The organism is Nocardioides sp. Soil_C_8 (assembly GCF_057656315.1).
This window is the reverse complement of the sequence record NZ_JBDGKQ010000004.1, coordinates 449615-506078: the sequence shown is the minus strand read 5'-3', so window position 1 is coordinate 506078 and position 56464 is coordinate 449615. Positions and strand designations below refer to the sequence as shown.

Below are 56464 nucleotides of genomic sequence, written 5' to 3'. Positions count from 1 at the left end.
ACGTCCTCGGCTGCGAGATCGGCGGCGCCTACAAGAACGTCGTCGGCCTCGCGGTGGGCATGGCCGTCGGACTGGGCTTCGGCGACAACACGACCGCGTCGGTCATCACGCGCGGCCTCGCCGAGACCGCGCGCCTCGCCACCGCGCAGGGCGCCAACCCGTTGACCCTGATGGGTCTCGCCGGACTCGGTGACCTCGTCGCCACCTGCTCGTCGCCCCTCTCCCGCAACCGCACGTTCGGTGAGCGCCTCGGCCAGGGCATGACCACCGAGGAGATCTACGCCTCCACGCGGCAGGTCGCCGAGGGCGCGAAGTCCTGCAAGTCCCTGCTCGAGCTGGCCCGACGCATGGGCGTCGACGCCCCGATCGCCGAGGCCGTCGACGCCGTCGTCGACGGCAAGATGACCGCGCTCGACATGATGAACTCCTTCATCGCCCGCGACACCAAGCCCGAGCTGCACTAGCGCGTCGCCGGCACGACCTCGCACGTCCCGACCGGACCCGTGGCGACCTCGGCCGTCACGGAGGACTTCGTGCCCTCCACGACCCGGTGGCCGTCCTGCCGCTCGATGTCGGACAGCTTGTCCCGGGTCATCGCCTCGACCGACAGCACCATGACGAAGGTCTCCCCGTCGCGCACCGCACCCGGCGGGAGGGTCACCGCGACCGCCTCCTGGCCGATCTGGAGCGACATCCCGACCTCACGGTCGACCTCGGTGTAGCGACCGGGTGCGCACTCCTGGAGGTCGGGCAGGTAGGTGATGTCCGCCGCGATCCCGTGCTCCTCGAGGGCGCGTCGGAGCCCGGCGGCGTCCTCGGGTCGGTTGATCCGGACCTCGATGGTGCCGGCGTTGCCCTCCTGGACGGAGTAGGCGCGGGTGGTGCCCAGGCCGGGCACGAGCACGACCCCGGCAGCCGCGGTGGCGGCGACGCCGGCAGCGAGCGCGAGGGCACGACGGCGCGTACGACGTGCGCCGGAGGCGGCCGACGGGCCGGTCGCCACCTCGCGGCGCAGCTCCGCGAGGAGCCGGGCCTCGAAGGCGTCGAGCTCGGCAGGGGAGGAGGGGGAAGGTGTGCTCGGGCTCATGCGGTCACCTCGAAGGGACTGGGAAGGACGTCCTGGAGCCGGGTCCTGGCACGGTGGTAGCGGACCCGGGCGTTGCCGGCGCTGATGCCGAGGGCCTGTGCGGCCTCGGCGAGGCTCAGGCCGTCGACGGCGACCAGCTCGATGACGGCGCGCTGGTTGTCCGGGAGCCGGTCCAGGGCTCGGTAGAGCTCGCGGGCCGAGCGCTCGCCGTCGATGCGGTCCGCGATCCGCTCGGCGGACTGCTCGTCGAGCAGTGCGCGCCCCGACCACCGGCCGTGCGCCCGCGTCTCGCGCACCCGGCGGCGGACGTGATCGGCGACCACGTTGCGGGCGACTCCGGCGAGCCAGGCCCTCGCGGTGCCATACGACGCGTCGTAGCCCGCGGCGCTGTCGACGACCGCCAGGAAGATGTCCGCGGTCAGGTCGGCAGCGGTGTGGGGGTCGTCCACCCGCCGCGCGACGAAGCGGCGTACCCACGGCAGGTGGGCGCGGTAGAACGCCTCGAAGGCGTCAGCGTCCCGGCCGATGCCGGCCGGGTCGGGCGGTGGCTCCATGCCCGTTCTTCGCCCCATGGCGCCGAAGCGTTACACACGGCTGCCGGAGGGCTCAGCCCACGCAACCGTCCAGCGCGGTGCGGAGGTCGTCCCAGAGGTCCTCGACGTCCTCGATCCCGACGGAGAGGCGGACCAGCCCGTCGGGGATGGTGGCGGCTTCGGCCTTCCAGCGGCGGCGTCGCTCGAGGCTCGACTCGACGCCGCCGAGCGAGGTGGCGTGGATCCAGAGCCGGGTCTTGCGGCTGAGGAGGTCGGCGGCCATCTCGCCCTGGGCGAGCACGATGCTGACGATCGCGCCGAAGCCGGGGTAGCGCACCTCCGACAGCGCGGGGTGCTCGCCGAGGCGGCGTACGAGCTCCTGCGCGTTGGCCTGCGCGCGCTCGACACGCAGGTGCAGGGTGCGCAGGCCGCGCAGGGTGAGCCACGCCTCGAACGGCCCGGGGATGGCGCCGACGAGGTCGCGGCGGCCCTTCAGCACGGCGTAGAGCTCGTCGTCGCCGGTGACGATCGCGCCCATCTGCACGTCGGAGTGCCCGGCGAGGTACTTGGTCGCGGAGTGCACGACGAGGTCGACGTCGTCCTCCAGCGGCCGCTGCAGCAGGGGAGTGGCGAAGGTGTTGTCGACGACGACGTAGGCGCCCGCCTCGTGCGCGGCCTTCGTGATCGTCGGGATGTCCGCGACCTCGAGGGCGGGGTTCGTGGGCGACTCCAGCCACACGAGCGCGGCGCCGTCGCAGGCCGCGACGACTGCGTCGGTGTCGGTGATGTCGACCATCTCGGCGGTCAGCCGACCGCGCGCCTCGAGGTCGGCCAGCTGCATGATCGTGCCGGTGTAGGCGTGCTTGGGCACCACGACCTTGCCCTCCTTGCCCACCAGGTCGAGCACCGTGGCGACCGCGGCCAGCCCGGACGCGAAGGTCAGGCAGCGGCCACCCTCGAGCGCGCCGAGCGTGTCCTCGAGCGCCGTCCAGGTCGGGTTGCCGTAGCGGCCGTACTCCACCTCGCCGCCGGCGACGTAGGTGGCCGCCATGGTGATCGGCGTGTTGAGGGGGGCGTCGGGGACCTTGTCGGGCCGGCCGGCCGTGACGGCGATCGTGCCGGGCCTGAGCGGTGAGTCTGCAGCCATGCGCGCCAGCGTAGGTGGATAGGGTCGAGGCGATGAACGACACCTCCTCGGACAAGACGACCGACCCCCTCGCCGACCCCCGCGCCGACTCGGGCGCGCGCAAGCCGCGCGTGGCCGTCGTCTTCGGAGGCCGCTCCTCCGAGCACGGCATCTCGTGCGTGACCGCGGGGAGCGTGCTGGGCGCGATCGACCGCGAGGCGTACGACGTCGTGCCCGTCGGGATCGCCCCCGACGGCAGGTGGGTGCTGGAGAGCGACGAGCCGGCCCGGCTCGCGATCCGCGGGAGCGACCTGCCGCAGGTCGATGCCGGCCGGTCCCCGGTGGCGCTCATGGGCGCGGCCACCGGCACCGACCTCGTCGTCGCCGAGCCGGCCAGTGTTCCCTCGGTCATCGGCGAGGTCGACGTGGTCTTCCCGCTGCTCCACGGGCCGTGGGGCGAGGACGGCACCCTGCAGGGGATGCTGGAGATGGCCGGGGTGCGCTACGTCGGCTCCGGCGTGCTCGCGTCCGCCATCGGCATGGACAAGGCCTACATGAAGGTCGTCCTCCAGGCCGCCGGGCTCCCGGTCACCCCCGGCATCGTGGTGACCCGCACCGAGCTCGAGCAGGACCCGATCGGCGTCCGCACGCGGGTCGAGGGGCTCGGCTTCCCGTCCTTCGCCAAGCCCGCCCGCGCCGGTTCGAGCATGGGGATCAGCAAGGTGCACGACGCGTCCGAGATCGACGCGGCGCTCGAGGAGGCGTTCCGCCACGACCCCAAGGTGCTCGTCGAGCAGTCGATGGAGGGGGCGCGCGAGGTGGAGTGCGGCGTCCTCGGCACGCTCGAGGGGCCGCCGGAGACGTCCCGTCCGGGAGAGGTGCGGACGGGTGGCGACCACGAGTTCTACGACTTCGAGGCGAAGTACCTCGCCGACCAGCACACCGAGATCGACATCCCCGCCGACGTGCCCGCCGAGGTCGAGCAGGAGCTCCGAGCGATGGCGGTGCGCGCCTTCGACGCCCTGTCGTGCGAGGGCCTGGCGCGGGTCGACTTCTTCGTGATGCCCGACGGCTCGCTCGTGATCAACGAGCTCAACACGATGCCGGGCTTCACGCCGACCTCGATGTACCCCCAGATGTGGGCGGCCACGGGGTTGTCCTACCCGGACCTCGTCGACCGGCTCGTGCAGCTGGCGCTGCGGCGCGACACCGGCCTGCGCTGACCCGTCGGGCGCTCAGAGGCAGGGCAGCCCGTCACCCAGGTGCTGCTTCAGCGCGGGTGCGAGCTCTGCCAGCGCCCGGTCGATGCCCTCCGTGCGGTAGTCGGCCGGCACGAGCACCTCGACGTAGGGCTGCAGACTGAGCGCGATGGGCGTCGCGTCCTCGCCCTGGTCGGTGAGCTGGTCGTCCGGGACGTACCAGCCCACGCCGTCGATGACGTTGCACTCGGCCGTCGGCTCGTAGTCGCCAGGCTCCGGAACGCCGCACGTCAGGACGTACGCCGGGTCGCCCCACGCCGCGCCGAGGGCGTCGGACGGCTCGACGTCGACCCGCTCCTGCCCGGCGAGGGTGTCGGGGAGGTCGGCGACCAGCGCCTCGCAAGCGGCGCGGTCGGCGTCGGAGAGCTCGTGGTCCTCGATCGTCGGGGTGCTGCTGCAGCCGGCGAGGGCCAGCAGCGCGGCTGCGGACACGACGACGCCCCGGCGCCGAATGGGGCCGGGGCGTCGCTCGGACGGCACTGGGACCAGGTGCGGGATCAGATGTGGACGACCGGGCACGTCAGCGTGCGGGTGATGCCGTCGAGGTTCTGCACCTTGGAGACGACGAGCTTGCCGAGCTCGTCGACGTTCTTCGCCTCGGCACGGACGATCACGTCGTAGGGACCGGTGACGTCCTCGGCGAGCGTGACGCCGTTGACCTGGGCGATCTCGCGGGCGACCTCGGCGGCCTTGCCGACGTCGGTCTGGATCAGGATGTAGGCCTGGACGACCATCGTGGACTCCTCGGTCTCGTTCATCGGGTGTGACCGGCACAACCTACCGCGCCGCGCGCCGGCCCCGACAGGGGATGGGTGACAGTGGTCACCACCTGCGTCTGGTGGGATGGGCGCATGGCACCGGCAGCTGACGCAACCCTCGGCGAGGCAGGCGAGTTCGGCCTGATCTCCGAGCTCGTGGAGATCTTCGAGGGCGACGAGCACGTGCTCGTCGGGCCCGGTGACGACGCCGCCGTGCTGCGCATCAAGCACGGCCACGTGGTCGTGTCGACCGACCTGATGGTCGAGGGGCGCCACTTCCGTCGGGACTGGGCCGGGGCCGACGACGTGGGCCACCGGGCCGCCGCCCAGAACCTCTCCGACATCAACGCCATGGGTGGCACCGCCCGCCACCTCACCATCGGCCTCGCGGCCCCCGCGGACCTCCCGGTGGCCTGGGCGCTCGACTTCGCCCGCGGCTTCGCCGAGGAGTGCGCGAGCATCGGCGCGACGGTCGTCGGAGGCGACGTCACCCGGGCCGACCAGGTCATGATCGCGGTCACCGTGCTCGGCCAGTGCACCCAGTCACCGGTCCTCCGCTCGGGCGCCCGGCCCGGCGACGTCCTCGCGCTCACCGGTCGGCAGGGGTGGGCCGCAGGCGGCCTCGCGGTCCTCGGCCGTGGCTTCCGGTCGCCGCGGGCGCTCGTCGAGGCCTACCGCCGCCCGGAGCCGCCGTACGCCGCGGGCAGGCAGGCCGCCGAGGCCGGGGCGACCGCCCTCATCGACGTCTCCGACGGCCTCCTCGCCGAGGCCGGGCACATCGCGGACGCGAGCGGCGTCGCCATCGACGTACGCACGAGCGCGTTCGAGGTCCCCGAGCCGCTCCAGGCCGTCGGCGCCGCCCTCGGCGCCGACCCGCTGCAGTTCATCCTCGGCGGCGGGGACGACCACTCGCTCCTGGCGACGTTCCCCGACGCCTCGTCCGTCCCGCTTGGCTGGCACGTGGTCGGCGAGGTCACCGAGGGGGAGGGCGTCACCGTCGACGGCGGGGAGTACGACGGCCCCACCGGGTGGACCCACTTCTGAGGCTCCCGCGGCGTGAGTCTCTCGGAGACCCACGCCGACTTGTCGAGGGATCCGTCAGGCCCGAGCAGGAACGACGAGGCCCCCGCCGCAGTGCGACGGGGGCCTCGACGAAGAAGACGTCAGGTCAGCGCGAGACCTTGCCGGCCTTGAGGCAGCCGGTGCAGACGTTCAGGCGCTTGGGCGTGCCGTTGACGGTCGCCCGGACGCGCTGGATGTTGGGGTTGAAACGACGCTTGGTGATCTTGCGCGACCAGGGACGGTTGTTTCCGAAGCCCGGCTTCTTGGCGCAGATGTCGCAGACGGCAGCCACCGTGCACTCCGATCCGTTCGAGGTTGATAGATGTTCATCAGGCCCGCACCCCGCCGGAAGCGGCAGCAGGCAACCGCGCAAGAGTAGCCGAGGACCTGCGACGAGATGAAATCGCAGGGCCCGTGGGTGCCGGGCACTACCCTGTGGCGCGCACCACATCGTACGACGAGGCGGCCGCAGCACCACGTCCGAGACAGACACAGCACCACCGAGCACACCCGGGAGCAGACCGACGCGATGGAGCACGTCACCCACGGCATCACGCTGGACGGCGTCGCGCGGTTCGTCGAGATCGCGACCGACGCGCTGTCCTCGGCCCGCGAGGAGATCGACGCGCTCAACGTCTACCCCGTGCCCGACGGCGACACCGGCACCAACATGTTCCTCACCGTCTCGGCGGCCCGCGACGCCCTGCGCGAGGCCCGCGCGAGCGACCCCCAGCTGTCCCTCGGCGACGGGATGGCCGTGCTCGCCCGGGCCGCGCTCATGGGGGCGCGGGGCAACTCCGGGGTGATCCTCAGCCAGATGCTGCGCGCCTACGTCCACCACCTCGCCGGTGCCGCGATCGCCGACAGGCCGGCGGAGACCATCGCCGCCGCGATGGCCGAGGCGACCGAGGCCAGCTACGCCGCGGTCGGCACCCCGGTCGAGGGCACGATCCTCACCGTCTCGCGCGCCGCCTCCGACGCGGCGCTGGAGACCGCTGCGCGCGGCGCGCGGACCCGCGACGTCTTCACGGCGGCGGCTGCCGCGGCGCGCGCGGCACTCGCCCGTACGCCGGAGCAGCTCGAGGTGCTCGCCCACGCGGGGGTCGTCGACGCCGGCGGCCGCGGGCTGTGCGTCGTGCTCGACGCGGTGGAGACGACGGCCACCGGCCGCCGACCCACGCCGTGGTCGGCGCCGATCGGCACCCACCTCATCCCGGTCGCTGCGGCGCCCCCGGGCGACGACCTGACCGAGGACGGCCCGGGCTACGAGGTGATGTACCTCCTCGACGCGGACGACCAGCACGTCGCCGACCTCCGGTCGGCCCTCGCCACGCTCGGCGACAGCCTCGTCGTGGTCGGCGGCGACGGCCTCTGGAACGTCCACGTGCACGTCGACGACGTCGGCGCCGCCATCGAGGCGGGGATCACCGCAGGTCGCCCCCACCGGATCCGGGTCACCCACTTCGCCGACCAGGTGGCGGCCGGGCGGCAGCGCGCATCCACCCGCGCGGGGCGCAGGGTGGTCGCGGTCGCCGCAGGTCCCGGGCTGGCCGCGCTGTTCGAGTCGGCGGGCGCGGTGGTGGTGGCCGGCGGGCCGGGACGGCGCCCGTCCACCGGCCAGCTGCTCGAGGCCATCACCGGCTGCGGTGCGTCCGAGGTCGTGGTCCTCCCCAACGACGGCGACACCGTGCGCGCCGCGGAGATCGCGGCCCGCACGGCCGAGGCCGAGCACGACGTCTCCGTCGAGGTGATCCCGACCCAGGCCCAGGTGCAGGGCCTGGCCGCCGTCTCGGTGCACGAGCCCGGCCGGGCCTTCGACGCAGACGTCCGCGAGATGACAGCGACCGCCCGTCATGCTCGTCACGGCGCCGTCACCGTGGCTGCGCGCCGCGCGATCACCATGGCCGGTCCCTGCGAGCCCGGTGACGCCCTCGGCGTCATCGCCGGTGACTTCGCCGTCGTCGGGACCGACCTCGAGGAGGTCGCCACCGACGTGCTCGAACGCCTGCTGGCCGGCGGTGGCGAGCTGGTCACGATCGTGTCGGGCGAGGACGGCGAGGAGCTCGCGCAGAGGGTCGCCGCCCACGTCGAGGAGCGCCACCCCCACGTCGACGTCGCCGTCCACGACGGCGGCCAACCGCGCTACCCGTTGCTCGTCAGCGTCGAGTGACCGGCAGGATCTCCGCATGGTCGCGATCACCCCGGACAGCCCGATCGGCGCGGTGTTCGGCAACAGCCACAAGAAGCGCAAGCTCGCCGAGGAGGGCCTCGGGCTGAGGACGGTCGGCGACCTCCTGCGCCACTTCCCCCGCCGCTACGTCGCCGCCACCGAGCTGACCGAGGTCGCCACGCCCGTCGTCGGTGAGCAGCTCACGATCGTCGGCGAGGTGCGCTCGTGCGAGAGCGCGCCGTTCTTCAGCGGCAACCGCCGCCAGTTCCGTACGACGGTGCGCGTCCGCACCGAGGGCCCCGACTTCTCCATCACGCTGTTCAGCCCCTACGCCAACCTGGCCGAGCGACACGAGGCGGAGTTCCGCCCGGGCACCCGGGCGATCTTCACCGGCAAGGTCAAGCAGTTCCGGGGGAGCTGGCAGCTCGAGCAGCCCCACGGCTTCGCCCTCGACGGCGAGGAGGCGGTCTCGATGAGCAAGCTCATCCCGATCTACCCCCTCACCGCCAAGCTCTACTCGTGGGACCTGCAGAAGGTCGTCTCCGCCGCGCTCGACCTGGTCACCGGGGTGCCCGACGTGCTCACCCCCGAGCTGCGCGAGCGGTTCGAGGTGCTCGACGTCATGCGCGCGCTGCGCTGGGTGCACGCGCCTGACGACTGGGCGCAGGTCGGCGCCGCCCAGAAGCGCTTCCGCTTCGAGGAGGCGCTGGTCCTCCAGCTCGTCCTGGCCAGGCGGCGCGCGGCGCACCGCGCCCAGGGCGCCCGCGCCCGGTCCCGGCGTGACGACGGGCTGCTGGCCTCCTTCGACGCGCGGCTGCCGTTCGAGCTGACCGGCGGCCAGCGCGAGATCGGCGACCTCGTCGCCGACGAGCTGGGTCGGGACCACCCGATGAACCGCCTGCTGCAGGGCGAGGTCGGCTCCGGCAAGACCCTCGTCGCGCTCCGCGCGATGCTCCAGGTCGTCGACGCCGGGGGACAGGCCGCGCTGCTCGCCCCGACCGAGGTGCTCGCCCAGCAGCACCACCGCTCCATCTCCGCGATGCTCGGCGACCTCGCCCAGGGCGGCATGCTGGGAGGCGACGCCGACGCCACCCAGGTCGTCCTGCTGACCGGGTCGATGGGCAAGGCGGCCCGCCAGGAGGCGATGCTTCGCATCGTCACCGGTGAGGCCGGCATCGTCATCGGCACCCACGCCCTCCTGGAGGACAAGGTGGAGTTCGCCGACCTCGGCCTGGTCGTCGTCGACGAGCAGCACCGCTTCGGCGTCGAGCAGCGGGCCGCCCTGACCGACAAGGCCGGCACGCCTCCCCACGTGCTGGTCATGACCGCCACGCCGATCCCGCGCACCGTCGCGATGACCGTCTTCGGCGACCTCGAGACGTCGGTCCTCGCCGAGCTGCCGGCGGGGCGTGCCCCGATCCAGACCAACGTCGTCCCGCTGGCCGACCAGCCGTCGTGGATCGACCGGGTCTGGCAGCGGGTGCGCGAGGAGGTGGAGCAGGGCCACCAGGCCTACGTCGTGTGCCCGCGGATCTCCGGTGACGCGGGGGAGGAGGGTGAGACCGACCAGCTCGACTTCGACGAGGACGGCGCCGACATCACCCCGCGCCGCCCGCTGGCGGCGGTGGAGGACGTCCACGCCGAGCTGGCCGCCGGCCCGCTCGCCGGGCTCCGCACCGCGGTCCTCCACGGACGCATGGCCCCCGACGACAAGGAGCGCACGATGCGCGCCTTCGCCGCCGGCGAGATCGACGTCCTCGTCTCGACCACGGTCATCGAGGTCGGGGTCGACGTCCACAACGCCACCACGATGGTGCTCCTCGACGCCGACCGCTTCGGCGTCTCCCAGCTCCACCAGCTGCGCGGCCGCGTCGGTCGAGGTGGCCTGCCCGGGCTCTGCCTGCTGGTCTCCCACGCCGAGCTCGGCACGCCCGCCCGCGAGCGGCTCGACGCCGTCGCGGCGACCACCGACGGCTTCGAGCTCAGTCGTGTCGACCTCGAGCAGCGACGCGAGGGCGACGTGCTGGGGGCCAACCAGTCGGGCTTCCGCTCCGGACTCGTCACACTTCGGGTATTGCGCGACGAGAAGACGATCGTCCGCGCCCGGAACGCCGCTGAGGCGCTACTCTCCGAGGATCCTGCGCTCGCACACGCGCCCGCCCTGGCCGACGCCGTCGCCGAGGTGGAGCGCTCGGCGGCGTCGGAGTTCATGGAGAAGGGCTGACCACGGGGACATGACTCGCATCATCGGGGGCACGGCGGGCGGCCGCCGGCTGGAGACGCCGCGCGGTCAGACGACCCGTCCGACGAGCGACCGCGTGCGTGAGGCGCTGTTCTCGGCGATCGAGTCCCGCACCGGCTCGCTCGACGGGCTGCGCTTCCTCGACCTCTACGCCGGCTCCGGTGCCGTGGGGCTCGAGGCGTGGTCGCGGGGCGCCGGCGTCGTGACGATGGTCGAGCACGACCGCCGCACCGCAGCGCTGATCACCCGCAACGCCGCCACCCTCGGCTTCTCTCGCGCCCGGGTGGTGGCCGCCTCCGTGTCGACGTTCCTCGCCTCACCTCCTGCCGCGCCCTACGACGTCGTGTTCTCCGACCCGCCCTACCCGATGTCCGACCAGGACGTCGACGCCGACCTGGCCGCACTGGTGGCCCACGGATGGCTCGTGCCGGGTGCCTTGGTGGTCGTCGAGCGCGCGGCCAAGCGCACGGTCGTCACCTGGCCGTCCGGCATCGAGGAGGACCGCACGCGGCGCTACGGCGAGACCGCGCTTTGGTACGGTCACGCCACTCCGGCACCCTGATCCCCGACGGGAGCAGAGCCTCCGCTCAGTCCCAGCCCGACAGGAAGGACGTCAGTGCGTCGCGCTGTCTGCCCCGGGTCGTTCGACCCGGTGACCAACGGCCACCTCGACATCGTCGGTCGTGCCGCGAAGCTCTTCGACGAGGTCGTCGTCGCCGTCGGTGTCAACATGAGCAAGAACCGGCTGTTCACGCCCGACGAGCGCATCGCGATGCTCCGCGACGCCACCTCGGGCCTCGCCAACGTGCGCGTGTCGGGCTTCGACGGGCTCATCGTCGACTTCTGCCGTGAGATCGAGGCCGTGGCCATCGTCAAGGGGCTCCGCGGCGCCGGCGACTACGAGTACGAGCTGCCGATGGCGCAGATGAACTCGCACCTCACCGAGGTCGAGACCGTCTTCCTCCCGGGCGCCGTCGGCAACGCCTTCGTCTCCTCGAGCCTGATCAAGGAGGTCGCCGCGCTCGGCGGCGACGTTCGTGGGCTCGTTCCCGAGACGGTCCGCGAACAGCTCGTACGCCGTCTCGCCGAGCGCCGGGCCTGATCCGTCGCACGGCGTCCACCCGTCCCATCCGCCACTCGTTTTGCCCCGCTGGCCGGGCGACGGATACGATTCCGAGGTTGTGTTGGTGTCCAGAAGCAGGAGTTCGACGTGAGCAGCCTGGACCCGAGGGCGCCGCTCGTGCTCGATACTCGCGAGCTCGGCCGCCGCCCGGGGTCCCAGCGTGAGCTCGAGCTCTCGGTTCCGGCGCCGGCACAGCTTGGTATCGAAGTCCTCTCTGTCCCCGAAGGGTCGCCGGTCGAGCTCGACCTGCGCCTGGAGGCGGTCATGGAGGGCGTGCTGCTCACGGGAACGGCCACGGCCGCGCTCGAGGGGGAGTGCGTACGGTGCCTGCAGCCCATCGAGGACGAGATCCACGTGGACCTGCAGGAGCTCTACGTCTACCCCGACCAGCACGACAAGGCCGCGGAGCACGACGACCACGACCTCGACGACGAGACCAGCCGGCTCGAGGAAGACCTGCTCGACCTCGAGCCACTGCTGCGGGACGCGGTGGTGCTCGCACTGCCCTTCCAGCCGCTGTGCATGGACGATTGCCCGGGATTGTGCACCGAGTGCGGTGCGCGGCTCGCGGACGACCCGGACCATTCACACGAGGCGCCGATCGACCCGCGCTGGGCAGGGCTGCAGCAGCTCCAGCAGGACACGCAGCAGGACACGAAGCAGGGCCCCCAGGACTGACCACCCCGCCGGGAATCCCCGGTGGAGCATCAAGCAACAGGAGACAACCATGGCTGTTCCGAAGCGGAAGATGTCGCGCAGCAACACGCGTCACCGCCGTTCGCAGTGGAAGGCCGTCGCGCCGACCCTCGTGACGTGCGCCAACCCCGCCTGCGGCGCCAAGCACCTCCCGCACCGCGCGTGCGGCCAGTGCGGCCAGTACGGCGCCAAGGCCGACCGTCGCCAGGTCCTCTGACCACCGACGAGCTCCGCGCAGCGCTCGGTGATCCGGTCCTGGATCCCGAGCTGCTGCAGCGTGCCCTGACCCACCGCTCGTTCGCCTACGAGAACGGGCAGATCCCGACCAACGAGCGCCTGGAGTTCCTCGGGGACTCCGTGCTCGGGGTCGTGGTCACGGAGACGCTCTACCGCGCCCACCCGGACTTCAGCGAGGGCCGGCTGGCCAAGCTGCGGGCCGCGGTCGTCAACGCGCGCGCCCTCGCCGACGTCGCCCGTCAGATCGGGCTCGGCCAGCACATCAAGCTCGGGCGAGGCGAGGAGACCACCGGCGGTCGCGACAAGGCCTCGATCCTGTCCGACACCGTCGAGGCCGTCATCGGCGCGATCCACCTGAGCGGCGGCATCGACGAGGCCGCCAAGGTCGTCCACCTGCTCTTCGACCCGGTGATGGAGGCCGCGGCGTCCATGGGTGCCGGCCTCGACTGGAAGACCTCCCTGCAGGAGCTCTCCGCCGACCTCCAGCTCGGCGTCCCGGAGTACCTCATCGAGGACGACGGGCCCGACCACATGAAGACCTTCGTCGCCCGCGTGCGCGTCGGCGACCAGGTCCTCGGCAACGGCACCGGCCGCTCCAAGAAGGAGGCCGAGCAGGGCGCCGCCGAGACCGCCTACCGCGAGATCAAGGCCGCGCACGCCAACGGCCAGCCCGTGCCGGACGCCGCGTCGGCGCCCGTCGTGGCGCCCGCCGCCACCGGCTCCGACGCCTGAGCCGTGCCCGAGCTCCCCGAGGTCGAGGTCGTCCGCGCCGGCCTCGAGCGCCACGTCGTCGGTGCGACCATCGAGGCCGTCGAGGTGCTCCACCCGAGGCCGGTCCGCCGCGACCACCGCGGGCCGTCCGGTTTCGCCGCCGCCCTGACCGGCCAGCGCATCGAGGCCGTCCGTCGCCGCGGCAAGTACTTCTGGCTCGCCCTCGCCAACGGTGACGCCCTGCTGGGCCACCTCGGCATGAGCGGGCAGATGCTCCTCCACGAGCCGGGTGCGCTCGACGAGCGCCACCTGCGGGTGCGGTTCCGCCTGCGCACCCCCGACGCCCGCGCGCTCGAGATGCGCTTCGTGGACCAGCGCATGTTCGGCGGCCTGGTCGTCTCGGCGGGCGGCGCCGAGCTGCCGACCGAGATCGTGCACATCGCCCGCGACCCGATCGACCCGGAGTTCGACGACGACGAGTTCGTGCGCCGCGCGCGACGTCGTACGTCAGCGATCAAGCGGCTGCTGCTCGACCAGGGCCTGGTGTCCGGCGTGGGCAACATCTACGCCGACGAGGCGCTGTGGCGCGCACAGCTGCACGGCGAGCGGCCGGGCGACCGGCTCACCGGCCCGGTGCTGCGCGGGCTGCTCGGCCACGTCAGGGACGTGATGGGCGCAGCACTCGCCCAGGGCGGCACGTCCTTCGACGCCCTCTACGTGAACGTCAACGGCGAGTCGGGCTACTTCGACCGGTCCCTCGACGCCTACGGCCAGGAGGGGGAGCCGTGCCGACGCTGCGGCACCCCGATCCGCCGCGTCGCCTTCATGAACCGCTCGTCGTTCTTCTGCCCGACCTGTCAGCGGCCGCCGCGCGCGCGGCGCGCCGGCAGGCGTTGACCGTCCGCCACCTCGGTGGGACTCTTGGAGACGGCCGCTACGCGGTCCTGTACCCCCTTCTGGAAAGGCACCCCATGGCGAAGGCGCTGATGGGTCATCTGAACAACGACGTACGGACCGCCTCGGTCCTGGCAGTCGAGAACAGCCGGCTCCGTCGCCGGGTCGGGGACCTCGAGGCACTGGTCCTCCGGCTGCAGGCCGACAACGACCGCCTGGCCGCGGCCGCTCGCGACGGGTTGAAGGTCGAGGACCTCCAGCCCGCCTGACGCGACCCGCGTCACGTCCCGAAAATCCGCTGCACCCCGCCGGACCCCGGCGTAGGGTCTGGCGCTTGTGAGCAGACTCGGCGAGACCGTCATCCCGGCACGTCTCGGCCAGCGGTTCCGGTGGCTGCTCCTGTCGTCGTGGACGACCAACATCGGCGACGGCGTAGCGATGGCGGCAGGGCCCCTGCTCGTCGCGTCGCAGACCGACGACGCGCGCCTGGTGGCGCTGGCCGGTCTGCTGCGCGGTCTGCCGTGGCTGCTGATCGGGTTGTACGCCGGCGCGATGGCCGACCGCCTCGACCGGCGCACGGTCGTGGTGACCGCGAACCTCGTGCGCAGCGTCGTCCTCGCGCTGCTCTGCGCCACGATCGCGACGGGGCACGTGTCGATCGCCGTCGTGCTGGTCGCGGTGTTCGCGCTGGGCGTCGCCGAGGTGTTCGCCGACTCCACCTCGAGCACCCTCACCCCGATGTTCGTCGAGAAGGCCGACCTCGGGATCGCCAACTCCCGGATGCAGGCCGGCCTGCTCACCGCCAACCAGCTCGTCGGACCCCCGGTCGGCGCGTTCCTGTTCGCGGCCGGGATGGCGTGGCCGTTCGTGACCCAGCTCGTCTGCGTCCTGCTCGGCGTCGTCCTGGTGGCGCGCATCGGCTCGACGCGCGACCAGGTGCGCGACTCGGTGGACACCCACGTGCGCCAGGACATCGTGGACGGGATCCGGTGGCTCTGGGGACACGCGGCGATCCGCACGCTGGCGATCGTGATCCTGACCTTCAACATCACGTGGGGCGCCGCGTGGTCGATCCTCGTGCTCTGGTCGCTCGACCGGGTGCACATGGGGGAGGTGGGCTTCGGCCTGCTCACCACCGCCTCGGCGCTCGGCGGGATGCTCGGCACGTTCCTCTACGGGCGCCTCGAGCGGCGCTTCGACCTCGCGACCCTGATGAAGACCTGCCTGCTGCTCGAGGTGCTCATGCACCTGGCGCTGGCGCTGACCACCGTGCCGTGGGTCGCACTGCTGATCATGTTCGGGTTCGGCGCCTACGCCTTCGTGTGGTTCAACGTCTCGCAGACGGTGAGGCAGCGGGCGGTGCCGACGGAGTTCCAGGGGCGGGTGGGCTCGGTCTACCTGATCTTCGTCTTCGGCGGCATGGTCGTCGGTCAGGCGATCGGCGGCGTGATCGGGGAGCACTGGGGCCTGGCCGCACCGTTCTGGTTCGCGTTCGTCGGCTCCGGCGTGACCCTCGCGCTCGTGTGGTCGCGGCTGTCGAGCATCGCGCACGCCGACGAGCCGGTGACGACCGCAGCCTGACCGGCATCGCCCGGCCCCGCCTCGGCACGCGTGCCACGATGGGCGCGTGGATGCCCTCGCCGAGCTCGTGGAGTCCCTGCCCGCCGGTGTCGTCGCGACCGACCCGGCCACCGTCGACACCTACCGCCACGACTGGTCGCGCGACGTCGGCGCCGGCACCCCGGTGGCCGTGGTGCGCGCCGAGGACGCCACGCACGTGCAGGACGCGGTGCGGTGGGCGGCCCGGCACGGCGTGCCGGTCGTGCCGCGCGGCGCCGGTTCCGGACTCTCCGGCGGGGCGAGCGCCGTCGACGGCGGCATCGTGCTCAGCCTCGAGCGGATGCGGGCGATCGAGATCGACACCAGCTGCCAGGTCGCGGTCGTCGAGCCGGGCGCGTTCAACGCGGAGGTGAAGGCCGCCTCCCGCGAGCACGGCCTCTGGTACCCGCCCGACCCGTCGTCGTACGAGATCTGCTCCATCGGCGGCAACGTCGCCACCAACGCAGGCGGCCTGTGCTGCGTGAAGTACGGCGTCACCACCGACTACGTCCTCGGCCTCGACGTCGTCCTCGCCGACGGCACCCTCATCACCCTCGGCGGCAAGCGGATCAAGGACGTCGCCGGACTCTCCCTGCTCAAGCTGTTCGTCGGCTCCGAGGGCACGCTCGGCATCGTCACCCGGGCGATCCTGCGGCTGGTGCCGCTGCCGCTGCCGCCCGCGACGCTGGTGGCCTCGTTCGCCTCGGTGGTGGCCGCGGCGGAGGCGGTCGTCGCCGTACGGCGCACGCTGCGGCCCTCGATGATGGAGCTGATGGACCGGGCCACGATCAACGCGGTCGAGGACTTCTCCCCGCGCGGCCTCGACCGAACCGCCGGCGCGCTGCTGGTGGCGCAGTCCGACGCCCCCGGCGACGCCCGGGTCGCGGAGGTCGCGGCCGTCGAGGCGGCCTGCGTCGCCGCCGGGGCCAGCGAGGTGGTCGTCACCGACGACCCGGCCGAGGGGGAGATGTTCGTCGAGGCGCGACGGATGGCCTTCCCGGCGGTCGAGGCGCGCGGCAGCCTGCTGCTGGAGGACGTCGGGGCGGCCGTGCCGCTGCTGCCCGACCTCCTGGCCGCGGTCACCGAGATCGCCGAGCGCCACGACGTGGAGATCCCCACCGTCGCCCACGCGGGCGACGGCAACACCCACCCGATCATCGTCTACGACGCCGCAGACCCGGACTCCGAGCGGCGGGCACGTGCTGCCTTCGACGACATCCTCCAGGCCGCCATCCGCCTCGGCGGGACCATCACCGGTGAGCACGGCGTGGGGCGCACCAAGAAGGCCGCGCTGCCGGACCAGCTCGGCGAGGACGTGATGGAGTTGTCGCGGCGGATCAAGGACGCCCTCGATCCCGCCGGCATCCTGAACCCGGGAGCTGTTCTCTGAGGTCCGTCGGCTGCCCGGGGTCCCCGCGGCGTTGTTCGGAGGAGCGGAGCGGGGGAGAAGAACGTCGTGGGGTGGGTCTAGGTTCGGTGCCATGATCCGCGAGCGCCACCTCTTCGGTCCCGGTCCCTCCAACCCCTACCCGGAGGCCACGCGCGCCCTGGCCGAGCCGCTGCTCGGGCACCTCGATCCGGAGTTCCTCCGGATCATGGACGAGACCTGCGACATGCTCCGCACCGTCTGGGGCACCGGCAACGCCCGCACGCTGCCGCTCAGCGCCACCGGTTCGGCCGGCATGGAGGCGGCGTTCGTCAACACCGTCCACCCCGGCGACGTCGTCGTGGTCGCCGTCAACGGGCTCTTCGGCCAGCGCATGACGGACGTCGCGGCCCGCTGCGGCGCCGACGTCGTCGCCGTCGAGCACGACTGGGGCCAGCCGGTCGACGTCGACCGGGTGCTGTCCGCGCACCCGTCGCCCGCGATCATCGCCGCGGTCCACGCCGAGACCTCGACGGGTGTCCGCTCCGACATCGCCGCGCTGGGGGCCGGGAAGGGCGACGCACTGCTGCTCACCGACGCGGTGACCTCGATCGGCGGCATCGAGCTGCGGGCCGACGACTGGGGTGTCGACATCGGCTACGCCGGGACCCAGAAGTGCCTCGGCGTCGCGCCGGGCCTGGCGCCGTTCACCATCAACGACCGTGCCTTCGAGCGCCGCGTCGAGAAGCCACGCTCGTGGTACCTCGACCTCGGCATGCTGGGCGGCTACGTCGGCGAGGCCGGCGTCAAGGGCGGGCAGCGGACCTACCACCACACCGCACCCACGGCGATGGTCGCCAGCCTGCACGGCGGCCTCGCCCGGATCCTCGACGAGGGCCTCGAGGCCGTCTGGGCCCGCCACCAGGAGGCGGGCGACACGTTGCAGTCGGGCCTCGAGGAGATGGGCCTCGAGCTCTTCGCCGCCGAGGGCAGCCGCCTGCCGGAGCTCACCACGGTCAAGGTGCCCGACGGCGTCGACTCCGCAGCCGTCCGCAAGCAGCTCCTCGACCGCCACGGCATCGAGATCGGCGCGGGCGCGGGCGCCTACGCCGCCAGCGTGTGGCGCATCGGCCTGATGGGACGCAACGCCCGCCCCGACGCGGTGCTGCTCGTGCTCGCCGCGCTGCAGGACGTCCTCGACCGTGCCTGACCTGTCGTTGCGTCCGATGACGCAGGAGGAGTACGACGCCTGGCGCGCGGAGTCGGTGCGGGGCTACGCCGCCGACATCGCGACCTCGCGGGACCTCGACCCCGGGTCGGCCCTGGCGCAGTCGGCGGGGGAGTTCGCCCAGCTGCTCCCCGACGGCCTGGCGAGCACGGACATGCACCTGTGGACCGCGGTGGTGGACGACGAGCCTGTCGGCATGGGGTGGATCGAGCTGCGGCAGCGCGCCTCCGGCGTCTCGGCCTGGATCTACGACATCAGCGTCGACGCCGACCACCGCGGCCGGGGCCTGGGCCGCAGGCTGCTCGACGCCCTGCACGCCGCCGCCCGCGACCTCGGCGCCACGTCGATGGCGCTCAACGTCTTCGGCGACAACACCGCCGCGATCCGGCTCTACGAGACGTCCGGCTACGCGGTCACGGCCCAGCAGATGAGGCGCGAGCTCTGAGGTCGGTCAGCGCAGCCGCTCGACCGCAAGCCGACCGAGCGACAGGACGCCGCGCTTCGGCGGACGTACGTCGGTGAAGCTGACGTCGAGCACGGAGACCGTGCGGCCCGTCCGCACCACCAGCACCCGCCGCCAGTCGGCGAAGCCCGACTGGAACCAGCCGATGAGCATGCCGGCGGACTCGTCGCCGACCAGCGGGGGAAACCACGCGCGGTTCTTCAGCCGTACGTCGCTGCCCTCGCCGTCATCGGTGTCGACGTCCCCGACGCACCGCTTGCTGAAGTCGCGGTAGCGCTTCACGAGGGCCTTTGCCTGGCGCACGGAGTCGAACCGGACCAGGTTCTGGTCGACCAGCGCCACCGAGCGACGTCGGCCGTCGGGCGAGACGCTTCCCTGGATCGCGCTGCTGCCGCGGACCGCGACGCCCTGGTCCTCGCACCCGCGCGGGGCGAAGACGGGGGACCGCATGACCGTGCGCAGCGGGTCGCGCATGTCGGGGTAGACGACCATGTGGTCCTCGAGCGTGAGGAGGTGCTGACGGGTCAGCGGCTCGGGCGGTGCCGGCGCGGCCGCGACCGGGAAGGGCGCCAGGAGCGCGGCGAGGACGGCCAGGATCGCGCCGAGGATCCCGGCGAGGGGCGTGAGCGGGCTCCGCATCGCCCCAGCATGGCCGGGTGCCACGCGGCGCGCAACGGCCGCCGGCGGCGCCGGGTGTCGTAGGGTGAGCCGCGCTGAGCTTCCCCAGTTGTCAGTGGCCGTCTCTCGACCCGGTGAGGAGCCCGCGTTGTACCTGAAGAGCCTGACCCTCAAGGGGTTCAAGTCCTTCGCGTCCTCGACGACCATGCAGCTCGAGCCGGGCATCACCTGCATCGTCGGTCCCAACGGCTCGGGCAAGTCCAACGTCGTCGACGCCCTCGCCTGGGTGATGGGCGAGCAGGGCGCCAAGAGCCTGCGCGGCGGCAAGATGGAGGACGTCATCTTCGCCGGCACCTCCGGCCGTCCGCCGCTCGGCCGCGCCGAGGTGCAGCTGACCATCGACAACTCCGACGGCGCGCTGCCGATCGACTACGCCGAGGTCACGATCAGCCGAACGATGTTCCGCAACGGCGGCTCGGAGTACGCCATCAACGGCAACGGGTGCCGGCTGCTCGACGTGCAGGAGCTGCTCAGCGACTCGGGCATCGGCCGCGAGATGCACGTGATCGTCGGCCAGGGCCAGCTCGACTCGATCCTCCACGCCACCCCCGAGGACCGGCGCGGCTTCATCGAGGAGGCCGCCGGCGTCCTCAAGCACCGCAAGCGCAAGGAGAAGGCGCTCCGCAAGCTCGACGCCACCGACGGCAACCTGACCCGTCTCGCCGACCTGCTCTCCGAGATCCGGCGACAGCTCAAGCCGCTGGGTCGTCAGGCCGAGGTCGCCCGGCAGGCGCAGACGGTGCAGGCCGACGTGCGCGACGCCCGCGCCCGCCTCCTCGCCGACGACCTGGTCACCGCCCGCACGGCGCTCGAGTCCGAGATGGCCGACGAGTCGCTGCTGCTGCAGCGGCGCGAGGAGGTCGAGGCCGCGATCGCCGCCGGCCGCGAGCGTGAGGCCGGGCTCGAGGCCGCCCTGCGGGACGACCTGCCGCGCCTCGCAGCGGCCCAGGAGACCTGGTTCGCGCTGTCCGGCCTGAAGGAGCGCCTGCGCGGCACCGCGTCACTGGCCGACGAGCGGATCCGCAACGCCGCGGGGGCCGCCGAGGGCGACACCGTCGACAGCGGCCGCGACCCCGACGACCTCGAGGCGCAGGCCGAGCGGGTGCGTCGGCAGGAGGCGGAGATCGCCGCCGAGGTCGAGCAGCAGCGTTCGGCCCTCGACGCCGCCGTGGTCGCCAAGCGCGCGGCCGAGGAGGCGGCGGCCGAGGAGGACAAGCGCATCGCCGGTCTCCAGCGGGCGGCTGCCGACCGGCGCGAGGGCCTGGCCCGGCTCACCGGCCAGGTCAACGCACTGAAGTCCCGCTCCGAGGCAGCCGACGCCGAGATCCAGCGGCTCACCGACGCCCGCGAGGACGCGGTGACCCGTGCCGAGCGGGCGCAGCGCGACTTCACCGCGCTCGAGACGCGCGTCGCCGGCCTCGACGCCGGTGAGGAGGGCCTCGACTCCGAGCACGAGGACGCGGTGTCCGCCCTCGACGGGATCGAGGAGCAGCTCGCCCGGGCCCGCGAGGACGCGCAGCAGGCCGACCGTGAGCGTGCCGGCCTCGTCGCGCGCCGTGATGCGCTCGAGATCGGCCTCAACCGCAAGGACGGCGCCGGCGCGCTGCTCGCCGCGAGCGACGACGTCGCCGGCCTGCTCGGCTCGGTGGCCGCCCTCCTCGACGTCGACCACGGCTACGAGGCGGCCGTCGCCGCGGCGCTCGGGGCTGCCGCCGACGCGGTCGTCCTCTCCGACGCCGCCTCGGCGGTCGACGCGATCGCCCACCTCAAGCACGACGACCTCGGCCGCGCCGGGATGCTGCTCGGCGGCGCACCGGCCGCGGACCGGGACTGGCCCGCACTCCCCGACGGGGCGGCGTACGCCGTCGACGTGGTGTCCGCGCCCGACGACGTACGCCCTGCGCTGACGCGCCTGCTCCACCAGGTCGCCGTCGTCGACGACCTGCCAGCCGCCCGGCGGCTCGTCGCCGAGCGCCCCGACGTCGTCGCCGTGACCCGGGAGGGCGACCTGCTCGGCGCCCACTTCGCGGCGGGTGGGTCCACCAGCCAGCCGAGCCTGATCGAGATCCAGGCGGCCGTCGACGAGGCCGGCGACAGGCTGGCCGAGGCCACCGCGACCGCCGAGCGGCTGGGCTTCGAGATCTCCCGCCTCGAGGCGGCCCGCCACGACGCCCTCAAGCGCGTCGACGTCGCGCTCGCCAAGCTGCACGAGTCCGACGCGACGCTCGCCGCGGTCGCCGAGGAGCTGGGGCAGTACGGCTCGCAGGCGCGCGCCGCCAAGGGCGAGGCCGACCGGCTGGAGCGCGCGATCGCCACCGCCCGCGAGGCGCGCGAAGCGGACCTCGCGGGGCTGGTCGACCTGGAGGCGCGCCTGGCCGCGGCCCAGGACGTCACCGACGAGGAGCCCGACACGGCCGAGCGCGAGCGCCTGGCCGAGGCGGCCCGGGAGGCACGGCAGGGCGAGATGGACGCCCGCCTCGCCCTGCGCACCGCGGAGGAGCGTGCGCGCGCGCTGCACGGCCGCGCCGACTCGCTCCTGCGAGCCGCCCAGGCCGAGCGCGAGTCACGTGCCCGCGCGGCAGAGCGCCGGGAGCGGTTGATCCGTGAGGGCGCGGCCGCGGAGGCCGTCGCGTCGGCGGTCCGCGTCGTGCTGCACCAGCTCGAGCGCTCGGTCATGCTGGCCGCCGACGAGCGCGCCGCCGTGGAGGAGTCCCGGCGGGGGAGCGAGCAGGAGCTCATGACCGTCCGCACCCACCTCCGCGACCTGGGCCGTGAGCACGACGAGCTCGTCAGCTCCGTCCACCGGGACGAGATGGCCCGCACCCAGCAGAAGATGCGCATCGAGCAGCTCGAGGAGCGTGCGCTGGAGGAGCTCGGCCTGGACCCCGACGGCCTCGTCACCGACTACGGGCCGGCGACCCCGGTCCCGTTCACGGGCGAGGTGCCCGAGGGGGAGGAGCCGCCGGAGCCCACCGCCTTCGTGCGCGAGGAGCAGGTCAAGCGCCTGCGCGCAGCGGAGCGCGCCCTGTCGATGCTCGGACGCGTCAACCCCCTCGCGCTCGAGGAGTTCTCCGCGATGGAGGAGCGGCACAAGTTCCTCACCGAGCAGCTCGAGGACCTCAAGCGCACCCGCAAGGACCTCCTCGACATCGTCCGCGAGGTCGACGCCCGCGTGGAGCAGGTGTTCACCGAGGCCTACGCCGACGTCGAGAAGGCCTTCGACCAGACCTTCGCGCGGCTGTTCCCCGGCGGCGAGGGGCGACTCGTCCTCACCAATCCCGGCGACATGCTGACGACCGGCGTCGAGGTCGAGGCCCGGCCCCCTGGCAAGAAGGTCAAGCGCCTCTCGCTGCTGTCCGGTGGCGAGCGGTCCCTCGTCGCGGTCGCCTTCCTCGTGGCCCTCTTCAAGGCCCGGCCGTCGCCGTTCTACATCCTCGACGAGGTCGAGGCGGCGCTCGACGACACCAACCTCGGCCGCCTGCTCGAGATCTACGAGGAGCTGCGCGAGAACTCCCAGCTCCTGGTGATCACCCACCAGAAGCGCACGATGGAGGTCGGCGACGCGCTCTACGGCGTCACCATGCGCGGCGACGGGGTCTCCGCCGTGATCAGCCAGCGTCTCCGCGACGCGGAGTCCGCCTAGTGCCGCAGGACGTACCCACCCGCGACGCGTACGTCGCCTGGCGCACCGCCACGACGCGGTGGCGCGACGACGACGCCTACGGCCACCTCAACAACGCGACCTACTACGAGCTGTTCGACACCGCCGTCAACGCCTACCTCTACGAGGCGACCGGCGTCGACGTCCGGGCGCTGCCGCAGATCGGCGTCGTCGCCGAGACCGGCTGTCGCTACTTCCGCGAGATCGGCTTCCCGCAGCCCATCGAGATGGGGCTGGTCGTGGACAAGGTGGGACGCAGCTCGGTCGTCTACCGCATCGGCCTGTTCCAGGGTCCCTCGGACGAGGCGGCGGCCGAGGGGCGGTTCGTCCACGTGTACGTCGACAACTCCAGCGGCGCGGGCGCCCGGCCGGTCGCCCCGATGCCCGACGTGGTGCGCGCGGCCGTCGTACCCCTCCTCCGCCCGGAGGGGTGAGGCTCCTCACCCCGACGCGCCGGAGCCGGCCGCCGATGCGCGGGCCGCATCCGTCGTGTGCCACCGTGGAGGAGACCCGACCGGACCACCTCGGAGGAACCCCGTGCTCGCGATCGTCCTGATGATGTCCCTCGGCGTGCTCGTCGCCGTGGCCGTGGCCGTCTACGTCGCCTACCCCCACCGCGGCGAGGAGATGCCCGTCGCCCCCCAGCTCGGCGACGCCATGCGCAAGGGCGTCGACGCCCTCCCGACCCTCGAGGACTCCGAGTCCCGCGTCTGACCCACCTCCACCCGGTCCACCGGTCCGCCGGTGTCTCCCGGCGTGGCGCCTCGCGTCGACCCGCGCGCGGACTAGCGTGCGAGAGGTGACCGGCTCCCGCCACGACGTCGCCAAGGCCTACTGCGCGGCCTGCGGTGCGATGGTGACCCGCCAGTTCCGGCCCGGTCCCGACGGTCGCCCCGAGGCCACCTGTCCCCGGTGCGGCAGCCTCGAGCGGCACCGGTTCCTGTCGCTGCTCCTCGGCAGCCTCGCCCCCGAGCTCCGCGACCTCGACACGGTGGTCGAGATCGCGCCGTCGCGACAGTCGAAGGTGCTGCTCGACCGGGTCGAGGCCCGGCGCCGGATCAGCCTGGACGCCGGCTACGACGCCCGCGACGTCGACGCGCTGGCCTGCCTGACCCGCCTCCCGCTCCGTGACGGCTCGGTCGACCTGCTCGTCTGCTACCACGTGCTCGAGCACGTGCCCGACGACCGCGCGGCGATGCGCGAGATCGCCCGGGTGCTCAGCCCGCGCGGCATCGCCCTCCTCGAGGTGCCGATCAAGGTGGGCGTCGCGACCGAGGAGGACCCGTCGGCGCCTCCGGAGGAGCGGCTCCGTCGCTTCGGGCAGGCCGACCACGTGCGCTGGTACGGCGACGACTTCGACGCGCGCCTCGCCGACGCCGGCCTCGCCTCCGTGCGGGTCACGCCGCCGGCGCTCGTGGGGGAGTCCGCGGTGCAGTGGTTCCACCTGATGGCCCACGAGGTGGTGTGGGTCGCCCGTCCCGGCCGGGTCACGGGCTCGCCGATGCTGGCCGGCGGCACCGGCTCGGGGCTCACGGCCGCCTTCGACGCGGTGCTCGCCGACCTCGCGAAGGCGCAGGGCCGCCTGGCGCGGGAGCGCGAGCGGGCCGCCCGGCTCGTCGCCCAGCGCGACCGCCTGCGCGCGCGGCTGGCGCAGGAGCAGGCCCGTCGCGCGGCCCGGGTGCTCACCCGGCTTCGGCGCGTCGTGCCCCTCTGATTGGATTGGCCCCATGGGTGACTGGCTCTATCTGATCATCGCCATCGCGGTCGTCGGCGTCCTGACGCTGGCGGGGCTGCTGACCTCCGGGCGCCGGCGCAAGGAGGTGCGGCCGCCGAGCGGTGGCACCGACGTCATCGCGCCGCCGCCGACGGAGGCCGAGGTCGCGACCGGGGCGCCACCGGAGCCCGCGGTCGACACCGCCGAGCCGCTCGTCGAGGCCCCGACGATCGAGAAGCCCGAGAGCACGGCGTCGCGCCTGGTGCGGCTGCGGCAGCGGCTCTCGCGCTCCCAGGGCAACCTCGGCAAGGGCCTGCTCGCCCTGCTCAGCCGTGACCGGCTCGACGAGGACACCTGGGAGGAGATCGAGGACACCCTCCTGACCGCCGACATCGGGGTGGCCCCGACGCAGGCGCTCGTCGAGCGCCTGCGCACCCGCATGCGGGTCGAGGGCGGACAGACCCCCGACGTACGCACCGTGCTGCGCGAGGAGCTGATCGAGCTCGTCGGCACCGACCTCGACCGCCGCGTGCAGGTCACCGGGGCCGACGGCAAGCCGGGCGTGGTGCTCGTGGTCGGCGTCAACGGCGCCGGCAAGACCACCACGGTGGGCAAGATCGCCCGGATCCTCGTCGCCGAGGACCTCTCGGTGACCCTCGGTGCCGCCGACACCTTCCGCGCGGCCGCCGTCGACCAGCTCGCCACGTGGGGCGAGCGGGTGGGCGTCGAGGTCGTGCGCGGCCCCGAGGGCGGCGACCCGGCCAGCGTCGCGTTCGAGGCCGTCAAGCACGGCGTCGACAACGGCGTCGACACGGTGCTCGTCGACACCGCCGGCCGCCTGCAGAACAAGGCCGGGCTCATGGACGAGCTCGGCAAGATCAAGCGCGTCATCGAGAAGCAGGCCGACGTGACCGAGGTGCTGCTCGTCCTCGACGCCACCACCGGCCAGAACGGCCTCATCCAGGCTCGCGTCTTCAGCGAGATCGTCGACGTCACCGGCATCGTGCTCACCAAGCTCGACGGCTCCGCCAAGGGCGGCATCGTGGTGCAGGTGCAGCGCGAGCTCGGCGTGCCGGTCAAGCTCGTCGGCCTCGGCGAGGGACCCGACGACATGGCGCCGTTCGACGCCGCTGCCTTCGTGGACGCGCTGCTCGGCTGACTCGACGGTCAGCGGCGGGCGAGGAGCGCGCGCACGGCGTCGTCGATGAGGGTCTCGGCCCGCTTGTCGAAGCTGTGCTCGGCGATGATGCGGGTCGCGATCTCGCGGCGCGTGGCGTCGTCGGGGAAGGCGTCGTAGGGCGGCGTCACCAGGCGCGCCAGCTCGTGCTCGTTGTCGAAGGGGAGCACGAGGCCCGAGAAGATCTCCTCGAGGCCGTCGATGCGGTCGCTGAGGATCCGGGCCCCGCAGGCCGCCGCGTCGAAGAGGCGGTTGGAGGCGAAGCTGTCGCGGCGCATGTCGAGGTGGTGGTCGTTGAGCACGATCCCCGCCGAGGCGTAGAGCACGCCGACCTCGCGGTTGTCGACGCCGCCGGAGGCGATCTGGTCGCGCTCGACGAAGTCGGTCCAGTCGTTGCCGTGCAGGGTGAGGTCGGCGCCGATGGCGAGCGCGCTGCGGACGGCGTAGCGGTAGATGCCGCGCGAGTTGCCGACGAAGAGGAGCGCAGGCCCGGTGTCGGGCTCGGCCCGGTCGGGGTGGAACCAGCGGGTGTCGGTGCACTGCAGGAGCTGGGTGACGGGGGTGCCCCACTCGCGGCTCACCCGCTCCGACCAGCTGGTGCTGGCGGCGTAGACGAGGTCGAAGCCGGCCACCTCGTCGGGCGTGATCATGTCGGGGTGGCTGATGATCCACTCGACGTTGAGCAGGCCGGGTCGGGGGGTGACGCGGTCGAGCCCGCGGAGCACCAGCAGCACGTCGTCGTGGTCGCGGGAGTCGCGGTGCCGGGCGTCGCGGCGGTCGATGGCGACGTGCTGGCCACGTCGTTCGAGCGCGTCGGCCAGCGACCGGGCGAAGTAGGTGTCGCCCCACCGGTCACCGCGCTGGGCGGCGGGCGCGGCGATGTCGACGGCCCAGCGCAGCCGCGGCGGCGACTCCCGGATGCCCTCGACGGCCCGCAGCACGAGCTCGGGGACCAGCACCGAGGGCGCGGTCCGGTCGTCGGCGTCGGTGCTGACCCGCCGGTTGCGCTCGTCGGTCACCTCCAGCCCGGCGGTCCGGAGCTGCTCGCGGGCGTGGTCGACCGGCGGCGGGGGACCGGCGAGCACCGTCGTCCGCAGCGACGACATCGCGCCGATGAGCTCCTCGGGCTCGGCGTAGGCGGTGCGGGAGGTGATCACGGTGTCGGGCACGAGCACCGATCCGCCGCGGCCCGCCCGCTGCGCCCTCAGGCCGAGGTCGGTCTCGGCGAGGACCGAGTGGTAGCGCGAGTCGAGGCCGCGCAGGGCGACCGCCGCCTCGGTGCGCAACGCCACCAGCGGTGATGCGGGCGCAGCGATCTCGCACTGGCCGATCCGCACGGCGTCGCTGGTGGGCAGGCCGGCGAGGAACAGCTCGGGGTGCGGGTTGTCGGTGGAGAAGCGGGCGCCCGCGCTGAGCACCACGCCGTCCAGGTCGACCACCAGCGGCTGCGCGAGGCCGACCCCGGGCTCGCGCAGCACCTCGGCGAGCCGCTCGGCGATGGGCTGGCGCGGCGGCATCGCCTCCGGCCGGACGAGCACGATGGTGCTGCCGGCGGCCTCCACGACGCCGACGTTGGTGGCGACCGACATGGACACCGGGGCCGGGACCGAGACGAACCGGGCACCCGAGATCACCGAGGCGATCGAGGCGGCGAGCACGTGGTGCGCGCGCCGCATCCGGACGCCGACGAGCACCAGCTCCGAGCCCTCGCGCGGCACCGAGCCGAGCCACTCCACCGTGCGCCGGGGCTCCGGGCCCAGCGGCATGACGTGGCTGACCACGGCCTCGTCGGTCTCCCGGCGCGCGGCCGCGTCCCAGTCGACGAGCTGGCGCTCGAGGACGACGGAGTCCCAGTCGTCGGCGAAGCCGGGCGGGACGGTCTCGGGTCGGCGCAGGACGGGTACGTCGACGGCGAGCGGCTCGTGGTCACGGGTGAGCCGCAGCAGCAGGTCGCGCTCCACCGCACCGTCGAGGCCCTCGTCGAACCCCCCGACGTCCTTGACCGCGTCGCGTCGGAGGAGCGCGGTCGCGAGGTCGACCGGACGCCCGCCCAGCAGCTCGTGGCGCGACCGGGCGACGGCCCCGGCGCCGGCGACCACCGCGGCCGCCCCGGTGTGGTGGGCATGGGCCAGCAGGTCGCCGAGCATCTCGGGCAGCCACTCGCGCCCCAGCGGCAGGAAGGCCACGTGCTCGGCGGTGCCGTGCTCGAGGGCCACGTTGAGCGCGTGCGCGAGCCCGCAGCGCGACTCGCGCACGACGGTGACGCGGTCGTCGAAGGCCGCCACGCCCTGCAGCACCGCGGCCGTGTCGTCGACCGACCCGCGGTCGACGGCGACGAGGTGCCAGTCGGTGAACGCCTGGGCCTGGAGCGACGCCACCGTCTGGTGGACGAGCGGTCCGGCGTCCTGCGCGGCCATCACCACGGTCACGGCCGGTGAGGTCGCCAGCGAGTCCGGGAGCGCCGGCGTGGGTCCGACGAGCTGCGGGCGCTCGCGGACGACCTCCTCGCGCCACTGGCTCGCGGCGGCGATGGCGGCGGCGCGGTAGCTGGACCACGACACCTTGCGCGGCAGGATCCGCGTGGGCAGCGGGGCCCCGGGCCCGGAGGCCGCGAGCCAGTAGGACAGCGCGCCGTAGGGGTGGTGCCGGGCCTCCGGGTGGGCCGCGAAGATGACCCGCGGGTCGACGAGCGGGTGCGGCGCGATGCGGTTGCGCCGCCGGCGCTCGGAGACGTACCAGAGCACGGGGTGCTGGCCGGCGCGCTGCCAGGAGCGGCGCCGACCGATCCACTGGGCCTCGAAGAGCGGGTGCGGGGACACGTCGCCGGCGTCGACGACCGCGCGTGCCGCCTCGAGGGTCGACTCGAAGGTGGTGCCGAGCTGGGCGGCGACGTAGTCGGCGTCGACGAGACCGGAGGCGACCATCACCTCGGCGGCGTCGTCGAGCCTCACCTGCCCCGGGCGGCGACGCTCACCTCGCATCGGAGTACCTCACCCGCGGGAAGAGGGGCTCGAGGGCGAGCGGTGTCGGCAGCAGCCGCTCGGTGTCGCGGAGGGGGTAGTACTGCGCGGTCTCCTCGAGGAACTCGCGCACCCCGTCGAAGCGCTGCGGGAAGCGACGCTCGCACAGCTCGAGCAGCCGCTTGGCGTCGAGGTTGTAGGGGTCGTAGCGCAGGGTGTCGATCTTGACGTAGGGGAGTCGGGCGTTGTCGAGCACCCGGTCGGCGAGGCTCCGGGCAGGGTTCCACGGCTCGTTCGCGCGCTCGCGCCACTCGCGGACCTCGGCGCGGGTGCGCGGGAAGTGGGAGCGGTGGGCGGCCCACCAGCGCATCCGCTCGCGGGCGATGCGCCGGTCCTCGGGCGTCTCGACGAAGTAGGTGTCGGAGAGGAAACCCGCCTCGTAGAGCCGCCGCGACATGCCCACCTCGTAACGCCGGATGACCTGGCGGCGCTTGGAGATCGGCTCCATCTCCTCCCAGAACGTCGTGAACGCGCGCGAGCCGACCACCCACGGGCGGAAGGCGATGAAGAAGGACTGGATGTGGGGGGCCACGCGCTCGGCACCCGTCAGGCCCCAGAAGTCACACGGCCGGGTGGCCATCTCGGCGAAGACGGTCTCGTAGGAGTCGAGGGCGAAGACGTAGGTGTCGTTGCAGACCACCACCTCGTCGTACGCCGTGAGGTCGCCGGCGGCGTCGAGGCCGACCTTGTAGCTGAAGAAGTCGTAGCCGTAGTTGGCGCGCTCGACGAGGACCGCGCGCTCGGTGAGCCAGTCGCGCGCGGAGTCCTGCAGGCTGGCCGTCGTGCAGACCAGCAGCGTGTCGACCGACGCGGCCAGCGCCTCCACCTGACCACGCACGTGGGGCCGCAGCTCCCCGGCGACGTCGTAGTGCGCCATCACGGCCAGTCTGGACACGGCCGAACACTAACAAGGCGACCTCCGGGCCCGGTCCGTTCACACACCCGTAACACGAGGGCTCATTCCGTTGCCTGCGCGCAACATCCGTCGCGGCCCGGCGAAACCTCGCCCGCACAGGCTGCGGGTCATCACGTGGGCACCGCCACGACAGCGACGTCCTGGCCCCGGTGACCACACCTTTTTCGTTCGTGCTCGAGTTCCTGGAGGTCCTGTGGACGGCTATTACGCCTTCATGCTGGTGGCGACTGCCTTCGTCCTGATGATGACGGTGCCCGCGCTGGCCCTGTTCTACGGCGGCATGACGCGGTCGAAGTCCGTGCTGAACATGATGATGATGTCGTTCATCGCGGCCGCCATCGTCGGCATCCTGTACGTCGCCGTCGGCTGGTCGATGGGCTTCGGCGGCAACGGCACCTTCTTCGCCAACCCGTTCGAGCTGTTCTGGCTCGACGGCGTCTCCACCGACAACTACATCTACGTGATGTTCCAGATGACCTTCGCCATCATCACTGCGGCGCTGATCAGCGGTGCGGTGGCCGACCGGCTGAAGTTCTCCGCCTGGGTGGTCTTCCTCCCGCTGTGGGCGCTCATCGTCTACTTCCCGATGGCCCACATGGTCTTCAGCTGCACCGACGACTCGCTCATCTGCGGCCGCATCGGCGCCCAGGACTACGCGGGCGGCACGGCCGTCCACATCAACGCCGGCGTCGCGGCCCTGGTGCTCGTGCTGCTCCTCGGCAAGCGCATCGGCTGGCCCCGCGAGCAGATGCGTCCGCACAACCTGACCCTGACGATGCTCGGCGCAGGCATGCTGTGGCTCGGCTGGTACGGCTTCAACGTCGGCTCGATCGTCTTCGGCACCACCTTCGACGAGGACCCCGACGCCTTCCTCTCGCAGTTCTACTCCGAGACCGGCCGCACCTTCGCCAACACCACCCTCGCCACCATGGCAGCCATCCTCGGCTGGCTGCTGATCGAGCGGCTCCTGCACGGCAAGGCCACCTCGCTCGGTGCCGCCTCCGGCATCGTGGCGGGCCTGGTCGCGATCACCCCGGCGGCCGGTGCCGTCGACATCAGCGGTGCCGTGGCCATCGGCATCATCGCGGGTGGCGTGTGCGCCTGGGCCGTCGGCCTGAAGTACAAGCTCGGCTACGACGACTCGCTCGACGTGGTCGGCGTCCACCTGGTCGGCGGCATCGTCGGCACCGTGCTGATCGGCGTCTTCTCCACGGCTGAGGGCGCTGGCGGCGTCAACGGGCTGCTCTACGGCGGAGGCTTCGGCTCGCTCGGCGACCAGACCCTCGGTGTCCTCGTCGCGGTCGTCTACTCGGGCATCCTGACCACTGTCATCGCCCTGGCGATCAAGTACACGATGGGCCTGCGCCTCGACGCGGAGGACGAGGTCAACGGCATCGACCTCGTCGCCCACGGCGAGACGGCGTACGACCTGCACGGCGGCACCAGCGGCGGCAGCAGCAGCGTCCTCGCTGCCTCGACCGCGGCCCCCGCCGCCGCCACCACCACCAAGACCGAAGGAGCCAGCGCATGAAGCTCGTGACCGCGGTGATCAAGCCGCACAAGTGGGAGGACGTCCGCGAGGCGCTCGAGACCTTCGGGGTCGCCGGCATGACGGTCTCCGAGGTCAGCGGCTACGGCCGCCAGAAGGGCCACACCGAGGTCTACCGCGGGGCGGAGTACGACATCGCCCTCGTCCCGAAGATCCGCATCGAGATCGTCGTCGACGACGCCGACGCCGACGACATCGTCGGGATCGTCGTCAAGACCGCGCAGACCGGCCGGATCGGTGATGGCAAGGTGTGGGTCAGCCCCGTCGAGACCGTCGTCCGCGTCCGCACCGGCGAGCAGGACGCATCCGCACTCTGATGGGCGTGCGTCTCGGGGCCGCTCGTCCGGCCCTCCGCGTGGGGGAGGGCCAGTGAGCGCAGCAGATCGACAGACCAGGGCCACCTCGGCCGACGAGCTCTGCCGGGAGGCGTACGCCGCCTCCGGGGGGCCCGTCACCGGGGTGGCCCTGGTCGCCGTCGGGGGGTACGGCCGCGGAGAGCTCGCGCCACACTCCGACCTCGACGTCGTCCTGGTCCACGAGGACGGCCTCGACATCGGCGACCTCGGCGCCACCCTCTGGTACCCGCTGTGGGACTCCGGGCGGCGGCTCGACCACTCGGTCCGCTCGATGGGAGAGGTGCTGGAGGCGGCCGCCGACCTCCGGGTCGCGCTCGGCCTCCTCGACGCGCGCCACCTCGCCGGCGACCCGGGACTCAGCCTCCGGCTGCGCACCACGATGCTGGCCGACTGGCGCCGGCAGGCCCGCACCCGGCTGCCGGAGCTGAAGGCGATGACGCACAAGCGCCACGACGTCACCGGCGAGCTGGCGCACGCGTCCGTGCCCGACGTGAAGGAGGCCGAGGGCGGGCTGCGCGACGCCGGGGTGCTCAAGGCCATCGAGGCCAGCTGGCTCGTCGACGCCTCGACCCCCGCGCTCGAGGCGGCGCGGCAGCTGCTCCTCGACGTCCGCGACGAGGTCCAGGACCTCGCCGGGCGCCCGGCCGACCGCATCGCCCCCGAGATGTGGGAGCCGCTCGCCGAGCGGCTCGGCCTCGCCGACGCGGAGGCAGCCCAGCGCCACGTCCGCACCCTCGGCCGCCGGATCGGCCACCTCTCGCGCCTGGCCTGGCGACGCACGGACGCGGTGATGGCCCGACCGACGGGGGAGCGGGGCCGCCGCACCCCCGCCCTCGAGCGGATCGCTCCCGGCATCGCGCTCTCGCGCGGCGAGGTCGTCCTCGACGCCGGCACCCGGCCCGGTGACGACTCGACGCTCCTGCTCCGCGCCGCCGCGGAGGCGGCGAGCCGGGACGCGGTGCTCGCCCCCACCACGGCCGCCCGCCTCGTGCGGGAGGGCGCGGCCCTCCCGGTGCCGTGGCCCGCGCCTGCTCGAGACGCGCTGGTCCGGCTGCTCGCGAGCGGCCCCGCGCTGCTCCCGGTGTGGGAGACCCTCGACGAGGTCGAGGGCATCGAGACCTTCCTGCCCGAGTGGGAGCAGATCCGGCTGCTGCCCCACGCCTCGGCGATCCACCGCTTCACCGTCGACCGCCACGTCGTGGAGACCTGCGCGGAGGCGGGCGCGCTGATCCGCAACGTCCGCCGGCCCGACCTGCTGCTCGTCGCCGCACTGCTCCACGACATCGGCAAGGGCTCGCTGCAGGACCACTCCGTGGCCGGTGAGCCCCTCGCCCGCAAGGTGGTGGCCCGGATGGGCTTCACCGACCTCGACGCCGAGGTGGTCGCCTCGCTCGTGCGCTGGCACCTCCTGCTCGCCGACCTCGCGACCACCCGCGACCCGGACGACCCGGCGACCACCGCCGAGCTGCTCACCCACGTCCCCGACGCGGCCAGCCTCGAGCTGCTCCGGGCGCTCACCGAGGCCGACGCCCGCGCGGCGTCGCCGGCGGCGTGGACGACGTGGCGGGCCTCGCTCGTCGACCGCCTCGTGTCCCGGGCGGGCCACGCCCTCGGGGCGGAGATCACGCACGTCGCCCCGGCCGGGTCGCTGCCCGTCCCCGACGCCGTACGACGTGACCCGACCGCCGTGTCGGTCGACATCGCACCGCACGAGGTCGGCGCCACCGTCACCGTGGTCGCGGCCGACCGCGTCGGCCTGCTCGCCGACGTCGCCGGCGGTCTCGCCGCGCTGCGGGTGCCGGTGCACGCCGCCCGCGCGTGGTCGCAGGTCGACGGTGACGGCGAGTGGGGCGTGAGCGCGTGGGAGGTCCCCGACGCCTACCTCGACGCGAGCGTGGTGCGCGAGCGGATCCGCCGCGTCGTCGAGGGCACCCAGCGCCTCCCCGACCTGCCCGCCCGTCCGGACGGCGAGCTGCCCCCGATCGTCGAGGTCCGCCCGGACGCCTCCCGCGCCTCGCTGGTGCTGGAGATCCGCACCTCCGACCGGCCCGGGGTCGTCCACCGCGTGCTCACCACCCTCGCCGGGCTTGGGCTCACGGTCGCCTCGGCGCACGTCTCCACGCTCGGCCCGCAGGCGGTCGACGTGTTCTACGTCCAGGAGGTCGGCGGGGTGCGCCCCACGGAGGAGCGGGCCGCTGCGGCCGCCCATGCCGTCCGCACCGCGCTGGGCGGCTGAGCGGGCGGCCGAGCCCGGCGTCAACGGGACAACTCGAGCGGACCTTGGGCCGCTCGACGCACGCCATAACGTGCGTCCAGCGTCCATGGCGAGCACCCAGTTCGCTTTCGCGTCCGTCGTACGCCAAATCGTTCGTGCCCTGCACCGTCCGGATACTCTGGTCGCCGTACCACCCTGATCCACCACCGATGCGAGGGACAGACCCACACCGTGTTCGCCACACTCTCCGACCGCCTTGCCGACACCTTCAAGAACCTGCGGGGCAAGGGCCGGCTCTCCGAGGCCGACATCGACGCCACCGCGCGCGAGATCCGCATCGCGCTGCTCGAGGCCGACGTCGCGCTGCCGGTCGTCAAGGAGTTCGTCGGAGCGGTGAAGGAGCGCGCCCGTGGCGAGGAGGTCAGCGGCGCCCTCAACCCGGCCCAGCAGATCATCAAGATCGTCCACGAGGAGCTCGTCGCGATCCTCGGCGGCGAGACGCGCCGCCTGCGCTACGCCAAGTCCGGCCCGACCGTCATCATGCTCGCCGGCCTCCAGGGCGCCGGCAAGACGACCCTGGCCGCGAAGCTCGCGCTCTGGCTGAAGGACCAGGACAAGACCCCGATGCTCGTGGCCGCGGACCTGCAGCGGCCCAACGCCGTCCAGCAGCTCCAGGTCAACGGTGAGCGGGTCGGTGTGCCCGTCTTCGCGCCCGAGCCCGGCAACGGCACGGGCAACCCCGTCGACGTAGCCCGCGCGTCGATCGAGGAGGCGAAGCGCAAGCTCCACGACGTCGTCATCATCGACACCGCCGGTCGCCTCGGTGTGGACGCCGAGCTGATGAAGCAGGCCGCCGACATCCGTGACGCGGTGCAGCCCGACGAGGTGCTCTTCGTCGTCGACGCGATGATCGGCCAGGACGCCGTCACCACCGCGCAGGCGTTCCTCGACGGTGTCGGCTACGACGGCGTGGTGCTCACCAAGCTCGACGGTGACGCCCGCGGTGGTGCCGCGCTGTCCATCCGCTCGATCACCGGCAAGCCGGTCATGTTCGCCTCCAGCGGCGAGAAGATGACCGACTTCGACCTCTTCCACCCCGACCGGATGGCCTCGCGCATCCTCGACATGGGCGACATGCTCACCCTGATCGAGCAGGCCGAGAAGGCGTTCGACTCCGAGCAGTCGCTCAAGGCGGCCGAGAAGCTCGCCACCAAGGGCGGCTTCACGCTGGAGGACTTCCTCCAGCAGATGATGCAGATCCGCAAGCTCGGCTCGATGACCAAGATCATGGGGATGCTCCCCGGGATGGGTCAGTTCCGCGACCAGCTCGAGAACTTCGACGAGCGCGAGATCGACCGCATCCAGGCGATCATCCAGTCGATGACGCCGGCCGAGCGCGCCAACCCCAAGATCATCGACGGCTCGCGTCGCGCCCGCATCGCCGCCGGCTCCGGCCGCCAGGTGTCCGACGTCAACCAGCTCGTCGACCGGTTCTTCGAGGCCCGCAAGATGATGGAGTCGATGGCCAAGGGCGGCGGCATGCCCGGGATGCCCGGCATGCCGGGGATGGGCGGCGGCAAGCGCGCCGGCGCCCGCCAGGCTCCGCAGGCCAAGGGGAAGAAGGGCAAGAAGCGCGTCTCGGGCAACCCCGCGAAGGCCGCCCAGCAGAAGGCTGCCCAGCAAGCCGCCTCGGCCGAGAAGGCCGCCAACCCGTTCGGCAACCCCGACGGCGCCGAGGTCGACTACGAGAAGGCCGCCGAGCAGCTCAACCTGCCCAAGGACTTCTCGCAGTTCCTCAAGTGATGACGACCCTTGTCGTCGACGGCGCCAACGTCGTCGGGTCCGTCCCCGACGGCTGGTGGAAGGACCGCGCGGGGGCGGCGCGCCGCCTGCACGAGCGGCTCCTGGTCGCGGACACGCCGTACGACGAGATCGTGCTGGTGCTGGAGGGACAGGCCAAGGGCGGGGTGAAGGTCGGCCGGGACGGCCACGTGCGCACGGTGCACGCGACGCGTGACGGCGACGCCGAGATCCGGGAGCAGGCGCGCCGCGCGGGCGAGGCCGGCGGCCACGTCGTCGTGGTGACCGCCGACCGTGCCCTCGCCGCCAACGTGGCGCCGGCGCAGGTGCTGAGCCCGTCCTGGCTGCTCGACCGGCTGTAACGTCCCGGGCATGCCCCTCGAGCCAGCCCAGCGCTTCCGTGGACCGGTCCTGCCCGACGGCGAGGCACGTGACCTGTACGTCGTCGACGGCCGCATCACCTACGAGGCCCAGCCAGGTGCCGACACCATCGCCGAGGGCTGGATCGTCCCCGGCCTCGTCGACGCCCACTGCCACCTCGGGCTCGACGACTTCGGCGCCACCGACGACGCCGCCACCGAGCAGCAGGCGATCGCCGACCGCGACGGTGGTGCCCTCCTCATCCGCGACGCGGGCTCGGCCGCCGACACCCGCTGGATCCACGACCGCGACGACCTGCCCCGGCTGATCCGCTGCGGGCGGCACATCGCGGCGACGAAGCGCTACATCCGCGGCTACGCCCACGAGGTGGAGCCCGCCGAGCTGGCGGCGTACGCCGCCCAGGAGGCCCGCAACGGCGACGGCTGGATCAAGCTGGTCGGCGACTGGATCTCGCGCGACGAGGGCGACCTCGCGCCCTCGTTCCCCGCCGAGGCGTTCGCCGACGCCATCGCCGCGGCCCATGCCGAGGGGGCCAAGGTGACGGCCCACTGCTTCGGCCACGGGGTGCTGCCCGGGCTGATCGAGGCGGGCATCGACTGCATCGAGCACGGCACCGGGCTCACCGAGGACCTCATCGACGCGATGGTCCAGCACGGCACCCGGCTGGTGCCCACCGTCATGCAGCTCGACAAGTTCCCGGAGCACGCGGCCGCCGGGCGGGAGCGGTTCCCGGCCTACGCCGAGACGATGACCGACCTCTACGACCGCATGCCCGCCACGATCATGGCGGCCCACGAGGCCGGCGTGCCGATCTACGCCGGCTCCGACGGCGGTGGCATCAGCCGCCACGGCAACATCGCGGGAGAGATCGAGGCGCTCGTGCGGATCGGGATGCCCGCCCACGACGCGCTGGGCGCCGCCAGCTGGCGGGCGCGGGAGTGGCTCGGCGTGAACGGCCTCGTCGAGGGCGCCTCGGCGGACTTCGTCGTCTACGACCGGGACCCGCGCGCCGACCTGTCCGTGCTGCGTACGCCGACGCGCGTGGTGCTGCGCGGGCGCGCAGTCGTCGGCTGACGTAGCTGACGTCCGGTCCTCGCCCCGGCCCGCGGTGCGCGTCGACCGGAGCGGCCGGAAACCGATTTGAACCGGCGGCGGGGCAGGCGGTGGGATGGGCGCGTGAGCACCCTCGTCGACCTGTTCCCGCCCTTCGGCCTGCACGTGCAGGCTGGTCCGCTCGAGCTGCGCGGACTGACCGACGAGCTGATCCTCGAGCTGTGCGACCTCGCCGAGAGGGGCATCCACGACCCTGCTGAGATGCCGTTCTACTTCCCGTGGACCGCCGCCCCGCCCGGCGAGCTCGCCCGCAACACCGCGGCGTACCACTGGGGCAAGCGGTCCACCTTCTCGCCGGACGACTTCTGCCTCGACCTCGCGGTGGTCCTCGACGGCCGCGTGATCGGTGCGCAGGGCGTCGCCGCAAAGCACTTCCCCGTGACCCGGACCGGGGAGACCGGGTCGTGGCTGGGGCGTGAGCACCAGGGCCGGGGGCTCGGCACCGCCATGCGCCGGGCGATGTGCGAGCTGCTCTTCGACCACCTCGGCTTCGAGGAGATCACCTCGGCGGCCTTCCTCGACAACCCGGCGTCGCTGGGTGTCTCGCGCAAGGTCGGCTACCGCCCGACCACGGTGAGCCGGATCAAGCGCCGCGAGGGCGAGCTGGCGCTCAACCAGGGGCTCGTCCTCACCCCCGAGACGTTCGTCCGGGGCGAAGAGCCGATCCGGGTCACCGGCGCGGAGGCGGTGCGCTCGTTCATGGGCCTCGACGGGGTGGCCTAGCCCGCGAGAAAATGTCTCGGACGGGTCAACCGCCCGGGAGCACCATGGCTGTGACCTGTCATGGAGGCGTCCCGTGCGAGCCGCTGAGCAGCGTGAGTACGACTGGTACTTCCGTGCGTCCTTCGCTCCGGTGTCGCGGACGGTCTTCCTGATGGTGCACGACCGTGAGCTCGCCGAGGACATCACCCAGGAGGCCCTCTACCGGATGCTGCGGCACTGGCGCACGGTGTCGGGCTACGAGCGCCCGGAGGCGTGGGTACGACGGGTCGCGATCCGCATCGCCGTGCGCGAGCTGCAGCGGCGCGCGGCGCGGCCGGACAAGGAGCGCCTCGCCCAGCCGACGGCGTACGACGACCTCCCCGACCCCGACGTCGCCCGGGCCGTCAACGAGCTGGCGCCGATGCAGCGCGCCGCAGTGGTGCTCTTCTACTGGGAGGACCGGCCAGTGCACGAGATCGCCGAGGCGCTCTCGGTGTCCGAGTCGACCGTGAAGCAGCACCTGTTCCGGGCCCGGCACCGCCTGGCCACGCTGCTGGGAGAAGGAGTGGGCGACCATGCCCGTTGAGGACAGGCTCCGGCAGGGCCTCGAGGCCAACGCGACGTCGTTCTCGCCTGGCGGGGAGTCACGCCTCGCGCAGGTGCACCGCCGGCGGCGCCGCCACAACGGGGCCGTGGCGGCGTCGCTGGGCGTGGCCGCGGCCCTGCTCGCCGCGGTCGCGGTGCAGGTGGTGCACGGCTGGTCCCCGGGGTCAACCCCGCCGGCCGCTGGTGACTGTTCTCCGGTGAGGGGGCACCCAGCCCCGGAGGAGGACCCCATGGACAAGCGCACCATCGCCGCGGCCGCCACGGTCGCCGCCCTCGCCTCGGCCTGCGACCCCGTCGGCGGTACGACCCGCACCCCCACGGGGGACCCGGAGCAGCGCTCGTCCTCGAGCGCCGTCCCGACGCTTCCCGAGCGCGGGGGCTGGGTCCGGGAGGTCACCGCGAAGCGCGGGCGCGCGCTCGGGGTGCCCGCGCGCACCGTGCGCCGCCTGGTCGGCGACGACGGCGTGCTGGCGCTCGGCTTCAAGCTCCAGCAGGGCACCTTCACGATCTGGACCAACGACGACGACTGGAACGCGACCGCGTGGGACTACGGGAGCTACCGGTTCAAGCGCGGGCACGCCCTGGTGCTCACGACCGTGTCGGACACGTGCCCGGGCTGCACGACCTCGATCAGCTGGCACACGGTCGGCGACGACGTCGTGATGGACTCCGTCGACCGCACGAGGTCCGACGCCGTCGCGGAATGGCTGTGGCAGGGGCGCTGGGACCACCAGTCCTAGGGCCGCACGAGAGCTGGTGGACGAGGCGGATTGGTGGCGCGCGGCCACGGTCTGGCAGAATCTTCCCTCGTGTCCTGCGCGCCCGGACCCTCTCATCCGAGCGACGCAGTGCCCTTCGAAGGACCAGCACCGGTGGCCCCACCTGGGAACGGTCCCTCACCCACGACAATTTCTGAGGAGACACCACAAACGTGGCCGTCAAGATTCGCTTGAAGCGCCTGGGCAAGATCCGGGTGCCGCAGTACCGCATCGTCGTCGTCGACTCGCGCAAGAAGCGCGACGGCAAGGTCCTCGAGGAGATCGGCAAGTACCACCCGAAGGAGGACCCGTCCTACATCGACGTCGTCTCCGACCGGGCGCAGTACTGGCTCGGCGTGGGCGCCCAGCCCTCCGAGGCCGTCGAGGCGATCCTCAAGGTCACCGGTGACTGGCAGAAGTTCAAGGGCCTGCCGGGCGCCGAGGGCACCCTGAAGGTCAAGGAGCCGAAGCGCTCCAAGCTCGACATCTTCAACGAGGCCCTCAAGGAGGTGTCCGCCGAGTCGAAGGGCTCCGCGACCACCACCAAGAAGAAGGCCGAGAAGAAGGCCGACGAGCCGGCCGCCGAGGTCCCCGCCTCCGAGACGCCCGAGGGCGCCGCGGACGCCAACGCCGACCTCGAGAACGTCACGGCCGAGGACGCGGGCAAGAACACCTCCGGCGTCGACGCGGACAAGCAGGCCTGATCGTGCTCGCCGAGGCACTCGAGCACCTGGTGCGCGGCATCGTCGACCACCCCGACGACGTCACGGTCCGCGACAAGCAGCTGCGTCGCGGCTCGATCCTCGAGGTCCGGGTCCACCCCGACGACCTCGGCAAGGTGATCGGACGCAACGGCCGCACCGCGACCGCCTTCCGCACCGTCGTCTCGGCCCTCGCCGGCCGCGGCGGTGCCCGGGTCGACTTCGTGGACACCGACCGGCGACGGTAGGAGTCGGCACCTGCGCGGTGTCCACGAAGCATCGGACTCAGCGTCGACACCGGCCGGCGCCGCTGAGCCCAGCACGGCTCGTCGACGGGCGTCACCCCACCGGGGTGGCGCCCGTCGCGCATTTCCGGCGGCGATAACCTCACCCGGTGAGCGATCAGGAACGGGCTGGCATCGAGGTCGTGGTCGGCCGGATCGGCAAGCCCCACGGCATCCGCGGCGAGGTCACCCTCGACGTACGCACCGACGAGCCCGAGCGGCGCTTCGCTCCCGGCACGACGCTGCGCGCGGAGGCGCCCGCCGGCGCCGACCGGCGTCCTTCCAGCCTCACCGTGGCCCGTGCCCGCTGGCACCAGAGCACGCTTCTGGTCACCTTCGAGGAGCTCGCCGACCGCAACGCCGCCGAGGCGGCGCGAGGCACCGTCCTGCACGCCACGATCGCCCACGACGAGACGCCGGAGGACCCCGAGGAGTTCTACGACCACCAGCTCGTCGGCCTCGACGTGGTGGACCTCGACGGCGTCCCGCTCGGCACGGTCAAGGCCCTCGTCCACGGCTCGGCGCAGGACCTGCTGACCGTCCGCACCCCCGACGGGCGCGACGCCCTCGTGCCGTTCGTGTCCGCGCTCGTGCCCGAGGTCGACCTCGCGGCCGGTCGCATCGTGGTCGCCGACCGGCCGGGACTGGTGTCGCCGTTCCCCGACGACAACGACGAGGCGCGGTCGTGAGGATCGACGTCGTCACGATCTTCCCCGACTACCTCACGCCCCTGGGGCTGAGCCTGCCCGGCAAGGCGCGCGACAAGGGGCTGCTCGACATCGAGGTCCACGACCTGCGCCGGTGGACGAGCGACCGGCACCGCACGGTCGACGACACCCCCTACGGCGGCGGCGCCGGGATGGTCATGAAGCCGGAGCCGTGGGGCCAGGCGCTCGAGGCGGTGGCCCGGGGAGCCACGATCGTCTTCACCACGCCCAGCGGTGAGCCCTTCACGCAGGCGCTCGCCCACGACCTGAGCGAGCAGGAGCACCTCGTCTTCGCCTGCGGGCGCTACGAGGGCATCGACCAGCGGGTCATCGAGCACGCCGCCACGCTCGGCACGGTGCGGGAGGTGTCGCTGGGCGACTACGTCCTCAACGGCGGTGAGGTGGCCGCGCTGGCGATCACCGAGGCAGTCGTCCGGTTGCTGCCCGGGTTCATGGGCAACGCCGAGTCGCTGGTCGAGGAGTCGCACGCCGACGGCCTGCTGGAGTACCCCGTCTACACCAAGCCGGCGTCGTGGAACGGGCGCGACGTCCCCGACGTGCTGCTCTCGGGCGACCACGGGAGGATCGCCGCGTGGCGTCGCGAGCAGGCCGAGCGTCGTACGGCCGCACGCCGTCCCGACCTGCTGCCGGCGACCGGGGTCGTGGGCGCGCTCGACGACCTCGACGTACGCCCTGCCGTGCCCGCCGAGGCGGGCGAGCTCTACACGCTGCAGCGCGCCTGCTGGCTGCAGGAGCTGGAGGCCAACCCGGGGGTGGACATCCCGGCGCTGCGCGAGTCGCTCGACGACGTACGCCGAGGGCTGGGGGAGTGGACGGTGCGGGTGGCGCGCGAACCGTCGTCGGGCCGCCTCGTGGGAGCCGTCCGCGGACGGCTCGACCGGCACGGCGAGTGGGACATCGGCCGGATCATGGTGGCGCCCGACCTGCAGGGCCGAGGCCTCGGCCGGGCCCTCCTGGAGCTGGTCGAGGACCTGGCCCCCGCTGACGTCACGACCTACGTCCTGTTCACCGGCGCCGGGTCGCTGGACAACCAGCGGATGTACAAGAAGGCGGGGTTCCGGCTGCGTCCCGACCGCAAGGCCCCGCCCGGGGCGGTCGTGATGACCAAGCAGGCCCGACGTCGGATTTCACGCTGACGGGACGCTCTGGCAGACTTCACCCTTGGTCTGCTCGAGGCCAGGGTCGCCCGGATGCATCAGTCGATGCACAGCGCCGGGGTCCCGCCGCACCGCACCTGCCACAGGGGGCGCACCGGCCGGCCGCACCGAGCACCAGCCAAGTCCATCACCACCACCACCGCGGCTGACCTGTGGCACTCGCGAGGAGCAACATCATGACCAACGTCATCGCCGACCTCGGCACTGCCATCAAGCGTGACGACGTCCCGGACTTCCGCGCCGGCGACACCGTCAAGGTCCACGTCAAGGTCATCGAGGGCAGCCGCTCGCGTGTCCAGGTCTTCCAGGGCGTCGTGATCCGCGTCCACGGCTCGGGCATCGGCCGCACCTTCACCGTCCGCAAGGTCTCCTTCGGCGTCGGCGTCGAGCGCACCTTCCCGGTCAACTCCCCGATCTTCGAGAAGATCGAGGTCGTGACCCGCGGTGACGTGCGTCGCGCCAAGCTCTACTACCTGCGCAACCTGCGCGGCAAGGCCGCCAAGATCAAGGAGCGCCGCGAGGCGTGATCCGTCCCACCGCGCCGTGAGGCGTGGGTTCGACCAGGGACTGGTTAGTCTCTGCGGGTGACTTCAGATGGCCGCGGTTCCTCATCCCTCTCAGCGGGTGAGGAACCGCGGTCGTCGCGTCTGGGAGAGCAGTCGGAGGATGACGCGATGAGTGGTCGCACGGAGAACGAGGCGGGGCAGAAGTCCCGCCGGAGCAAGCGCAAGCAGCTGCCCCTGTGGCAGGAGACGATCCTCCTGCTCGGGGTGGCGCTGGTGCTCGCGATCGTCATCAAGACGTTCTTCGTGCAGGCCTTCTACATCCCTTCGGAGTCGATGGAGCCGGGGCTGATCCTCAACGACCGGATCCTCATCCAGAAGGTCTCCTACTGGGGCGACGGCGAGCCCGAGCGCGGTGACGTCGTGGTCTTCAAGGACCCGGGCGGCTGGTTGCCGCCGATCGACTCCGCCGGCCCCACCAACCCCGTCGCCAAGGTGATGGCCAAGATCGGCCTCTACCCGACCGGCGGTCACCTGGTGAAGCGCGTGATCGGCGTTGCCGGGGACACCATCGAGTGCTGCGACGACCAGGGGCGCCTCCTCGTCAACGGTCACCCGCTCGACGAGTCCGACTACGTCAAGCGCGGCGGCGCGAGCTGCAACGGCCCCATGCCCACCAACGGCGCCTGCGACGAGAAGTGGTCCGTGGGTCCGATCCCCGGCGGCCACATCTTCGTGATGGGCGACAACCGCTCGCGCTCGGCCGACAGCTCGCAGAAGATGTGCCAGTCCGACGAGACCGAGTGCGTCCCGGGTGACGAGTTCGTCCCTGTCGACCTGGTCGTCGGCAAGGTCTTCGTGCTGCTGTGGCCCGCCGACCGCTTCCGCTGGAACACCCGTCCGGAGACGTTCGAGGACGTGCCGGCCCCGTCCTCGTGACCGTGTCCACCGAGCTGCCGCCCCAGCCCCTCCCCGGAGGCGTGACCGTGCGTCGCGACGCCGGGATCTACGGCTACGAGCGCGCCCTGCGCCGGGCCGGTCTCGAGCCGATCGCCGGCGTCGACGAGGCAGGTCGGGGCGCGTGTGCCGGACCCCTGGTCGCGGGCGCCGTGATCCTCCCGCCGGGCAAGGCGGGCATCGTCCCGGGGCTGGCCGACAGCAAGCTCCTCACCGAGGCCGCGCGCGAACGGGTCTACGCCCAGGTCGTGCGCCGCGCGCTGGCGTGGTCGGTCGTGGTCATCGACAACGAAGAGTGCGACCGGCTGGGCATGCACGTCGCCAACGTCGAGGCGCTGCGGCGCGCGGTGGCCCGCCTCGGGACGCGGCCGTCGTACGTCCTCACCGACGGGTTCCCCGTCGACGGCCTCGGTGTCCCCGGCCTCGCCGTCTGGAAGGGCGACCGGGTCGCCGCCTGCATCGCCGCCGCCTCGGTCGTCGCGAAGGTGACCCGGGACCGGCTGATGGTGGGCATGCACGACGAGTGGCCCGCCTACGACTTCCGCACGCACAAGGGCTACATCACCGCCGAGCACGAGGCGGCCCTGGCGCAGCACGGACCGTGCCCGGCGCACCGGATGCGGTTCGTCAACGTGCGTCGCGCGGCGGGTCTCGAGCCGGTCGCCGGGCAGGAGGTGGCTAGTCTCGGCGCAGGGACGGACAGCACCACGGAGGAGGACGGATGAGCGCCGAGGATCTCGAGAAGTACGAGACCGAGATGGAGCTCACCCTCTATCGCGAGTACCGCGACGTCGTGGGCATCTTCAAGTACGTCGTGGAGACCGACCGTCGCTTCTACCTCTGCAACCAGGTCGACGTGAAGGCCCGCTCGGAGAGCGGTGACGTCTTCTTCGAGGTCTCCATGAGCGACGCCTGGGTCTGGGACATGTACCGGCCCGCGCGGTTCGCGAAGAACGTCAAGGTGCTGACGTTCAAGGACGTCAACGTCGAGGAGCTCGCGCCGCAGGACATCGACCCGCCCAAGGACTGAGCCGGCGCCCGTTGCCGCTGTCGAATTCCCCGCTCGAGCGGGGACTCCGACTCCTGGAGGCCTTTGCAAAGGCCTCCAAGTGACAGGACAGGCCGACAAGTCCGGGTCCGGACAGCCGTGCGTACGCCGGCGCGCGTCGACGGTGCTGGCACGGACCTGACCACGGATCGTCCACAACCCCGCCGATCCGGGCGTCCTCCACAGGCTCGGTGCCGCGCCGACGTACGCCGTCGGTGCCGCGCGGTGTGCTGGTTCCTCCCGAACCTGCCCACCGGAAGGCGCCCACCATGGCCCGACGAGCTGCCGCTTCCCCGTTCGCCCTCGATCCCGCGGCCGAGCACCGTCGCCGGCTGGGGGAGCGCGGCGAGACGATCGCGGTGCGCCACCTCTGCCGGCTCGGACTGGTCCTGCTCGACCGCAACTGGCGGTGCGACGCCGGCGAGATCGACCTGGTGCTGCGCGACGGGAACACCCTGGTGATCTGTGAGGTCAAGACCCGCACGACGACCGACTTCGGTGAGCCGCTCGAGGCCATCGACCGGCGCAAGGCAGACCGGCTGCGCCGCCTCGGGGCGCGGTGGCTGCTCGCGCACGACTGCCACCCCGACGACGTCCGCATCGACCTGGTGGGCGTCCTGGCACCTCGCGGTCGACCGGTCGAGGTCGAGCACGTGGAGGGGGTCGGCTGATGGCCTTCGCGACGGCTCGCTCGCTGGCGCTCAAGGGTGCTGACGGCCACGTCATCGACGTCCAGGTCGACGTCTCCCCGGGCCTGGTCAACACCACCATCGTCGGCCGCGTGGACAAGACGCTGTCCGAGGCCCGCGACCGGGTGCGGATGGCGATCAACAACGACTGCGGGCGCTGGCCGGCGACCAAGCGGGTCACGATCCTGCTGGCGCCTGCCGACCTCCCCAAGAGCGGCACCCACTACGACCTCGCGATCGCGATGGCGGTCATGGCCGCTGACAAGAAGCACGAGGACCTGACGCCCGACCTGCTCGAAGGTTGGGCGTTCATCGGCGAGCTGTCCGTCGCCGGTGCCCTGCGCCCGGTGCCGGGGGTCCTGCCCATGGTGATCGCCGCTGCCGCCCACGGCATCACCCGCGTCTTCGTGCCGGAGCCGCAGGCCGGCGAGGCCGGGCTGGTGCCGGGGATGACGGTGTTCGGCGTCCGGTCGCTGGCGCAGGTGTCCGCGGTGCTGCGCGGCGCCGAGGTGCCCGAGGCCGACCCGGTCGTGGGTCCGTCGTCCAGCCCGCTGGCGACGTGGCGCGGGGAGGACCGTCTGGCCGACCTCGACCTCAGCGACCTCGACGGTCTCGACGACGTCCGCTACGCGGTCGAGGTCGCCGCCGCGGGTGGTCACCCCACGATGCTCATCGGCCCCCGCGGGACGGGCAAGACGTCGATCGCCGAGCGCATCCCGACGATCCTGCCCGACCTGACGACCGAGCAGGCCCTCGAGGTGACGGCGCTCCACTCGGTCGCCGGCGTCCTCCCGGAGGGGAGCGGGCTGGTGCGCCGTCCCCCGTGGTTCGCCCCGCACCACTCGGCCACCGCCGCGAGCGTCCTGGGAGGCGGCACCGGCAGGGTGCGGCCGGGCCAGGTCAGCCTCGCGCACCACGGTGTGCTCTTCCTCGACGAGTTCCCGCACTTCCGCTCCGACGTCGTCGAGGCGATGCGACAGCCGCTCGAGTCAGGGGAGGTGACGATCGCCCGGGGTGAGGAGTCGGCCACCTATCCGGCCCGCTCGCTGGTGGTGCTCGCGGCCAACCCGTGTCCGTGCGGCAACTTCCACGGGCTCTCCGGTGGCACCTGCGAGTGCAGCGAGGTGCAGCGTTCCCACTACCGTCGCAAGCTCACGGGTCCGATCCTCGACCGGGTCGACATCTGGATGGAGGTGCGACCCCAGGGCAGGCGGACGGGCTCGTCGTTCCGCCCGGAGCCGGAGTCGTCCGCCGACGTGCGGGCTCGGGTGGTCGAGGCCAGGCTGCGCCAGGCGCGCCGCTACCGCGACTGCGCCTGGCTCCTCAACGCGTCGTGCCCCGGCCCGGCCCTGGCTGAGGGGTGGCCCCTGGAGCCCGCCGGCCAGCGTCTCGTCGACAAGGAGCTGTCCGAGGGCAGGCTCACCCGCCGCGGGCTGACGCGCGTGCAGCGCCTGGCCTGGACGGTGGCCGACTGCGCGGGAGTGACCAGGCCGGGCGAGCGCGAGGCCGAGATCGCGTTGGCGCTCCGGTCCGACGATCCCGCGCGCTCGCTGCCGGCGTGGGTCGTCCGGGTGGCGTCGTGAGCGGCGCACACCTGCGGTCGGTGCCGCCCGTCGCGGGGCCGGCGGGCGAGGTGTCCGAGGCCGAGCGCCTCGCCCGGGTGACGCTGAGCTGCGCGGTGGAGCCCGGCGACGGCACGACGTCGTCGCTCGTGCGCCAGCTGGGCGCTGAGCGCGCGCTCGAGAAGGCGCGGTCAGCGGGGGAGGGCGAGGCCGGGGAGATGCTCGCGCAGCGGCTGGCCGAGGTCGACGCGGTCCGCCAGCTCGACCAGGCCGCGCGGTGCGGCATCCGCTTCCTCGTCCCCGGCGACGCCGAGTGGCCCACCGGCCTCGACCAGCTCGACGACGCCATCACCCTGGAGGGATTCGGAGGCACGCCCCCGGGCCTGTGGGTGAAGGGCCCGATGCCGCTCACCGAGCTCGCCACCTCGGTCGCCGTGGTCGGCTCCCGGGCGGCCTCGGTCTACGGCGTGGAGATGACCCGAGCGCTCTGCGAGCACCTGTCGTTCGCGGGGGTGCCCGTGGTCTCGGGCGGGGCGCTGGGCATCGACTTCGAGGCGCACGACGCCGCGTTGTCCGCCGACGGTGTGACGGCCGCCGTCCTGGCGTGCGGTGCGGACCGGGTCTATCCCGCCCACAACCGACCCCTGCTCCAGCACCTCGCCGCCCAGTACGCCGTCGTGTCCGAGCAGCCGCCCGGGTCGGCGCCGACGCGGCCGCGGTTCCTGGCCCGCAACCGGCTGATCGCCGCCATGACCAGCGGCACCGTGGTGGTCGAGGCGGCCCTGCGCAGCGGCGCCCTCAACACGGCCGGGTGGGCCGAGAGCCTGAACCGCCACGTGATGTGCGTGCCCGGTCCGGTCACCAGCTACACGTCCCGGGGCGTCAACAACTTCCTCCGCGAGGGCCGCGGCACCGTCGTCACCCACGGCGCGGAGGTGCTCGAGCTGATCGGCGCGGCGGGGGAGCACCTGCTCGAGCCGCCGCGAGGCGAGGGTCGACCGCGTGACGAGCTGACCCCGACGGAGCGGACCGTCGTGGAGTGGGTGCCGGTCAGCGAGTCGGCGGGGGTCGAGTCGATCTCGCGCCTCTGCGGGCTCTCGCTCCGCACCACGGAGGGCGCGCTGCGCCGGCTGAGGTCCAAGCGGTTCGTCCGGCTCACCGATGAGGGGTGGCGGCTCGCGCCTGACACGTGAGCGCCCTCGGCGCGCCTAGGCTCTCGAGGGTGAGCGAGCCGGACGTGTCCGTGGACGAGGGGGACGAGGGAGAGGGCCTGCCCGAGCCTTTCGTCCGCCTCCTCGGCGACTACGAGCGCCACCTCGTCTCCGAGCGCGACCTGGCCCCGCACACGGTGCGTGCCTACCTCGGCGACATCGCCGGGCTGCTCGACCACTGCCAGCGCCTCGGAGCCACGGACGTGGCAGACCTCGACCTGCGCACGCTCCGCAGCTGGCTGGCCCGGCTGCAGACGACCGGTCGCAGCCGTACGACGATCGCGCGACGCGCCACGGCTGCGCGGGTGTTCACCGCGTGGCTGCACCGGACCGGTCGGCTGCCGACCGACCCGGGTGCTGCGCTCGGTTCGCCCAAGAAGCACAAGACCCTCCCACCCGTGCTGCGGGCGGACGAGGCCGAGGCGCTGATCCGGTCGGCCGCCGACCTCGCCGACGACGGCACCCCGGTCGGGCTGCGCGACGTGGCGATGCTCGAGCTGCTCTACGCCACGGGTATCCGCGTCGGTGAGCTCGTCGGCCTCGACATCGACGACGTCGACGACGAGCGCCGGGTCGTGCGTGTCTTCGGCAAGGGCCGCAAGGAGCGTTCGGTGCCCTACGGCACGCCCGCGGGCCGGGCGATCGACCGCTGGCTCAGCACCGGTCGACCACGCCTGCGCGTGGAGGGATCCGGGCCTGCGCTCTTCCTCGGGGTGCGGGGGCGGCGCATCGACCAGCGGGCGGTCCGTCAGCTGGTGCACCGCCGCATCGCCGACGTACCCGGTGCGCCCGACATCGGGCCGCATGGCCTGCGCCACACCGCCGCCACCCACCTGCTCGAGGGCGGGGCCGACCTCAGGTCGGTCCAGGAGCTCCTCGGCCACGCCTCGCTGGCCACCACCCAGCTCTACACCCACGTCACGACCGACCGGCTGCGACGGGCGTACCAGCAGGCCCACCCCCGCGCCTGAACGAAGACGCGCCAGCGGGGGAGCGTCGTCAGGCGACCCACTCGACCGGGCGGCGCCAACGCGAGAGGGGCGGGCTCCACGGCAGCCGGACCGTGACCGGTTCGTCGCGCCACAGGGGCAGCAGCCGCACCGGACCGCCGCCGACGAGTGAGAGCGGGTCGAGGTAGGTCCTGGCGTCACCCTCTCCCTCGACGAGGCCCCAGTGGAGGCAGGCAGCGGGGAAGCAGTGGCTGTCGGTGACCACGAGGCGCCCCAGGACGTCACCGGCGGCCACGGCCTGGCCGGCCTCCACGGACGCCACGACCGGCTCATAGGTCGTACGACGACCGCCGTGCAGCACGGTGACGACGGGCTTGCCGCCGATCGAGCCGGCGAAGCCGACCGTCCCGGCCAGCGCTGCGCGCACCGCCTGGCCGGGGGACCCGGCCAGGTCGACGCCGCGGTGCCCGGCGGCGTAGGGGTTGGGTGGTGGCTCGAAGTGGCGCACGACGTCGGGTCGAGGGTCCAGCGGCCACACGCCCACGGGGTCGTGGGGACGCGCGTGCGCCGGCGCCGCGACGCCCGTGAGCAACAGCAGGAGGACGGCTCCGAGGACGGCTCGCATCGGGCGATCCTCGCCCGGTCGGGGACCTCGGACGAGCGTCGCCGACGTCGGCTGTGGACGGGCGGCCGGACACCCCCGTTGTGGACGTCTGGTGGCCACCCGATCCACGCTCGGCCCACGCTCAGGGGAGGGGTGGCTGAGATTCGCCTCGCGGGGAGCCTCTGGCCTACGATGTGCGGAGCAGTCCACCCGGACTGACTTCGCACGCTCGCCGACCGTGCCCGGGATGCTCCTCGATCCCGGACCACCCGCGGGCGTCGGTCCTCAGTTCCCGCCAGCTCCAGGTCCATCGGAGTGGGCGCGGATCGGACCGGCGTGTGAGCGTCAGGGCACCCGGCTCCCGCCGGGCGCAGCAACTGAAAACAACAGGAGTCCGCTCCCCGGTCCGACCTGCCACAAGGTCGGGCGCATCGGTGAGCGCCTCCGTCACCACAGGAGAACCCATGGCAGTCGTCACCATGCGCCAGCTGCTCGAGAGCGGCGTCCACTTCGGGCACCAGACCCGTCGCTGGAACCCCAAGATGAAGCGCTTCATCATGACCGAGCGCAACGGCATCTACATCATCGACCTGCAGCAGTCGCTGTCCTACATCGACCGCTCGTACGCCTTCGTCAAGGAGACCGTCGCCAAGGGCGGGGTCATCATGTTCGTCGGCACCAAGAAGCAGGCCCAGGAGGCCATCGCCGAGCAGGCGACGCGCGTCGGGATGCCCTACGTCAACCAGCGCTGGCTGGGCGGCATGCTCACCAACTTCCAGACCGTGCACCAGCGGATCAACCGCCTCAAGGAGCTCGACGAGGTCGACTTCGACAACGTCGCCGGCTCCGGTCGCACCAAGAAGGAGCTCCTGCAGATGAAGCGGGAGCGCGACAAGCTCGACAAGACCCTCGGCGGCATCCGCGAGATGTCCAAGGTCCCCTCCGCGGTGTGGATCGTCGACACCAACAAGGAGCACCTGGCCGTCGAGGAGGCGCGCAAGCTGCGGATCCCGATCATCGGCATCCTCGACTCCAACTGCGACCCCGACCTGGTGGACTTCCCGATCCCGGGCAACGACGACGCCATCCGTGCGGTCGGCCTGCTGACCCGCGTGGTCGCGGACGCCGTGGCCGAGGGCCTCATCGCCCGCTCCGGTGCGAAGGCCGGCGACGCCGACGAGACCGTCGGTGCCGAGGAGCCCCTCGCCGAGTGGGAGCGCGAGCTCCTCGAGGGTGACGCCGAGAAGGCCGCCACGGCCGCCACCGGCGACGCCGCTGCCGAGACCCCGGCGTCCGAGGCGACCGGTGCCGCGTCCGAGGCCCCGCAGGCCGACGCCGCCGCCGAGGCCGCGACCGAGGCCCCCGCCGAGACCGAGGTCGCCGAGACCGAGGCCGCCACCGAGGCGCCCGCCGAGGCCGAGGCCGACAAGAAGGACTGATCCGGTGTGCCGGCCGCGGGCTCACGTCCGCGGCCGGCGCCCGTGTCGTCCCGCCCACCGCAGGGCCGCCCCGATCCGGCCCGCGAACCCCCTGGACCAAAGGAAGAAGGACCATGGCCAACTTCACCGCCGCCGACGTCAAGAAGCTCCGTGAGCTGACCCAGGCCGGGATGATGGACTGCAAGAAGGCGCTGACCGAGACGGACGGCGACTTCGACAAGGCCGTCGAGCTGCTCCGCGTCAAGGGCGCCGCCAAGGCCGCCGCCCGCGGTGCCGAGCGCGAGACCGCCGCCGGCCTCGTCGCCACCTCCGGCAACGCCCTGGTCGAGCTCAAGAGCGAGACCGACTTCGTCGCGAAGAACGAGGAGTTCATCGCCAAGGCGCAGCAGATCGCCGACGTCGCCGACTCCGTCAAGGCCGCCGACACCGAGGCGCTCAAGGCCGCCGAGCTCGACGGCAAGACCGTCGGCGAGGTCGTCGAGGACCTGGCCATCACGATCGGCGAGAAGATCGAGCTGGGCGACGTCGCCTACTTCGACGGCAACACCGTCACCTACATGCACAAGCGTGCCGCAGACCTCCCGCCCGCCGTCGGCGTGCTGGTGGAGTTCGAGGGTGACGAGGCTGCCGCCCGCGCCGCCGCGATGCAGATCGCCGCGATGAAGGCCCAGTACCTCACCCGCGACGAGGTCCCGGCCGACGTCGTGGAGTCCGAGCGCTCCATCGCCGAGCAGAAGACCCGCGAGGAGGGCAAGCCCGAGCAGGCGATCGCCAAGATCGTCGAGGGTCGCCTCGGTGGCTTCTTCAAGGAGATCGTCCTGCTCGAGCAGGAGTCGGTCACCGAGTCCAAGAAGTCGGTCAAGGCCGTCCTGGACGCGGCCGGCACCACCGTGAAGCGGTTCGCCCGCTTCGAGGTCGGCGCCTGAGCCACGCCTCACCGATCGCCGACGAGGGGTCGTACGCCGTCCGGCGTACGGCCCCTCGTCGCGTCGTCGGGCTCCGGTTCGACCGCCGGCCCCACGGGCCGGTAGGTTTCGGATGACCCACCCAGTTTGGCTGTGAAGGGATGCACGTGGCCTACAAGCGAGTCCTGCTCAAGCTCTCCGGTGAAGTGTTCGGCGGAGGTGAGGTGGGGTTGGACCTCGACGTCATCAACGCCTTGGCGGGCGAGGTGGCCGAGGTGGCCAAGTCGGGCGTCCAGATCGCGATCGTCGTGGGAGGCGGCAACTTCTTCCGTGGCGCCGAGCTCCAGCAGCGCGGCATGGAGCGCGCCCGCGCCGACTACATGGGCATGCTCGGCACGGTCATGAACTGCCTCGCGCTCCAGGACCTCATCGAGAAGCACGGCGTCGAGACGCGCGTGCAGACGGCCATCACCATGGGCCAGGTCGCCGAGCCCTACATCCCGCGCCGGGCGATCCGCCACATGGAGAAGGGTCGCGTCGTGATCTTCGGCGCCGGCGCCGGCATGCCGTTCTTCTCCACCGACACCGTGGCCGCCCAGCGTGCGCTGGAGACGCGCTGCGAGGTGATCCTGATGGGCAAGCAGGGCGTCGACGGGGTCTACGACTCCGACCCCAAGACCAACCCCGCCGCGGTGAAGTTCGACCAGCTGAGCTACGACGAGTACCTCGCGCGCGACCTCAAGGTCGCCGACGCGACCGGCATCGCCATGGCCCGCGACAACCGGATGGACATCGTCTTCTTCAACCTCTCCACGCCGGGCACGATCGGGCGCGCCGTGCGGGGTGAGAAGATTGGCACGCTGGTGAGCAGCACGGCCTGACCGGGCCGCCGCACCTGCCTGCGGCCCCCAGCACCACGACGTACGAGGAGAGAGAGCAACCGTGATCAACGACGTCATGAACGATGCCGACGCCAAGATGGGCAAGTCCGTCGAGGCGACGCGCGAGGAGTTCGCCGCCATCCGGGCCGGCCGGGCCAACCCGGCGATGTTCGCCAAGATCACGGCCGACTACTACGGCACCCAGACCCCGCTGCAGCAGCTCGCCAGCTTCACCTCGCAGGACGCCCGCACCATCTTGATCCAGCCTTTCGACATCGGCGCGATGGGCAACATCGAGCGGGCCATCCGCGACTCGGACCTCGGGGTCAACCCGGCCAACGACGGCAAGGTGCTTCGCTGCGTGTTCCCGGAGCTGACCGAGGAGCGCCGCAAGGAGTACATCAAGCTCGCCAAGGCGAAGGCCGAGGACGGCCGGGTGTCGGTGCGCAACGTGCGCCGCACCGCCAAGCAGGCCCTCGAGAAGCTCGAGAAGGACGGCGAGGTCGGCAAGGACGACGTCACGGGCGCCGAGAAGCGCCTCGACGCGGTCACCAAGACCCACACCGACAAGATCGACGAGCTGCTCAAGCACAAGGAAGCCGAGCTGCTCGAGGTCTGAGCCGCCCCGTCGATGACCACACCTGACCCTCCGGCGGCGCCGGCCCCGCAACCGGCGCCCAAGGACCACGGTCGCGCCGGTCGCGACCTGCGGGCCGCCGTCATGTCGGCCGTCGTCCTGGTCGCGGCGATCCTGCTGTCGCTCCTGTTCTGGAAGCCCGCGTTCATGGGCATCGTGGCGATCGCCGTCGTCGTCGCGGTCTGGGAGCTGCACCAGGGCCTGTCGGCCAAGGGCGTCGACATCCCCGAGCAGCCCTTGATGCTCGGCGGTGTCGTGATGGTCGTCGTGGCCTACGTCTGGGGAGCGCCGGCCCTGGTCACCGCGACCGCGGTCACCGCGCTCGTCATCATGCTGTGGCTGCTGCGACGCGGGGTCGACGGCTACGTCAAGAACGCGACCGCGTCGGTGTTCACGCTCGTCTACGTGCCGTTCCTGGCGTCCTTCGTGGCGCTGCTGCTCGGCGAGGGCGGGACCGCGCCCGCGTTCGGCCTCGACCTCGACGACCCGGGCGTGCGTGGCGTCATCACCTTCATCGCCATCACCGTGGCCTCCGACACCGGCGGCTACGTCGCCGGCGTCCTCTTCGGCAAGCACCCGATGGCGCGCGTCATCTCGCCCAAGAAGTCCTGGGAGGGATTCGCCGGCTCGATGGTCGCCACGATCGCGGTCGGTGTGTGGCTGGTGACGTCGTTCCTCGGCGGGGACTGGTGGGTCGGCGTCCTGCTCGGGGTGATCGCCGCGGTGATGGCCACGCTGGGCGACCTCTGCGAGTCGGTCATGAAGCGCGACCTCGGCATCAAGGACATGAGCCAGGTCATCCCCGGCCACGGCGGGCTGATGGACCGGCTCGACTCGCTGCTGGCCACCGTCGCCCCGATCTGGCTGGTCCTCTACTACCTGGTGTTCTGATGCGGCTGCTCGTCACGGGCGGCCGCACCGGCTACCTCGGGCGGCACGTGGTCGCCGCGGCCCCGGAGCACGACGTCGTCGCCGTCGGCTCGGCGGACGCGGACGTGCGAGACCGCGCGGCCGTGCTCGCCCTCCTCGAGCGGCACCGCCCCGACGGTGTCGTCCACACCGCCTACGTCCAGTCCGACGACGAGGTCACGGGGACCGGCGCTGCCCACGTGGCCGAGGCCTCTGCGCGTGTCGGGGCTCGGCTGGTCCTGGTCTCCTCCGACGTCGTCTTCGGCGGCTCCGACCAGCCCTACGACGAGACCGCGGTACCGGACCCCGTGTCCGCCTACGGCAGGGCCAAGGTGTCCGCCGAGCGCGCGGTCCTCCGGACCTGCGACGACGCGGTCGTGGCGCGCACCTCGCTCATCCTCGGTGACGGCGCCTCGCAGCACGAGGAGCTCGTACGACGACTCGCCGCCGGCGCCGACGGAGGTCTCTTCGAGGACGAGCGCCGCTGCCCGGTCCACGTGGAGGACCTCGCCCGCGCGCTGGTCGAGCTCGCGGAGGGAGACGTGCAGGGCATCCTGCACGTGGCCGGCGCCGACGGCATGAGCCGGTACGAGCTCGGCACGCTCATCGCACGGCGCGACGGCCTCGACCCCGACCGCCTGCGCGCTGGCCGCCGGTCCGGCCTCGCCGATCCCGGCCCCATTGACGTACGACTCGACTCCACGCGCGCAGGGATGCTGCTCACGACCCGGCTGCGTGGGGCGAGGGAGTTCCTGGCCTGAGCCCGGGGCGCTCGCATGGCGCTCCCGCCCGCGCCTGCCGCCCGGACGGACCTCCCTGCCACCGCGCGCCCTGTGCATCGCCCGGCGGCCGAGCGCCTACGCTGGTGGGGTGGAGACGCAGGAGCAGCAGGCCGATGAGGTGTCGCAGGACCGGCACTTCGAGTGGTGGCACCACAGCCACCCGACGTTCGCCGGCATCACCGGCTTCTTCGCCGGGATGCTGTTCGTCACGGCCCTCCCGGGCGCCTTCGTCGGCGTCCTGCGGCTGCTGTTCAGCTACGAGACCGCGGAGAAGCTGTTCCCGCTCGTGCTGATCGCGCTCGTGCTCCCGATCACGATGCTCGTCATGCGCAAGACACGTCGGTTCGCGCAGTTCATGTTCGTCGGGATGATCGTCACGATCCTGGTCGTCCTGGGCGTCGCGTCTCTGGTGCTCTACTTCATGGTCGACGCCTGACGGTCTGGCTCGGGCCGCTGAATGGCCGGGCGGCGCCGGGGATGGGACAATCGTGAGCGATGTCCGAGACCGTTGAGCCCATCAAGACCCTGCCCCTCGTGCTGAAGGAGCCCCGGGGGCGCAAGAAGCCACCCGCACACCTCGCCGACCTCGACGAGGCCGGTCGCAAGGCGCTCCTCGAGGAGATGGGCCTGCCGGGTTTCCGTGCCAAGCAGCTCAGCACCCACTACTTCACCCGCCTCGTCGACGACCCGGCCGAGATGACGGACCTGCCGGCCGGCCAGCGCGACGACCTCGTCTCCGCGCTGCTGCCCGACCTCATGACGCCGCTGCGCACCATGGAGGCCGACAAGGGCACCACCCGCAAGACGCTGTGGAAGCTCTTCGACGGCGCGCTGGTCGAGTCGGTGCTGATGCGCTACCCCGACCGCGCCACGATGTGCGTCTCCAGCCAGGCCGGGTGCGGCATGGCGTGCCCGTTCTGCGCCACCGGGATGGGCGGCCTGCAGCGCAACATGTCGACCGCCGAGATCGTCGAGCAGGTCGTCGCCGGCGCCCGCTCGCTCGCCCGCGGTGAGGTGCCCGGGGGACCGGGCCGCGTGTCCAACGTGGTGTTCATGGGCATGGGCGAGCCGCTGGCCAACTACAAGGCGGTCGTCGGCGCCGTACGACGCCTCACCGACCCGTCTCCCGCCGGGCTCGGGATGAGCGCCCGCGGCGTCACCGTGTCCACGGTGGGCCTGGTCCCGCGGATCAACCAGCTCGCAGACGAGGGCATCCCGGTCACGCTCGCGCTGAGCCTGCACGCCCCCGACGACGAGCTCCGCAACGAGCTGGTGCCGATCAACACCCGCTTCTCGGTCGCCGAGACCGTCGAGGCG

At 72.6% G+C, this 56464-nt stretch carries 60 protein-coding genes (2 of these 60 cut by a window edge); 50 read left to right on the top strand and 10 right to left on the bottom strand.

Going from position 1 to position 56464, the window contains the following annotated elements:
* A protein-coding gene (locus AC3A3L_RS19455; RefSeq protein ID WP_487641683.1) for an NAD(P)H-dependent glycerol-3-phosphate dehydrogenase crosses the window boundary here: on the top strand, window positions 1-464 show its 3' end. Its footprint begins 538 nt before the window's first position; only the last 464 of its 1002 coding nucleotides appear in the window; the start codon falls outside the window, past its left edge; its stop codon occupies window positions 462-464.
* Here the strand turns inward: AC3A3L_RS19455 and AC3A3L_RS19450 are convergent.
* The 3 genes from AC3A3L_RS19450 to AC3A3L_RS19440 are packed head-to-tail and all read right to left on the bottom strand — an operon-like array spanning window position 461 to window position 2767.
* On the bottom strand, window positions 461-1087 hold the full coding sequence (locus AC3A3L_RS19450) for a hypothetical protein (RefSeq protein ID WP_487641682.1): 627 nt from the start codon (window positions 1085-1087) through the stop codon (window positions 461-463). The genes AC3A3L_RS19455 and AC3A3L_RS19450 overlap by 4 nt on opposite strands.
* Entirely contained in the window at window positions 1084-1641 is a 558-nt protein-coding gene (locus AC3A3L_RS19445) for an RNA polymerase sigma factor (RefSeq protein ID WP_487641681.1), read from the bottom strand. Before AC3A3L_RS19445 ends, AC3A3L_RS19450 begins: the two co-directional genes overlap by 4 nt.
* A 52-nt stretch (window positions 1642-1693) precedes the next feature.
* Window positions 1694-2767: a trans-sulfuration enzyme family protein gene (locus AC3A3L_RS19440; protein ID WP_487641680.1), complete on the bottom strand. Its 1074-nt coding sequence runs from the start codon at window positions 2765-2767 to the stop codon at window positions 1694-1696.
* A gap of 32 nt (window positions 2768-2799) precedes the next feature.
* On the opposite strand from AC3A3L_RS19440, the gene AC3A3L_RS19435 reads away from it, so the two are divergent.
* Window positions 2800-3969: a D-alanine--D-alanine ligase family protein gene (locus tag AC3A3L_RS19435; protein WP_487641679.1), complete on the top strand. Its 1170-nt coding sequence runs from the start codon at window positions 2800-2802 to the stop codon at window positions 3967-3969.
* 12 nt (window positions 3970-3981) lie between these two features.
* Here the strand turns inward: AC3A3L_RS19435 and AC3A3L_RS19430 are convergent, their stop codons facing one another.
* Complete coding sequence (locus tag AC3A3L_RS19430; RefSeq protein WP_487641678.1) at window positions 3982-4437, bottom strand: DUF3515 domain-containing protein; 456 nt, start codon at window positions 4435-4437, stop codon at window positions 3982-3984.
* A gap of 65 nt (window positions 4438-4502) precedes the next feature.
* Complete coding sequence (locus tag AC3A3L_RS19425; protein ID WP_090972075.1) at window positions 4503-4739, bottom strand: Lrp/AsnC family transcriptional regulator; 237 nt, start codon at window positions 4737-4739, stop codon at window positions 4503-4505.
* A 117-nt stretch (window positions 4740-4856) separates the two neighbouring features.
* Between AC3A3L_RS19425 and AC3A3L_RS19420 the strand changes: the two genes are divergently transcribed.
* Complete coding sequence (locus AC3A3L_RS19420; protein ID WP_487641677.1) at window positions 4857-5807, top strand: thiamine-phosphate kinase; 951 nt, start codon at window positions 4857-4859, stop codon at window positions 5805-5807.
* Window positions 5808-5931: 124 nt separating this feature from the next.
* Here the strand turns inward: AC3A3L_RS19420 and rpmB are convergent, their stop codons facing one another.
* Entirely contained in the window at window positions 5932-6117 is a 186-nt protein-coding gene (gene rpmB, locus AC3A3L_RS19415; RefSeq protein WP_056602600.1) for a 50S ribosomal protein L28, read from the bottom strand.
* A 237-nt stretch (window positions 6118-6354) separates the two neighbouring features.
* On the opposite strand from rpmB, the gene AC3A3L_RS19410 reads away from it, so the two are divergent.
* The 13 genes from AC3A3L_RS19410 to AC3A3L_RS19350 all read left to right on the top strand — a co-directional run bounded on the left by AC3A3L_RS19410 (window position 6355) and on the right by AC3A3L_RS19350 (window position 18536).
* Window positions 6355-7995 (top strand): DAK2 domain-containing protein, encoded by a 1641-nt coding sequence (locus AC3A3L_RS19410; protein WP_487641676.1) that lies wholly within the window; start codon window positions 6355-6357, stop codon window positions 7993-7995.
* Between the two features lie 16 nt (window positions 7996-8011).
* Complete coding sequence (locus AC3A3L_RS19405; protein ID WP_487641675.1) at window positions 8012-10219, top strand: ATP-dependent DNA helicase RecG; 2208 nt, start codon at window positions 8012-8014, stop codon at window positions 10217-10219.
* Between the two features lie 10 nt (window positions 10220-10229).
* Entirely contained in the window at window positions 10230-10799 is a 570-nt protein-coding gene (gene rsmD, locus AC3A3L_RS19400; RefSeq protein ID WP_487641674.1) for a 16S rRNA (guanine(966)-N(2))-methyltransferase RsmD, read from the top strand.
* Window positions 10800-10853: 54 nt separating this feature from the next.
* Window positions 10854-11339 (top strand): pantetheine-phosphate adenylyltransferase, encoded by a 486-nt coding sequence (coaD, locus tag AC3A3L_RS19395; RefSeq protein WP_487641673.1) that lies wholly within the window; start codon window positions 10854-10856, stop codon window positions 11337-11339.
* A 108-nt stretch (window positions 11340-11447) separates the two neighbouring features.
* Window positions 11448-12038 (top strand): YceD family protein, encoded by a 591-nt coding sequence (locus AC3A3L_RS19390; protein WP_487641672.1) that lies wholly within the window; start codon window positions 11448-11450, stop codon window positions 12036-12038.
* Window positions 12039-12087: 49 nt separating this feature from the next.
* A complete protein-coding gene (gene rpmF, locus AC3A3L_RS19385) occupies window positions 12088-12273 on the top strand; it encodes a 50S ribosomal protein L32 (protein ID WP_254180256.1) in 186 nt (61 codons plus the stop codon).
* Complete coding sequence (rnc, locus tag AC3A3L_RS19380; RefSeq protein WP_487641671.1) at window positions 12228-13025, top strand: ribonuclease III; 798 nt, start codon at window positions 12228-12230, stop codon at window positions 13023-13025. The genes rpmF and rnc overlap by 46 nt, the downstream gene beginning before the upstream one ends.
* 3 nt (window positions 13026-13028) lie before the next feature.
* Complete coding sequence (gene mutM, locus AC3A3L_RS19375) at window positions 13029-13901, top strand: bifunctional DNA-formamidopyrimidine glycosylase/DNA-(apurinic or apyrimidinic site) lyase (protein ID WP_487641670.1); 873 nt, start codon at window positions 13029-13031, stop codon at window positions 13899-13901.
* An 89-nt stretch (window positions 13902-13990) separates the two neighbouring features.
* A complete protein-coding gene (locus AC3A3L_RS19370) occupies window positions 13991-14167 on the top strand; it encodes a hypothetical protein (RefSeq protein ID WP_487641669.1) in 177 nt (58 codons plus the stop codon).
* A gap of 67 nt (window positions 14168-14234) precedes the next feature.
* Window positions 14235-15479: an MFS transporter gene (locus AC3A3L_RS19365; RefSeq protein WP_487641668.1), complete on the top strand. Its 1245-nt coding sequence runs from the start codon at window positions 14235-14237 to the stop codon at window positions 15477-15479.
* Window positions 15480-15525: 46 nt separating this feature from the next.
* A complete protein-coding gene (locus AC3A3L_RS19360) occupies window positions 15526-16887 on the top strand; it encodes an FAD-binding oxidoreductase (protein WP_487641667.1) in 1362 nt (453 codons plus the stop codon).
* Between the two features lie 91 nt (window positions 16888-16978).
* The gene (locus AC3A3L_RS19355) at window positions 16979-18073 is read left to right on the top strand and encodes a pyridoxal-phosphate-dependent aminotransferase family protein (RefSeq protein WP_487641666.1); all 1095 of its coding nucleotides are present in this window, start codon (window positions 16979-16981) and stop codon (window positions 18071-18073) included.
* Complete coding sequence (locus tag AC3A3L_RS19350) at window positions 18066-18536, top strand: GNAT family N-acetyltransferase (protein ID WP_487641665.1); 471 nt, start codon at window positions 18066-18068, stop codon at window positions 18534-18536. The genes AC3A3L_RS19355 and AC3A3L_RS19350 overlap by 8 nt, the downstream gene beginning before the upstream one ends.
* Before the next feature lie 6 nt (window positions 18537-18542).
* Here the strand turns inward: AC3A3L_RS19350 and AC3A3L_RS19345 are convergent, their stop codons facing one another.
* Window positions 18543-19193, bottom strand: coding sequence for a hypothetical protein (locus AC3A3L_RS19345; RefSeq protein WP_487641664.1), 651 nt, complete (start codon window positions 19191-19193; stop codon window positions 18543-18545).
* 127 nt (window positions 19194-19320) lie between these two features.
* Between AC3A3L_RS19345 and smc the strand changes: the two genes are divergently transcribed.
* The 5 genes from smc (at window position 19321) to ftsY (ending at window position 25766) form a co-directional block, all read left to right on the top strand.
* Entirely contained in the window at window positions 19321-22875 is a 3555-nt protein-coding gene (smc, locus tag AC3A3L_RS19340) for a chromosome segregation protein SMC (RefSeq protein WP_487641663.1), read from the top strand.
* Window positions 22875-23327, top strand: coding sequence for an acyl-CoA thioesterase (locus AC3A3L_RS19335; protein ID WP_487641662.1), 453 nt, complete (start codon window positions 22875-22877; stop codon window positions 23325-23327). Before smc ends, AC3A3L_RS19335 begins: the two co-directional genes overlap by 1 nt.
* Window positions 23328-23430: 103 nt before the next feature.
* The gene (locus AC3A3L_RS19330; RefSeq protein WP_487641661.1) at window positions 23431-23607 is read left to right on the top strand and encodes a hypothetical protein; all 177 of its coding nucleotides are present in this window, start codon (window positions 23431-23433) and stop codon (window positions 23605-23607) included.
* An 85-nt stretch (window positions 23608-23692) separates the two neighbouring features.
* Window positions 23693-24607: a methyltransferase domain-containing protein gene (locus AC3A3L_RS19325; RefSeq protein ID WP_487641660.1), complete on the top strand. Its 915-nt coding sequence runs from the start codon at window positions 23693-23695 to the stop codon at window positions 24605-24607.
* 13 nt (window positions 24608-24620) lie between these two features.
* Complete coding sequence (gene ftsY, locus AC3A3L_RS19320) at window positions 24621-25766, top strand: signal recognition particle-docking protein FtsY (RefSeq protein ID WP_487641659.1); 1146 nt, start codon at window positions 24621-24623, stop codon at window positions 25764-25766.
* 8 nt (window positions 25767-25774) lie between these two features.
* Here ftsY and AC3A3L_RS19315 read toward each other — a convergent pair whose 3' ends face one another.
* Window positions 25775-28765 (bottom strand): glycosyltransferase family protein, encoded by a 2991-nt coding sequence (locus tag AC3A3L_RS19315; RefSeq protein WP_487641658.1) that lies wholly within the window; start codon window positions 28763-28765, stop codon window positions 25775-25777.
* Window positions 28755-29699: a rhamnan synthesis F family protein gene (locus AC3A3L_RS19310; RefSeq protein WP_487641657.1), complete on the bottom strand. Its 945-nt coding sequence runs from the start codon at window positions 29697-29699 to the stop codon at window positions 28755-28757. The genes AC3A3L_RS19315 and AC3A3L_RS19310 overlap by 11 nt, the downstream gene beginning before the upstream one ends.
* Before the next feature lie 214 nt (window positions 29700-29913).
* Here AC3A3L_RS19310 and AC3A3L_RS19305 point away from each other — a divergent pair, with 214 nt between their 5' ends.
* From AC3A3L_RS19305 to AC3A3L_RS19205, 21 genes are all read left to right on the top strand, one after another.
* Complete coding sequence (locus tag AC3A3L_RS19305; protein ID WP_487641656.1) at window positions 29914-31251, top strand: ammonium transporter; 1338 nt, start codon at window positions 29914-29916, stop codon at window positions 31249-31251.
* Window positions 31248-31586 (top strand): P-II family nitrogen regulator, encoded by a 339-nt coding sequence (locus AC3A3L_RS19300; RefSeq protein ID WP_172259157.1) that lies wholly within the window; start codon window positions 31248-31250, stop codon window positions 31584-31586. Before AC3A3L_RS19305 ends, AC3A3L_RS19300 begins: the two co-directional genes overlap by 4 nt.
* A 52-nt stretch (window positions 31587-31638) precedes the next feature.
* Window positions 31639-33861: a [protein-PII] uridylyltransferase gene (locus AC3A3L_RS19295; protein ID WP_487641655.1), complete on the top strand. Its 2223-nt coding sequence runs from the start codon at window positions 31639-31641 to the stop codon at window positions 33859-33861.
* A gap of 210 nt (window positions 33862-34071) precedes the next feature.
* Window positions 34072-35643, top strand: coding sequence for a signal recognition particle protein (ffh, locus tag AC3A3L_RS19290; protein ID WP_487641654.1), 1572 nt, complete (start codon window positions 34072-34074; stop codon window positions 35641-35643).
* A complete protein-coding gene (locus AC3A3L_RS19285) occupies window positions 35643-36002 on the top strand; it encodes a hypothetical protein (RefSeq protein WP_487641653.1) in 360 nt (119 codons plus the stop codon). Before ffh ends, AC3A3L_RS19285 begins: the two co-directional genes overlap by 1 nt.
* Before the next feature lie 10 nt (window positions 36003-36012).
* Window positions 36013-37095, top strand: coding sequence for an amidohydrolase family protein (locus AC3A3L_RS19280; RefSeq protein WP_487641652.1), 1083 nt, complete (start codon window positions 36013-36015; stop codon window positions 37093-37095).
* A gap of 102 nt (window positions 37096-37197) precedes the next feature.
* Window positions 37198-37857 carry a GNAT family N-acetyltransferase gene (locus tag AC3A3L_RS19275; RefSeq protein ID WP_487641651.1) on the top strand — a complete coding sequence of 220 codons (660 nt, stop codon included), beginning with the start codon at window positions 37198-37200 and terminating at the stop codon, window positions 37855-37857.
* A 73-nt stretch (window positions 37858-37930) separates the two neighbouring features.
* A complete protein-coding gene (locus tag AC3A3L_RS19270) occupies window positions 37931-38422 on the top strand; it encodes an RNA polymerase sigma factor (RefSeq protein WP_487641650.1) in 492 nt (163 codons plus the stop codon).
* Complete coding sequence (locus tag AC3A3L_RS19265; RefSeq protein WP_487641649.1) at window positions 38412-39182, top strand: hypothetical protein; 771 nt, start codon at window positions 38412-38414, stop codon at window positions 39180-39182. The genes AC3A3L_RS19270 and AC3A3L_RS19265 overlap by 11 nt, the downstream gene beginning before the upstream one ends.
* A 191-nt stretch (window positions 39183-39373) precedes the next feature.
* A complete protein-coding gene (gene rpsP / locus AC3A3L_RS19260) occupies window positions 39374-39904 on the top strand; it encodes a 30S ribosomal protein S16 (RefSeq protein ID WP_487641648.1) in 531 nt (176 codons plus the stop codon).
* Window positions 39905-39906: 2 nt separating this feature from the next.
* Window positions 39907-40149 (top strand): RNA-binding protein, encoded by a 243-nt coding sequence (locus AC3A3L_RS19255; RefSeq protein ID WP_090973096.1) that lies wholly within the window; start codon window positions 39907-39909, stop codon window positions 40147-40149.
* Between the two features lie 146 nt (window positions 40150-40295).
* The gene (gene rimM / locus AC3A3L_RS19250; RefSeq protein WP_487641647.1) at window positions 40296-40874 is read left to right on the top strand and encodes a ribosome maturation factor RimM; all 579 of its coding nucleotides are present in this window, start codon (window positions 40296-40298) and stop codon (window positions 40872-40874) included.
* Complete coding sequence (gene trmD, locus AC3A3L_RS19245; protein ID WP_487641646.1) at window positions 40871-42049, top strand: tRNA (guanosine(37)-N1)-methyltransferase TrmD; 1179 nt, start codon at window positions 40871-40873, stop codon at window positions 42047-42049. Before rimM ends, trmD begins: the two co-directional genes overlap by 4 nt.
* A gap of 197 nt (window positions 42050-42246) precedes the next feature.
* Window positions 42247-42597 carry a 50S ribosomal protein L19 gene (gene rplS / locus AC3A3L_RS19240; RefSeq protein ID WP_135840759.1) on the top strand — a complete coding sequence of 117 codons (351 nt, stop codon included), beginning with the start codon at window positions 42247-42249 and terminating at the stop codon, window positions 42595-42597.
* Window positions 42598-42744: 147 nt separating this feature from the next.
* Window positions 42745-43512 (top strand): signal peptidase I, encoded by a 768-nt coding sequence (gene lepB / locus AC3A3L_RS19235; protein WP_487641645.1) that lies wholly within the window; start codon window positions 42745-42747, stop codon window positions 43510-43512.
* Between the two features lie 41 nt (window positions 43513-43553).
* Window positions 43554-44255, top strand: coding sequence for a ribonuclease HII (locus AC3A3L_RS19230; RefSeq protein WP_487641698.1), 702 nt, complete (start codon window positions 43554-43556; stop codon window positions 44253-44255).
* Window positions 44252-44560: a DUF2469 domain-containing protein gene (locus AC3A3L_RS19225; RefSeq protein ID WP_211731276.1), complete on the top strand. Its 309-nt coding sequence runs from the start codon at window positions 44252-44254 to the stop codon at window positions 44558-44560. The genes AC3A3L_RS19230 and AC3A3L_RS19225 overlap by 4 nt, the downstream gene beginning before the upstream one ends.
* 287 nt (window positions 44561-44847) lie before the next feature.
* Window positions 44848-45249: a YraN family protein gene (locus AC3A3L_RS19220; RefSeq protein WP_487641644.1), complete on the top strand. Its 402-nt coding sequence runs from the start codon at window positions 44848-44850 to the stop codon at window positions 45247-45249.
* Entirely contained in the window at window positions 45249-46850 is a 1602-nt protein-coding gene (locus AC3A3L_RS19215) for a YifB family Mg chelatase-like AAA ATPase (RefSeq protein WP_487641643.1), read from the top strand. Before AC3A3L_RS19220 ends, AC3A3L_RS19215 begins: the two co-directional genes overlap by 1 nt.
* Complete coding sequence (gene dprA / locus AC3A3L_RS19210) at window positions 46847-48022, top strand: DNA-processing protein DprA (RefSeq protein ID WP_487641642.1); 1176 nt, start codon at window positions 46847-46849, stop codon at window positions 48020-48022. Before AC3A3L_RS19215 ends, dprA begins: the two co-directional genes overlap by 4 nt.
* A gap of 29 nt (window positions 48023-48051) precedes the next feature.
* Window positions 48052-49011 (top strand): tyrosine recombinase XerC, encoded by a 960-nt coding sequence (locus tag AC3A3L_RS19205; RefSeq protein WP_487641641.1) that lies wholly within the window; start codon window positions 48052-48054, stop codon window positions 49009-49011.
* A 28-nt stretch (window positions 49012-49039) separates the two neighbouring features.
* On the opposite strand, the gene AC3A3L_RS19200 is transcribed toward AC3A3L_RS19205, so the two are convergent.
* A complete protein-coding gene (locus tag AC3A3L_RS19200) occupies window positions 49040-49615 on the bottom strand; it encodes a peptidoglycan DD-metalloendopeptidase family protein (protein WP_487641640.1) in 576 nt (191 codons plus the stop codon).
* Between the two features lie 443 nt (window positions 49616-50058).
* Between AC3A3L_RS19200 and rpsB the strand changes: the two genes are divergently transcribed.
* From rpsB to rlmN, 8 genes are all read left to right on the top strand, one after another.
* A complete protein-coding gene (gene rpsB, locus AC3A3L_RS19195) occupies window positions 50059-51033 on the top strand; it encodes a 30S ribosomal protein S2 (RefSeq protein WP_487641639.1) in 975 nt (324 codons plus the stop codon).
* Window positions 51034-51146: 113 nt separating this feature from the next.
* A complete protein-coding gene (gene tsf, locus AC3A3L_RS19190; protein ID WP_487641638.1) occupies window positions 51147-51959 on the top strand; it encodes a translation elongation factor Ts in 813 nt (270 codons plus the stop codon).
* Between the two features lie 140 nt (window positions 51960-52099).
* Complete coding sequence (pyrH, locus tag AC3A3L_RS19185) at window positions 52100-52819, top strand: UMP kinase (protein ID WP_487641637.1); 720 nt, start codon at window positions 52100-52102, stop codon at window positions 52817-52819.
* A 64-nt stretch (window positions 52820-52883) separates the two neighbouring features.
* Entirely contained in the window at window positions 52884-53438 is a 555-nt protein-coding gene (gene frr / locus AC3A3L_RS19180; protein ID WP_487641697.1) for a ribosome recycling factor, read from the top strand.
* 12 nt (window positions 53439-53450) lie between these two features.
* Entirely contained in the window at window positions 53451-54347 is an 897-nt protein-coding gene (locus AC3A3L_RS19175; RefSeq protein WP_487641636.1) for a phosphatidate cytidylyltransferase, read from the top strand.
* Complete coding sequence (locus AC3A3L_RS19170) at window positions 54347-55126, top strand: SDR family oxidoreductase (RefSeq protein WP_487641635.1); 780 nt, start codon at window positions 54347-54349, stop codon at window positions 55124-55126. Before AC3A3L_RS19175 ends, AC3A3L_RS19170 begins: the two co-directional genes overlap by 1 nt.
* Window positions 55127-55235: 109 nt before the next feature.
* Entirely contained in the window at window positions 55236-55583 is a 348-nt protein-coding gene (locus AC3A3L_RS19165) for a hypothetical protein (protein ID WP_487641634.1), read from the top strand.
* Between the two features lie 59 nt (window positions 55584-55642).
* A protein-coding gene (rlmN, locus tag AC3A3L_RS19160) for a dual-specificity RNA methyltransferase RlmN (RefSeq protein ID WP_487641633.1) crosses the window boundary here: on the top strand, window positions 55643-56464 show its 5' portion. It continues 312 nt past the right edge of the window; only the first 822 of its 1134 coding nucleotides appear in the window; the start codon lies at window positions 55643-55645; its stop codon lies beyond the right edge, outside the window.

Excerpts from the sequence above, each read along its gene's own strand:
- AC3A3L_RS19200 (WP_487641640.1), bottom strand. The coding sequence starts at position 49,615 with ATGCGAGCCGTCCTCGGAGCCGTCCTCCTGCTGTTGCTCACGGGCGTC.
- AC3A3L_RS19420 (WP_487641677.1), top strand. The coding sequence starts at position 4,857 with ATGGCACCGGCAGCTGACGCAACCCTCGGCGAGGCAGGCGAGTTCGGC.
- AC3A3L_RS19215 (WP_487641643.1), top strand. The coding sequence starts at position 45,249 with ATGGCCTTCGCGACGGCTCGCTCGCTGGCGCTCAAGGGTGCTGACGGC.
- ftsY (WP_487641659.1), top strand. The coding sequence starts at position 24,621 with ATGGGTGACTGGCTCTATCTGATCATCGCCATCGCGGTCGTCGGCGTC.
- rpmF (WP_254180256.1), top strand. The coding sequence starts at position 12,088 with ATGGCTGTTCCGAAGCGGAAGATGTCGCGCAGCAACACGCGTCACCGC.
- AC3A3L_RS19410 (WP_487641676.1), top strand. The coding sequence starts at position 6,355 with ATGGAGCACGTCACCCACGGCATCACGCTGGACGGCGTCGCGCGGTTC.
- AC3A3L_RS19315 (WP_487641658.1), bottom strand. The coding sequence starts at position 28,765 with ATGCGAGGTGAGCGTCGCCGCCCGGGGCAGGTGAGGCTCGACGACGCC.
- tsf (WP_487641638.1), top strand. The coding sequence starts at position 51,147 with ATGGCCAACTTCACCGCCGCCGACGTCAAGAAGCTCCGTGAGCTGACC.
- AC3A3L_RS19425 (WP_090972075.1), bottom strand. The coding sequence starts at position 4,739 with ATGGTCGTCCAGGCCTACATCCTGATCCAGACCGACGTCGGCAAGGCC.
- AC3A3L_RS19265 (WP_487641649.1), top strand. The coding sequence starts at position 38,412 with ATGCCCGTTGAGGACAGGCTCCGGCAGGGCCTCGAGGCCAACGCGACG.
- AC3A3L_RS19355 (WP_487641666.1), top strand. The coding sequence starts at position 16,979 with ATGATCCGCGAGCGCCACCTCTTCGGTCCCGGTCCCTCCAACCCCTAC.
- rsmD (WP_487641674.1), top strand. The coding sequence starts at position 10,230 with ATGACTCGCATCATCGGGGGCACGGCGGGCGGCCGCCGGCTGGAGACG.
- rplS (WP_135840759.1), top strand. The coding sequence starts at position 42,247 with ATGACCAACGTCATCGCCGACCTCGGCACTGCCATCAAGCGTGACGAC.
- pyrH (WP_487641637.1), top strand. The coding sequence starts at position 52,100 with ATGCACGTGGCCTACAAGCGAGTCCTGCTCAAGCTCTCCGGTGAAGTG.
- lepB (WP_487641645.1), top strand. The coding sequence starts at position 42,745 with ATGAGTGGTCGCACGGAGAACGAGGCGGGGCAGAAGTCCCGCCGGAGC.
- AC3A3L_RS19220 (WP_487641644.1), top strand. The coding sequence starts at position 44,848 with ATGGCCCGACGAGCTGCCGCTTCCCCGTTCGCCCTCGATCCCGCGGCC.
- AC3A3L_RS19170 (WP_487641635.1), top strand. The coding sequence starts at position 54,347 with ATGCGGCTGCTCGTCACGGGCGGCCGCACCGGCTACCTCGGGCGGCAC.
- AC3A3L_RS19175 (WP_487641636.1), top strand. The coding sequence starts at position 53,451 with ATGACCACACCTGACCCTCCGGCGGCGCCGGCCCCGCAACCGGCGCCC.
- AC3A3L_RS19450 (WP_487641682.1), bottom strand. The coding sequence starts at position 1,087 with ATGAGCCCGAGCACACCTTCCCCCTCCTCCCCTGCCGAGCTCGACGCC.
- AC3A3L_RS19445 (WP_487641681.1), bottom strand. The coding sequence starts at position 1,641 with ATGGAGCCACCGCCCGACCCGGCCGGCATCGGCCGGGACGCTGACGCC.
- AC3A3L_RS19225 (WP_211731276.1), top strand. The coding sequence starts at position 44,252 with ATGAGCGCCGAGGATCTCGAGAAGTACGAGACCGAGATGGAGCTCACC.
- AC3A3L_RS19285 (WP_487641653.1), top strand. The coding sequence starts at position 35,643 with ATGACGACCCTTGTCGTCGACGGCGCCAACGTCGTCGGGTCCGTCCCC.
- rpsB (WP_487641639.1), top strand. The coding sequence starts at position 50,059 with ATGGCAGTCGTCACCATGCGCCAGCTGCTCGAGAGCGGCGTCCACTTC.
- AC3A3L_RS19300 (WP_172259157.1), top strand. The coding sequence starts at position 31,248 with ATGAAGCTCGTGACCGCGGTGATCAAGCCGCACAAGTGGGAGGACGTC.
- AC3A3L_RS19405 (WP_487641675.1), top strand. The coding sequence starts at position 8,012 with ATGGTCGCGATCACCCCGGACAGCCCGATCGGCGCGGTGTTCGGCAAC.
- AC3A3L_RS19440 (WP_487641680.1), bottom strand. The coding sequence starts at position 2,767 with ATGGCTGCAGACTCACCGCTCAGGCCCGGCACGATCGCCGTCACGGCC.
- AC3A3L_RS19435 (WP_487641679.1), top strand. The coding sequence starts at position 2,800 with ATGAACGACACCTCCTCGGACAAGACGACCGACCCCCTCGCCGACCCC.
- AC3A3L_RS19345 (WP_487641664.1), bottom strand. The coding sequence starts at position 19,193 with ATGCGGAGCCCGCTCACGCCCCTCGCCGGGATCCTCGGCGCGATCCTG.
- AC3A3L_RS19280 (WP_487641652.1), top strand. The coding sequence starts at position 36,013 with ATGCCCCTCGAGCCAGCCCAGCGCTTCCGTGGACCGGTCCTGCCCGAC.
- AC3A3L_RS19370 (WP_487641669.1), top strand. The coding sequence starts at position 13,991 with ATGGGTCATCTGAACAACGACGTACGGACCGCCTCGGTCCTGGCAGTC.